Here is a 54,724-nt window from a genome sequence, read left to right as displayed (position 1 = left end):
GCTCGGCCTCGCGCGGCTCGGTGGCGTACGAGCGCCTGATGTCGAAGCCGGGCGCGGCGTCGCGCAGCGTCGACGCATACGCTTTCCAGCCGGTATCGTTGCCCGCGAACAGATGCCTGCGAACGGGCAGCGCGAGCGCGCCGTAGTCGAGCGGATCTTCGAGCAGCAGTTGCGGCCACAGGCAGAACGCGCGCAGCGCGCGGGACACGAATTCGCGCACCGTCATGTCCTGCACGACGTATTCGACGAGCGGCACGTCGGCGAGCATGCCGTTCGCCGTGAGCAGCGCCTCGATCGACTGGTTGTCGGGCTTCTCCTCGAGGCGGCTCAGGATTTGCAGCACGCTGCCGAGGTGCAGCAGCAGCGCGCGCCGTGCATAGGCTTCTTCCATGACGATGTCTCCGGTCGGATGGTCGGCTGCACGCGGTCGAGCGGCGGCGCGCGGGCGTCCTGCGGCGGGCCGTACGAGCGCCGACGCCGCCCGTGCGATGCGGCTCGTTTCGTCGCGTCGCTCGCGGCGCGCAATGTCTACAAGCGTAGCCAATCTGCACGCAGGTTGCAGATGCGGATTGACGCACGTCAACGAGCGCGCGCGAATCCGCTCGCGGCGGGCCGAACGTGAGGGGGCGCGAGACGGCGCGCGGGGGGCGGCGCCGGCCGCGCGCTTATCGGCGTGGCGGTGCGCTGTCGGCGCGGGTGCCGTTCGCCGGATCGTCTCGAACCGGCGTGCCGGCTGCCCGATCGACCGTTCAGGTTCGCTGCCGGCCGGCAACCCGACGTCAACAACGATCAGGGGAACACATTCACCGCGGCCGAGCCGGTCGATGGCTGACCCTCGTCAACGGAGGGCAAAATCGGTGCGAGGCGCCTCGCCCAGCACGCGCGCGATGCGCGCTTCGCTATCGGCGAGCTTCGCCTCGACGCGCTCGACGAGACGGCGGATCTTCGTCGAGCCGCGCCGGCTCGACGGATAGGCGGCGCAAATCCGGTCCTCGCCGAACGACGCGCTCTCGAAGCGCCAGTCGACGAGCAGCGGCACGAGCCGGCCCGCCTCGAGCACGTCGACGACGCTCCATTGCGGGCACGGCAGCACGCCCGCGCCATCGAGCGTCGCGGCGAGCGCGAGGCCGTAGTCGTCGGTGGCGAGCGGCCCTTTCGGCTCGATGCGCGCGCGCACGCCGTCGCGATCGAACGTCCAGGCGTTCGCGAGCGTCGGATGGCGATAGAGCACGCAGTCGTGCTGCGCGAGATCGGCCGGCGCGGCGGGCCGGCCGCGCCGCGCGAGATAGCCGGGGCTTGCGCACAGCAGGCTGCGGTTCGAGCCGATCGGTTTGACGATCTGGCTCGGCAGATCGTAGTTGCCCATCCTCAGCGCGAGATCGAAGCCTTCGCCGACGATGTCGACGTAATGATCGGATAGCGACAGCTCGATCCGCACGCGTGGAAACGCCTGCGCAAACGGCGCGCAGAGCGGCGCGAGGATCGCGTGGCCGAACGAATGCGCGGCCGTGACGCGCAGCAGGCCGCGCGGTTCGTCATCGCGCTCGGACAACTGCCGCGCGCCGTCCGCGAGCCGGCGCAGCACGTCGGTCGCGGTCGCGAGATAGAGCCGCCCGCCTTCCGTCAGCACGAGCCGGCGCGTCGTGCGCTCGAGCAGTTGCGCGCCGAGCGTCGCTTCGAGTCCGGCGATCGCCTTCGTTACCGCCGACGGCGTTTTCGCGAGCCTGCGCGCCGCCTGGCTGAGGCTGCCTTCCTCGACCGCGCAGACGAACGTTTCGAGCGCGGACAGCAGATCGATTCGCCGCATTCTTTCCTCAAAGGCACAGGCGATGTGCGTAATAAGATCACGAATCGATTTTTTTCTCTACTTACGATCACAAGCGGAACGTTCGGCAACGCAGCGCTCGAGCGGCCGCCATTTCTTCGGCATCGTCAAAGGAGGGAGCGATGAAGCGCATCGCATGGATCGCCGTCGTGCTTGCGTCGCTCGCGTGCGCCGCCGCGCGCGCGGCCGACGGCAACGTGCTCAACATCTACAACTGGGCCGAGTATTTCGCGCCCGACACGATCGCCGGCTTCGAGAAGGAAACCGGCATCAAGGTGCGGCTCGACGTCTACGACAGCAACGAAGCGTTGCAAACGAAGCTCACGACAGGCAACAGCGGCTACGATCTCGTGTTTCCGTCGAACGATTTTCTGGCGCGGCAGATTCAGGCGGGCCTCTACCAGAAGCTCGACAAATCGAGGCTGCCGAATCTGAAGAACCTCGATCCGGCGATCGTCGCGCGCGCGGCCGAGGTCGATCCCGGCAACCAGTACGGCGTGCCGTACATGCAGGGCACGTTCGGGCTCGGGCTGAACGTCGCGAAGGTGAGGCAGGCGCTCGGCGGCCCGCTGCCCGAGAACACGCTCGAGCTGATCTTCAACCCCGCGTATGCGGCGAAGCTCAAGGGCTGCGGCATCGCGTTCAACGACGCGGGCAGCGAAGTGTTTCCGCTCGCGCTACGCTACATCGGTCGCGATCCGAACACGACCGAGCCGCGCGACTACGAGGCGGCGCTCGACATGATGAAGAAGATCCGGCCGACGATCCGCCAGTTCATCGCGACACCCGTGATGAACGATCTCGCGACGGGAGACGTGTGCGTCGTTACCGGCTACTCGGGCGCGGTGCTCGTCGCGGCGCTGCGCGCGGCGGATGCGAGGAACGGGCAGCAGATCGTCTACAGCCTGCCCGCGGCCGGCGCGCCGTTCTGGTTCGACAGCATGGCGATTCCGAAGGGCGCGGCGCATCCGGACAACGCGCTGCGCTTCATCGACTACATTCTGCGGCCCGACGTCGTCGCGAAAATCAGCAACAAGGTGATGTATCCGAATCCGAACCGCGCGGCGACGCCGCTCGTCGACAAGCGGCTCACGTCGAATCCGGCGATCTATCCGGATGCGGCGACGATGCGTACGCTGTGGGTGAAGCGCCCGATGCCGCCGCAGGCGATGCGCATGCAGACACGCTACTGGACCCAGTTCAAGACCGGTTACTGAGCGGCTTCATTCTGACGAGGAGACCGAAGTGATTCCTACCGGACTGCTGTTCGATCCCGCATTCCTCACGCATCGGCAAGGCGATCTCGTGTACGTCGTCCCGCACGGCACGCTGAACTTCGGCGAGCATTTCGACAGTCCGCTGCGGCTCGCGTATACGAAGCAATTGCTCGACGCGGTCGGCATGACCGAGCGCCTGACGCGCGTCGCGTTCGAGCACGCGACCGACGAGCAATTGCTGCGCGTGCACCGGCCCGAGTATCTGCGGCAGCTCGCCGAGGCTTGCGCGGTGGCGGGCGAGCAGGTGGTGCCGCTCGGCGACGACGCGGCGGGCAGCGCGTCGACCGAGCGCGTCGCGCGGCTCGCGGCGGGCGCCGCGTGCGCGGCCGTCGACGCGGTGATGACGGGGCCGCTTCGGCAGGCGTATGCGCTGATCCGGCCGTCGGGCCACCACGCGGGCGCCGATTTCGCGATGGGCTACTGCTACTACAACAACGTCGCGATCGCGGCGCGGCACGCGCAGTCCGTGCACGGCGTCGAGCGCGTCGCGATCGTCGACTGGGACGTGCATCACGGCAACGGCACGCAGCAGGTGTTCTACGACGATCCGTCGGTGCTGTTCGTGTCGTTGCACGAGGCGGCGAATTTTCCGGTCGATGGCGGCGAAGCGCGGGAGACGGGCGGCGGCGCGGGCGCCGGCTACAACGCGAACGTGCCGTTGCCGTCCGGCACGGGCGACGCCGGCTACGCGCACGCATTCGACGAACTGGTGCTGCCGCTCGTCGAAGCGTTCGCGCCGCAGCTCATTCTCGTGTCGGCGGGGCAGGACGCGAACGCGTTCGATCCGCTCGGCCGCATGCGCGTGCAGCGCGACGGGTTCCGGCACATGGCGCGCGCGTTGCGGCAGGCGGCGGGCAGCGCATGCGACGGACGCATCGTCATGCTGCAGGAAGGCGGCTACAGCCTGCCGTATCTGCCGATCGCGACGCTCGGCGTGCTCGAGGGGCTCGTCGGCTGGAACGCGCCGTTCGACGATCCGCACCAGTTCGCCCAGCATCCGTGCGGCGACGGCGAGCGCGCCGCGGTGCGGGCCGCCCGCGCCGCGCTGGCGCCGTATTGGCCGACGTTGGGTCGTTCCTGAGGAGGAGCACGAGATGAGAAGGACGATCGTGGCCGCCACGCAGATGGCGTGCGACTGGAACGTCGATGCGAACCTGGCGCGCGCGGAGCGTCTTGTGCGCGACGCGGCCGCGCGTGGAGCGCAGATCGTGCTGCTGCAGGAATTGTTCGAGACGCCGTATTTCTGCATCGACCAGAATCCCGCGCATCTCGCGCTCGCGCAGCCGTACGAAGGCCACCGGTGGCTTGCGCGCTTCGCGTCGCTCGCGCGCGAACTCGGCGTCGTGCTGCCCGTGAGCTTCTTCGAGCGCGCCGGCCAGACGCAATTCAACTCGGTCGCGGTCTTCGACGCCGACGGCCGCGCGCTCGGCGTCTATCGAAAGACGCACATTCCGGACGGCCCGGGCTACACGGAAAAATACTATTTCACGCCGGGCGACACGGGCTTTCGCGTGTGGGACACCGCATATGGGCGGATCGGCGTCGGGATCTGCTGGGATCAGTGGTTTCCGGAATGCGCGCGGACGATGGCGCTTGCGGGGGCGGAGCTGCTGCTGTACCCGACCGCGATCGGCAGCGAGCCGCAGGATGCGTCGATCGATTCGCGCGCGCACTGGCAGAACACGCAGCGCGGTCATGCGGCCGCGAACCTGATGCCCGTCGTCGCGAGCAACCGGATCGGCGTCGAGCGCGGCGCATCGGGCGAAATCGCGTTTTACGGCAGCTCGTTCATCGCGGGCGCGGACGGCGAGAAGATCGTCGAGTGCGACCGGCACGGCGAGGCGATCGCGACGGCCGAATTCGATCTCGATGCGCTCGCGTATCGGCGGCGCTGCTGGGGCGTGTTTCGGGATCGGCGGCCGGAGTGCTATCGGGCGTTGAGCGGCGACGCGGCGTAGCGCGCGATGATGAAGTGAGCGTGCGGCGGGAGCGCGATCACGAGCGCCTCGCCGCTTGCAACCGCGCAAAAAAAACCGCGCATGTCTGCGCGGCGAATCCGTCTGCACTCGAGGGCCACCGATTGCTGGCAGACGGGCCACTAGCGTGGGGCACTAGTGAAAACGGTCGGCGTGCCTGCGGTGCGGTTCGCAACGGGCGGCTTGCCGTGTTCGCTCGGTCGGGAATAAAAAGCGCTGCGCGTTCCGTCGGGCGCGGGCCCGAACTGGCGCAGCGAAGCCACCTGCTTCCGAGGCAGTGAGGAAAGTGGAGCAGGTGGAACATGGGCGACGGAATGCGGCCTGATGAGCGTGCGATCCGGCTCGAAACGACGGTTGCGATCGCACCGAACCGAACGGAAACCGCAATGCTCGGCGCCGACGCAGGCGCAACGGAACGGCAGCGCCGAACGCAGCTTCGCTGCAAAAGCGATGCTGTACAATGAAGCCAGCCATGTGTGGGCACTCGCAATAACTACCGTGGTCAGGTCGATGCCGGTGTTACCAGCACCCGCATCGACCGCTTCGAGCATCGTCACTTCGTCAGTCCATTACCTTCCTCGCGCTTCGCCGTAAGGCGGTTGCGTCAATCGATTCCAGTCGATTTCAATCGATGCGTCGCGCCGATGCCGCCATCATCGCGGCGGCGTCATTGCTTGAACATCGTCCATACCTTGTCGCGCAGCGCGAGCGCCGCCGGCGAGCACAGCTTGAACGGGCGCAGCCGCTCCTTGTAGGCGGCCGGGAGCATCACCGCGGGATTCTTCAGCAGGTCCGCGCTCATGTAGCGCTCGGAACCCGCAATCTCGTTCGGATACAGATACGCGTTGGACGCAGCGGCCATGTTCTCGGGCTTCATCATCCAGTTGAGGAACGTGTGCGCCTCGCTCACGTTCTTCGCCTTCGCGGGAATCAGAAAATTGTCCTGCGCCATCCGCACGCCTTCGCGCGGGAACGCGAAGGCCGCGGTCGACAGCTTGCGCTGCACGCGGACCGTCGCGCCGCTCCAGCCGTGCTGCACGACGACCTGCCGCGAGATCATCCGATCGATCGTGCCTTCGTTGCTGTACGTCTTCACGTACGGCTTCTGCTTGCGCAGCACGGCGAGCACGCGCTTCGCGTCTTCGGGATTCTCGGTGCACTCGTCCTGCTTCAGATACCAGCTCGCAGCCATGTAGAGCTCCTCGACCGAATCCAGATCCGCGATTTCGCCGCGCAGCGACGCCGGCGGATCGAACAGCGATTTCCAGCTATCGTCGAGCTTGCCGCCCGGCACGCGCGCGCTGTCGTACGCGAAGCCCGTCATGAAGATCAGATACGGCGCCGTGTAGTCGCGGTTCGGATCGAAGAGCGGATGCCGGTATTCCGGCATGACGTTCGCCATGTTCTGCAGCCGGCTCTTGTCGAGCTTGCGCACGAGGCCGTTCTTCGCGAAGACCTGAACGTAGTAGTCGCCCGCGACGACGACGTCGTAGCCGCCGCCTCCCGCCTGCAGCTTCGACAGCAGCGTCGCGTCGCTGTCGTAGATGTCGAGCGTCGTCTTGATGCCGGTTTCCTTCTCGAATTTCTTCATCAGCTCCGGCGGCATCCAGTCCGGCCAGTTCGCGAGATGCAGCTCGGCGGCCTGGGCGAATCCGAATGTCATCGTGAGCAGTAACGTCAACCATGCTTTCATAGCGCCTCGATTTTGTTGGTATGGGAAAAGAGCGGGTGCGCGCGCGCGACGGCATCGCCGGCCGGCGATTCGTCGCGCGCGTCCTCGGTTGCGTCGCCGCTCGCCGATGCGCTGCCGACGATCGCCACGATCGCGGAGAGCGCGAGCATGATCGTCGATATCGCGTTGATCTTCGGCGTGAGCCCGAACTTGAGCGCGCCGAAGATGTACATCGGCAGCGTCGTCACGCCGGGCCCGGCGACGAAGTACGTGATCACGAAGTCGTCCATCGACGTGAGGAACGCGAGCATCGCGCCCGCCGTGATGCCGGGCAGCGCCAGCGGCAGCGTGACCTGCCGGAACGCGGCCCATGGCGTTGCCGACAGATCGGCGGCGGCGTCGAGCAGCAGCGGATCGACGCGCCGCAGACGCGCGCGGATCGGCAGATAGGCGAACGGCAGGCAGAACGCGACGTGCGCGAGCAGCACCGTGTAGAAGCTGAGGTCGATCGACAGCGCCGAGAACAGCAGCAGCGTCGCGATCGCCGTGACGATTTCCGGCACGATCAGCGGCACGCCGATCAGGTTCTCGATCACGTACTTGCCCCGCCCTTCGCGCGCCCACATGACGACGGCGGCGAGCGTCGCGAGCGCCGTCGCGATGGCGGTGGACGAGCCGGCGAGCGCGAGCGAGTTGCGTGCGGCGCGCATCAGCGTCGGGTCCTGCCACGCGTCGGCATAGCCGTGCAGCCCCCAGCCGCTCCAGACGAGCGACGAGTCGCCCTGGTTGAAGCTCAGCGCGACGAGCGCGACCATCGGCGCATACAGGAACGCGAACGCGCCGATCGCGACGTAGGCCGCGAACGGGAAGCGATGGCGGGCCGATTGCGCGCCGTTCATGCGAGCGCTCCCCGCTTCGCGGACGTCAGGCGGCGGGCCAGCATCGCCGCGAGCACGAGCCCGAGCAGCGCGAGCGACAACGACGCGCCGAGCGGCCAGTTGCGGCCTTGCGTGAACTTCATTTCGATCAGGTTGCCGATCATCATCGAATGGCTGCCGCCGAGCAGATTCGGGATCACATACGAGCCGAGCGCGGGTACGAACACGAGGCCGATGCCCGCGGCGATGCCCGGCATGCAGTTCGGGATCACCACCTGGCGCAGCGCACGCCACCGCGTTGCGCCGAGATCATATGCGGCTTCGACGATGCGCCAGTCGAAATCGTCGAGACTCGCGTACACGGGCAGCACCATGAACGGAAAGAACGTGTACAGCAGGCCGACCAGCGTGGCGGGCGTCGTGTAGAGCAGCCCGAGCGGGCCGTCGAGCATGCCGAGACCGTTCAGCGCGCGATTCGCGAGACCGTGGTCGGCGATCAGGATGATCCATGCATACGAGCGTATGACGAGGCTCGTCCAGAACGGTATCGTCACGAGAATCAGCAGCGCGCTCTTGCGACGCGGCGGCTGCGTCGCGATGAAAAGCGCAGTGGGAAAGCCGAGCGCGACGCAGCCGGCCGTGGTCGCGGCCGCCAGCGCGAGCGAGCGCGCGAAGATGCGGACATGATCGCTCTGAAAAATCAGATTGCCGTCGAAATCGCGATCGACGATCAGATTCAGATAGGCGTCGAGCGAGAAGCTGCCCCATTCGACGCCGCCGTAGCCGAGCGGGTGCATCAGCGAAACCGACGTGACGACGGCGATCGGCAGCAACGTGCCGACGGCGAGCAATGCGACGACCGGGCTCAGCAATTGCCAGTCGCGCGCGGTTAATCGGCCCTCCGGATTGTCTTTTGCCACTGGAATTTCCCGTGTCCAAGATCCATTATTCGGATGAATGTAGGTTAACAAACGGCGCGTCGTCCGTGTGCGCGAAGGCGTGGCAGAACGCGCCAATTGCGTGCCAAAACGCGCCATCGCGCGGGTTCGCGCGCGCTCACGAATCTTCTTTCGCCCATCGGCGCCGCGCGCGGCTCACGGAGGTCGGGTCCTTGTAGCCGATGTGCCGTGCGATGTCTTTTCTCGATCGCGGGCCCATCGCGAGATCCTGAATCAGCAGATCGCGCCTCACCTGTTCGAGCAGCCGCTGAAGCGACGTGCCGGACTGCTTGAGCTTGCGCTGCAGCGTGCGGGTGGACATGCCGAGCGCGCCGGCGAGCGCGGGGACGGTGCCCGTGAACGGATGGTCGTACAGGTAGTGGAGCGTCTTGCCGACGACGTCCGACGCAGCCCATTGCTCGAGCTCCTGCTCGCGCCGCACGCACGCGTCCTTCGCGATCATGTGCTCGAGCTGATGTGCCATCGGCAGCGGCGTGTTCATGCAGTCCGCGTCGAGCGTGAACGAATGCGCGGGCGCCGAGAACCTGACCGGACACTGGAACAGCGATTCATATGCATATGCATGTTTTGGCGTGTCGAAAGCGAGCGTCACCTGACGGAATGTCGGCGGGCCGCCGAGCAGGTCGAACATCTGCCTGCGCAGGCCCGCGAGACACATGTCGGTGTTGAGCACGTAGAGATCGGGCCGATACGAATAATCGGAGAACGTGATGACCGCCCGCGAGCCTTTCGTTTCGAGGCGCGTGGCGAAGTAGCACAACGCGAGCAGCGGGCAACTGTTCGCGAGCTCGATCGCGGCGCCGAGCGTCGGGCTGACCATCATCGCGAGCCCGAGCGGCATGTACGCGGTCAGCGGCACCGCGTCGGCCATCGCGAGGCCGATCGCCGAATCGCCCGTCATCCGCCATGCGTTGTGATAGATCACCATCTCCTGCGCATGCGAGATGATCTTGTTCGGCTGGCGCAACTCGGCAGGCGTGATGCCCGAGCCGCTGAGGATCAGTTCCGTGCTCAAGCCGCGCCGCTGCAACATGTCGACCGCGACCGCGACGGCATGCAGCGACGCGGGGCGCCGTGCGGCGAGCGAGCGGGATTTGTCGCTTGACGTCATATCGCCTCATGTCGCGAGTGATTTTCGGAACGTGACCTGGCAGCCGTAGCTGTCGAGCTCGCCGCGAATCCAGCCGAGATGCTGGTAGAAGCCGTCCGCGCGCGAGCCGGGATCGGTGACGAGCGAGACGCTTTCGCTGCCTTGCTGACGCAGCCAGGCGAGCGCCCGCTCGAGCATCTCGCGTCCGACGCCCGTTCCGTGCCACGCGGGACGGACGAACAGCGCGCTGATGAACGCTTGCGGGCCGCCCGTGGCCATGCAGTAACCGACCGCGGTGCCGCCTTCGATCGCGATGACGCTGAAGCCGTTGCGCAATTGCTCGAGCACGCGGTCGCGATCGAGGAGATGGATCTGATGCGGGAGGATGCGATTCTCGGTGACGGAAAAGCGGATGTCGTACGTGCTGCCGAGATCACTTTCCTTTATCGGGCGGAACTCCATCGAGGCGATTCTCCTTGCGCATTCGGACGGGGGCGCTCTATTTTCGCGTATCGTCTGATCATTGAGAATCCCTTTTAGACGGTTCATTCTGGCGGGGCCGGAGAGACGCCGGCCGGCCGCGACAGCATTTTTGTGCAAGCGCGTCCATTTTGTCCTTCCTACGATGGCTCGGTGAATCGACGGAGGACCGAAATGAAGCACGCCCCCCATATGAGAGGCATCGTCGCGGCGGTGATCGGCAATGCGCTGGAATGGTACGACTTCGTCGTCTTCAGCTACATGACGGTCGTGCTTGCCGATCTGTTCTTTCCGACCGGGCACAGCTATACGTCCATCCTGCTCACGACCGGCACGTTCGGCGTCGCGTTTCTGATGCGGCCGATCGGCGGGCTGGTGCTCGGCTCGTACGCGGACCGGTTCGGCCGCAAGCGCGCGCTGTCGCTCGTCATCGCCTTGATGACCTTGGGCCTCCTGATCATTTCGCTGGCGCCCACGCATGCGAGTATCGGGGTGGCCGCTCCGGTGCTGATCATCATCGCTCGCCTGATCCAGGGCTTTTCCGCCGGCGGGGAATTCGGCACGGCGACGGCGCTTCTGATCGAATCGGCGCCGCCCGGCCGGAGCGGATTCTTCGGCAGCTTTCAGATGGCCAGCCAGGCGGCCGCGCTGCTGCTCGGCGCGATCGTGGGCGCGCTGGTGACGAAGGGCCTGAGCCACGACGAACTCATGGCGTGGGGATGGCGGATTCCGTTCGTCATCGGGCTCGTCATCGGGCCGGTCGGCTTCTATATCCGGCGAAACCTCGTCGAGCCGGAGAGCGCGCCGGCGGCGGACGAACGGCCGACGCAAGTCCTGCAGAGCGTCGTGCGCGACCACATCGGCGGCGTGCTTTCGAGCCTCGCGGCGGTGGTCGCGCTGACGTCGAGCGTCTACGTGCTGGTCAGCTATCTGCCGACCTACGCGGTCAAGCAACTGAAGCTGCCGATCGAAGCGAGCTTCTACGCGCTCGTCGCCGGCAATACGCTGCTCGTGCTGCTTTGTCCGGTGGCCGGCCGAATCTCCGACAGCATCGGCCGAAAATCGCTGTCGCTCGTTTCGCTCGTCGTGACGCTCGCGTTGCTGTATCCGCTGTTCGCGTGGCTGAACGCGAGTCCGAGCGTCGCGAAGATACTGCTCGTCCAGTGTCTGCTCAGCGTGAGCCTCGCGGGATTCTACGGGCCCTTCGGCGCGCTCGTCTCCGAGCAGTTTCCGGCCGAGGTGCGCTCGACCGGGCTTTCGCTCGCCTATAACCTGGCCGTCATGTTGTTCGGCGGGTTCTCGCAGATGATCGTGACGTGGCTGATCGATGCGACCGGCTCCGCGCTGGCGCCGACGTTCTACGCGATGTTCTGCGTCGGGATGGCGGTGGTGGGCGTCGCGACGATGGCGGCGGGAAGGGTTTCGTTGACGGTCGGCGCGCCGGGCGCGCTGCGATGACGCCGCTCGGCGGGGCGCGCCGGGAAGCCGGCGCAAAGCGGCCGCGACACGGGCTTCAAGGCCGCGATTGAATCATTGACAGGAACTAATGGTGAACTAGAATTCGCAAATGAATCATCATTCATTTTCTCGCGTGAACCCGAAGAAGCGATCTCCCCGTCTTGAAGCGCGCCTCGCCGACAACCGCGCGCAGATCCTCGATGCCGCACGCCGTCTGGTCGCGGAAGGCGGATGGCAGGCTGCGCAGATGTCGTCGGTTGCGCACGCGGCCGGGCTTGCAACGGGATCCGTGTACCGGTATTTCCCGTCGAAGGCGGATCTGTTCGCGCAAGTGCTCGCCATCGTGTCGCAACGTGAGGTGGACGTGGTGCGCCAGATCGCTGCGGCGGGCGGTCTCGTTCGCGACCGGCTGGCCGACGCGGTGTACGCGTTCTCGAAGCGCGCGCTGCGCGGGCGGCGCCTCGCGTTCGCGCTGATCGCCGAGCCTTGCGAGCCGGAGATCGACGTGCAGCGGCTCGCGTACCGGAAAGCGCTGAGCGAAGCCGTTCAGCGGATCATCGAGGAAGGCATCCGGAGCGGCGAATTCCCCGAGCAGGATGCGCGCACGTCGGCCGCCTGCGTGGTCGGCGCGTTCATGGAGGCGCTGGTCGGCCCGCTCGCGCCGGACGAGGAGCACAAGATCGACCAGGCCGAATTCCTCGGCCATATCGTCGAATGCTGCGTGAGGGCGGTCGGGGCGCGGATGCCGCCGCGCGGGAGCGGCGCGCCGCTGCGGATCGTCGGGAAGCCTGAATCCGACTGACCGGGAGACAGACATGAACAATCCGTTGCCGGAGTGGAGCGAAGACAACCCGCAGTCCGGATGCGACGGCGCCACGCACGCCGTATTCAATCAGGCGGCCGACCCGGTCGGATACAACGCGTTTGACGACGACGTCGCGCTATCGTCGATCACCGAACGCTTCGCGCCGTGGGCGGCGGGCCACGCGAGCCGGCTCGGCGCGCTGGCGGGAACCGCGCAGGCTCAGGACGCGGCCCGCCTCGCGAACCTGTACACGCCCGTCCTAAAGAATTTCGACCGCTACGGCAACCGGCTCGACTGGGTGGAATTTCATCCGGCGTGGCATCAGTTGATGTCCTGGGCATTCGGCAATCAGGTGCATTCGCTCGCATGGACCGCCACGGAGCCGAACGGGCATTTCGCGCGCGCGGTTCAGAGCTACCTGTGGAATCAGATCGAGAACGGCGTCGGCTGTCCTACCGGCATGGCCTACGCGTCGGTCGCGGGGTTCAGGCGTTATCCCGAGCTGGCCGCGTGGAAGGAGAAGACGCTGCAGACGCAATACGATCCGCGCCGCCTGCCGATCGAGCAGAAGACTCACGCCGTGATCGCATACGCGATGACCGAAAAGCAGGGCGGATCGGATCTGAGGGAAACGCAGACGTTCGCCGTCCCGCACGAGAACGGCGAGCATGGCGCGATCTACCTCGTCACCGGGCACAAGTGGTTCTGCTCGGTGCCCGTCGCCGACGGGATCTATACGCTCGCGCGCACGCAGGCCGGGGTGTCGTGCTTCTTCATGCCGCGGATTCTCCCGGATGGAACGACGAACCGGATTTTCATCCAGCGTCTGAAGGACAAGGCGGGCAACAAGTCGAATGCGTCGAGCGAGATCGAATATCGAAACGCATGGGCGATCCTCGTCGGCGAAGAGGGGCGCGGCATCCGGGAGATCCTCTCGCATGCGCATCTGACGCGTCTGGATTTCGCCGTGGGCTCGGCCGGGCTGATGCGTCATGCGCTCACGCTCGCGCTGAATCACGCGCAGACGCGGACTGCGTTCGGCAAGCCGCTCGCGGAGCAGCCGATACAGGAGGCGGTGCTCGCCGATCTCGCGATCGATGCCGAGGCGTCGATGCTGATGGCGCTGCGCGTGAGCCGCGCGACGGACGGGTGGGAGGCCGGGAACGCGGCGGAGAAGGCGTTGGCCCGCATCGCGACGCCGGTCGCGAAGTTCTGGAATTGCCGGCGCGCGGCGAGCTTCGTCGTCGAGGCGCTCGAAGTGCATGGCGGGAACGGCTTCATCGAGGAAAATCCGATGGCCCGCCTGTATCGCGAGGCGCCGCTCAACGCGATCTGGGAAGGCACGTCGAACATGATGTGCATGGACGTCATGCGGGCGATGAAGCGCGAGCCGCAGACGCTCGATGCGTTGCTCGACGACTTCGCCGGTCTTGCCGGCGCCAACCGCTTTTTCGACGCGCATCTCGGCGTACTGAAGGCGACGCTCGACGAAGGCGCCGAAATCGAAGGAAACGCGCGCCGCATCGCATCGCTGATGGCGCTCGCCTTGCAAGGTGCCGAACTGCTGCGCCATTCGACCGCGGAAGTGGCGGATGCATTCTGCGCCTCGAGGTTGCATGACGGCATGGGCTACGTGTTCGGCGTGCTCAAGCCGACGCCGGCGCTTCGGCACATCGTGCGTCGCGCGGCGGTCGTCCCGCATTAGGAACGGCGCGCGCGCGATGCGATCGCGTGCGGCGTGCGGCGTGCGGAAGCGAGTCCGGCTCGCCGCCATCATTCCCGGCGGATTTGGCTTCGCGCATGCGCGCGCCGAATCCGCGGTCGCGCCGAAAGAGGCCGGCGCGTTCGCGAAGACGCCCGCCGCTTGCTGCGCGCGCAGCAAGCGCCGACGGCGGCTCAACATCCGATTCGATCGATAGACACCGTGCGCGCTGCGCAACGGCGATGATGCCCTCGTGCCGGGGCGAGCGAAGGCGCGATGCTGCCCGTCGAACCGGCGGCACGGAACGCGGCGGCGCGGGGCGGACGTCGCCGCCGGGTTCGCATGCGCGCGCCGCACGTTCACCTCCGGAGGAAGCATGTTCGGCCTGATGCAGGATAAGCAGCTTCTGATCAGCGATCTCCTCGAATACGCGCGGGTCTATCACGGCGCGCGCGAGATCGTCAGTCAGGACGCCGCCGGCGCGATTCATCGCTACACCTATGCCGACGCGGCCGCGCGGGCGGCGCAGCTCGCGCACGCGCTCGACGCGCACGGCGTGGCGGACGGCGATCGCGTCGCATCGATCGCGATGAACGGCTATCGCCATTTCGAGATGTATTACGGCGTTTCCGGCATCGGCGCGGTGCTTCATACCGTCAACCCGCGGCTGTTCGACGCCCATCTGGTCTACGTCATCAATCACGCCGAAGATCGCCTGCTGTTCGTCGATCCCGAATTCCTGCCGACGGTCGAGCGCATCGCCGGGCAACTGCCGTGCGTCGAGAAGATCGTCGTGCTCGGCGATGCGGGCAGCGCCGGCGCGGTGCGACTTCCGGTCGACGTGACCGATTACGAGACCTTTATCGGCGCGTTCGCGACGACGTTCGCGTGGCCGTCGTTCGACGAACGCAAGGCTTCGTCGCTGTGCTACACGTCGGGAACCACGGGGGAGCCGAAGGGCGTGCTGTATTCGCACCGCTCGACGGTCGTGCACGCGCTGGCCGCGGCGCAGCAGAGCGCGTTCGGCATCGCGTCGTCCGACGTCGTGATGCCCATCGCGCCGATGTTCCATGCGAACGCCTGGGCGATGCCGTACCTCGCGGCGATGACGGGCGCGAAGCTCGTGCTGCCTGGGCGCAGGCTCGACGGCGAATCCGTCCAGCGCCTCGTCGAGCGGGAGCAGGTGACGTTCACCGTCGCGGTGCCGACGGTCGTCACGATGCTGCTCGAGCATCTGCGCCGCACGGGGAGCCGCATCGACAGCCTGAAGCGCGCAGTCGTCGGCGGCTCGGCGGTGCCGCCGCCGATGATCAGGACACTGAAGGAAGTCTACGGCTGCCAGGTTCATCAGGTATGGGGGATGACCGAGCTCAGTCCGCTCGGCACGTTCTCGACGCTGTCTCATGCGGCGAGCCAACTGGACGACGACGCGCAAACGAGAATCATGGCGTGCCAGGGCCGCGCGCAGTTCGGGATGGAGCTCAAGCTCGTCGGCGAGGACGGGCGCAGGCTCGCTCATGACGGCCGGTCCGTGGGCGCGATCTGGGTCAGAAGCGCATGGGCGGCGTCCGGCTATTTCAAGCAGGCATCCGGTGGCGTGCTGGACGGGGACGGCTGGTTTCCGACGGGCGACGTCGGAACGATCGATCCGCTCGGCTACCTGCGCATCACGGATCGCGCGAAGGACGTGATCAAGTCGGGTGGAGAGTGGATCAGCTCGGTCGATCTCGAAAATCTCTGCTATGGGCACCCGGCCGTGAAGCTCGCGGCCGTCGTCGGCGCGAGCCACCCGAAATGGGAAGAACGGCCGGTTCTTTGCATCGTGCGCAAGGCGGACGAGCCGGTGACGAAGGACGAACTGCTGACGTTCCTGTCGAGCCGGGTCGCGAAATGGTGGCTGCCCGACGATGTCGTGTTCCTCGACGAGATGCCGTTGACGCCGACCGGAAAAATCAGAAAGACCGAGCTGCGCGACCGCTTCCGCGACCATCTGACGGCCGGCGCACGTCAGGGCAGCGGGGACGAGACGTGATGTCGGCGCTGCGGCGCGCAGTTGCCGTCGCGCCCCGCCGCCTCTGCGGCTGCCGGGCATTGGGGAACGCACATCGGGGGATTGGAATGGAACGGGAGCGTCGCGAAGAGAGCCGAGACGTCGTGTGCGTCGAAAAACGTTCGTCGATGCCGGTTTCGACGTGGCGTGACGCGTCGCTGCCGGCGGGGCGGCTGGTTCGCGCGGCGTACGGCGCGCACGTTTTCGAGCCGCACGTGCATGACGAGCTCGTGATCGCCGTCACCGAAAGCGGCGCCGCGCATTGCAAATCGTCGCGCGGCGTGGAGACCGTGAAGCCTTTGACGCTGTGGGTGACTCACGCGGGCGAGTGCCACTCGGGCACGGTGCCGCGCGATTCCTGCTGGAAATACAGGGCGATCTATCTCGATCCGCTCGATGGCGACGAGCGCACGCGTTATGAGAATATCCGCTCCGGCCTGCATGACGAACCCGGGCTTGCCGCGCTGCTGCTCAGGGCGCATCGCTGCGCCGAGATCGATGCGCCCGCGCTGATGAAAGAGGCGTTCTGGCTCGAAGCCATGTCGGCGCTGCACGCGCGCTGCTCGACGGCCGTGGCGGCCGGCGAGCAGATCGGCGGCAACGCGCAGGCCGTCCATCGCGCGAAGGATTACCTCATCGAATATGCCGACGGCGATGTCAGTATCGAGGAACTGGCGCGCCTCACCAACCTGAGCCGTTTCCATCTGATGCGCTCGTTCAAGAAGACGTTCGGCATTCTGCTTCACCGCTTCCATCTCCAGTGCAAGCTTCACAAGGCGAAGTACCTGCTTCGGACCGGCACGTCGGTTGCCGACGCCGCATTGAGCGCGGGTTTTTTCGATCAAAGCCACTTCACGCGGAATTTCAAGCGGATGTACGGCGTCACGCCGGGTACGTTCCGAAGCCTGTATCGCGATAGCGTCAACTGATCGAGCCGAATCGCGATGCGCCGCGGCCGCTTCAGGCGATGACGTGCGCGAGCGCGGGTGTCGTCGGGGCCGGCGTCCATGCGTGCGGCATCTCAGCACTATCGTACAAGCCGCCCGTTTTTGACGTTCGCACTATGGGCCGACCTTCGATAACGCACGCGAAACGGGGTAAGGAGATCAACGAAAAATGCGAGCACGACTGATAGGCGGCGCGACCGCAACGACATTTCTTTTGTGCTCGCCGGCCTGGGCGCAGAGCACCGTGACGCTGTACGGCCTGCTCGATAGCGGCTTCACCTATTCGAACAATCAGAATGGAAAAGCGAGCTATCAGGCGTCGAGCGGAGAGCTTCAGGGCAGCCGCTTCGGATTGCGCGGCGTCGAGGATCTCGGCGGCGGGATGAAGGCGATCTTCACGATCGAGAACGGATTCGACGGCTTCACGGGCAGGCTCGGGCAGGGCGGTCTCGGGTTCGGACGGCAGGCGTATGTCGGGCTTTCGTCGCCGTACGGCACGATCACCGTCGGGCGGCAATACGAGTCGATCGTCGAATACCTGGGCTACATGGAAGCGGGCGACACATTCGCGGGTTATCTGGGCGCACACGCGGGAGACGTCGACAACTTCAACAACACGTTTCGGGTCAACAATTCCGTGCGCTACAAGAGCCCGAATTTCAACGGTTTCGATTTCGGCGGGCTATACAGCTTCGGCGGCACGCCGGGCGATTTCGCGAACAACCGCGTCTGGAGCGTCGGCGCGGAATATGTGGCGTCTGGCCTGACGCTCGCCGGCGCGTTTCTGAGCATTCACAACGCGAGCACGAACATCTACGGGGCATCCGCGCCTGCGACGGCTGGCGCCGCGTTCGAGTCGAACGTGAAGAATCCGATCTACAGCGGCTTCACGTCCGCGTCGACGGTGCAGATTGCGGGTGTCGCCGCGCGATACGCGAGCGGCAAATCGACGATCGGCGCGATGTATTCGCAGACGCGGTTCGGCGACGTCGTGCCGACGAGCGCCGGCCCTTATTCGGGCAACCTCTACATTCGCAACGTCGAGGTGAGTTACCAGTATTTCATCACGTCGCTGCTGGAGGCCGGCGCGGCCTACGTTTTCACGAAGGCTCCCGATGCGAAGTATCACCAGGTCAGCCTCGGTCTCGACTATTTCCTGTCGAAGAGAACCGATGTATACGGCGCGTTCCTGTGGCAGCGCGCGATCGGCACCGACTCGACCGGCAATGCCGCCGTGGCGAATCTGAACCTGCTGTCGCCGTCTTCGTCAGCGAATCAACTGGCTGTCCACGTCGCGCTGCGCCACAAATTCTAGGTGCTGCCGGATGGCGGTAACGGGATTGCGGTGTTGGGGCGATCGGCTCCGATCGAGCCGTGCCGCAGCGCTGTCAGAGCGCGTGACGTGTTCCGGGCAGGAGGGGCTGCTGGCTGGAAACAGAAAAGGGTTACAAGCTGATCGCTTGTAACCCTTTGAATTCGGTGGTGGGGCGTGAGTGACTCGAACACTCGACCTACGGATTAAGAGTCCGCTGCTCTACCAACTGAGCTAACGCCCCAACAGAAGAAAAATTATGCCGAAGCTTTCAAGACTTGTCTAGTCTTTTTTGTATTTTTCTCGAAACGCTTCCGTCGGCCGCGCGTTGCCGTTCCGGATTCGCACGTTCCGTCGCATCGCGCGCGCTCCCGGTATGATGTCGCCCAAACCCTGTCGCGCGGCGGGCGCGCGGCTCTTTCTGGGCGTACGACAATGGACGAAAACACTGTCCGTGATTTGCTGGATCGGCTCCTTGCTCCGTGGGTCCGCTCCCTTTCCCTCACCCCCGTATCGGTTTCGGACGAGAGCGTCACCCTCCGGCTGCCGTTTTCCGGCGAGCTTCGCCATTCGGGCGGCGTGATCTGCGGGCAAGTGTTCATGGCGGCCGCCGACACCGCGATGGTCGTTGCGATCTCCGCCGCGCTCGGCGAATTCCGGCCGATGACGACCGTCGCCCTCAATACCCACTTCATGCGCCCGGTCCGCAAGGGCGACGTGCTCGTCACCGCCCGCGTGCTGCGGATGGGCCGCAATCTCGTGTTCGGCGAAATCGAGCTGTTCGACGAGGACGGCAAGATGGCCGTGCACGCAACGTCGACGTACGCGCTCGTCTCCTGAGCGCGTACAGCGGCAGGGTGGAACGGGAGCGCATCCGATGTTCGACCACGTGGTATTCGCGGGCGGCGGCAATCGCTGTTGGTGGCAGGCGGGATTCTGGGACGTCGCGCGGCCCGCACTCGGCCTGCGGCCGCGCGTGATCGCCGGCATCTCGGCGGGCGCGGCGACCGCCTGCATGCTCTACATGCGCGACTCGCGCTGGGTGATGCGCTATTACGAAGAGGCGCTCAGGCACAACCGCCGGAACGTCTACTGGGGCAATCTGCTGCGCGCCGAGCCGGTCTTTCCGCATTACCGGATCTACCGGCAGGCGCTCCTCGATATCTACGGCGAGCCGTTCGCGAAACTCGCCGGCGCGCCGGAGATCCGCATCGGCGTGTCGCATGTGCCGCGCTGGCTCGGCGCGCGCAGCGCGGTCGCGGCGGGGTTCGTCGCGTACAACATCGAGAAGTACGTCCGCAAGACGTTGCATCCGACGCTCGGCCGCTCGCTCGGCTTTTGCCCCGAGTTCATCCGTGCGCAGGATTGCGCGCGCGTCGACGAACTCGCGGATCTCGTTCTCCAGTCGTCGTGCACGCCGCCGTTTACGCCCGTCCTGCGCCGCGACGGCCGACCGGTGCTCGACGGCGGGATGGTCGACAACGTGCCGGTCGGCGCGCTCGATGCGTCGCCCGGGCTCGTGCTCGTGATGGTGACGCGGCGCTACCCTCGCCCGCAGACGTTCGTCGTCGACTGCGACGGGCAGCGGCGGTTCTACGTGCAGCCGTCGAGCAAGGTGCCGATTTCGAGCTGGGACTACACGAGCCCGCATCAGATGCAGCATGCGTACGATCTCGGCCGGCGCGACGGCGAGCGCTTTCTGAGCGTCGTGCCGCAGTGCCTGGAAGACAACGGCGCGGTGCGCTGACGCCGGAAGCGCCGGGGCCTGGCGGGAAGCGGGTGCGGCTGATCGCCGCAGCCGGGCGCTCGGTGCACGATGGCGGGAGGCCGCACGGGCACGGGGCCGCTCGCGCACCGCGCTTCTTGACGCCGCTCCGCTCAGCGGCGAATCCGCCCCTGGTTGAGCGCTTCGGGATTCGCGACGCTCGACAGATCGCCCGCATCGAACGCGAGGATGTTCTTGAACGCCGCGCTGAAGTAGAGCTCGTAGCTTTCGCGTTCGACGTAGCCGATGTGCGGCGTGCAGATCACGTTTTCCATGCGCAGCAGGCTGTAGCCTTGCAGGATCGGCTCGCTCTCGTAGACGTCGATCGCGACCATTCCCGGCCGGTTGCGCGCAAGCGCGGAAATGAGCGCGTTTTCTTCGAGCAGTTCCGCGCGACTCGTGTTGACGAGGAGCGACGTCGGCTTCATTCGCAGCAGATCGTCGAGCTTGACGATGCCGCGCGTGTCGTCGTGCAGGCGCAGGTGCAGCGACAGCACGTCGGCCTGCTCGAAGAACGCCTCGCGGCTCTCGGCGGTCGCAAAGCCGTCGGCGCGCGCCGCTTCGAGCGAGTGCTCGCGTCCCCAGATCAGCACGTTCATTCCGAACGCCTTGCCGTAGCCGGCGACGAGCCGGCCGATCTTGCCGTAGCCCCAGATGCCGAGCGTCTGCCCGCGCAGCACCTGGCCGAGCCCGAAATTCGGCGGCATCGCCGACGTCTTGAGGCCCGATTGCTGCCATGCGCCCTGCTTCAGATTCGCGACGTACTGCGGGATGCGCCGCTGCGCGGCCATGATGAGCGCCCAGGTCAGTTCGGCGGGGGCGATCGGCGAGCCCGTGCCTTCGAGCACCACGATGCCGCGCTCCGTGCACGCGTCGAGATCGATGTGGGTCGACACGCGGCCTGTCTGGCTGATCATGCGCAGATGCGGAAGCTTGCCGAGCAACTGCGACGTGATGTGGGTGCGCTCGCGAATCAGCACGAGCGCTTCGACTTCGGCCAGGCGGCTCGCGAGCTGCCCGAGGCCGCGCACCGTGTTGTTGAAGATCTTCACTTCATGGTCGGCGAGCATCTCGAAGCAGTTGAGCTTGCGGACGGCGTCCTGGTAGTCGTCGAGGATGGCAATTTTCATGGCGAGTTTCGGGATTCGCGCGGGATGAGCGATGTGAGGTGGTGGCCGTCGCGCGTCGTCGCGCGCCGGGCCGGCCCGGTTTGAGGGCCGTAATGATCCTATGACGGCGCAGCAACAGGTGTATCTCTTTTTAACAGCTTGTTACGCGGTGCGGCAAGCGCCGATGCCAGGGTGCCGATCGCGCTGTTCGGACCCCGCTTGATGCTGGCCTGGCGGCGATTCCGGCGTTTCTCGATTGGGTAATTTGCGCAGGGAGATTGCTCAATTATTTCTTATTTCAGAACAATTGGTCTATCTAGCTAGGTGGGCTGAGCAAATTTGAAGGTTTTTATCGAGATTTCGCCGGAAGTTGAGCAACTCTGCATCTTTTTCGCTGTCGTAGGAAAATTACTCATTTGCTTCATATTTTTGAAGCGGTAACAGCGGTAGGAGTGGAGTATGGATCATTTGCAGTCGATGCGAGTGTTCGTCAAGGTCGCGGATCTCGGCAGTTTCGCCCGGGCGGCAAGCGCGATGGACATCTCGAACGCGGTCGCGACGCGCCACGTCGCCGACCTCGAAGGCCGGCTCGGCACCCGCCTTCTGAATCGCACCACCCGTAGCCTCTCGCTGACCGAATCCGGCCAGGTTTACCTGGAGCGGGCGCGCCAGATCCTCGACGAGCTCGAAGACGTCGAGCAGATGGTCGTTGCGCGCAACCACGAGCCCGTCGGCACGCTGCGGATCGTCGCGCCCGTCGTGTTCGGCCTGCACAACCTTGCGCCCGTGCTGCAGACGTACACGCAGCGCTTCCCGAAGGTCATTCCCGACCTGACCCTCGTTGATCGTCAGGTCGATCTCGTCGAAGAGGGATTCGACGTCGGCATCGTGATCACGCGGCAGATGCGCAGCGCAAGCATCGTCACGCGCCGGCTGACGACGGGCTGCATGGTGGTCTGCGCGACGCCGAGCTATCTGGAGAAGCACGGCATGCCGATGCATCCGGAGCAGCTCGTCGAGCATCCCTGCCTGAGCCTGCCGTCCGAATACTGGGGCGACGAGCGCGTATTCACCGGCCCGGACGGCGAAGTGCGCGTGCGGCCGTCGAACGTCGTCGTCGCGAACAATACCGAGATGCTGCGCCAGTTCGCGATGCTCGGCATGGGCGTCGCGATCCTGCCGAGCTATCTGATCGGCAGCGACATCGCGCGCGGCAAGCTCGTGCGGCTGCTGAGCGATTACCGGCTGCCGCAGGTCGAGATCAACATCGCGTATCCGAGCCGCCGGCACCTGCCGGCGAAGGTGCGCACGTTCATCGACCATCTCGTCGAGCACTTCAGCCAATCGCCGGACACGATGCTCGGCGAGCAGTGGGCCACGCAGGGCGTTGCCGGCCAGCCCATCGACGCGCTGCCTGCCGACGCGCTCGCCGAGCGATCGAGCGCCGATCCGGCGCTGTCGCCGCGTCTGCCGCGCGCGCCGCGGGCGCGCACCGTCGTGCCGTCTCCGCTGTAACGCCGCGCGGCGTCGCGCGCCGAATCTCCTCCGCAAAAAGCAAAAGCGCGGGCTCGTCGAGAGCTCGCGCTTTTGCTTGGACCGAAGCACCGCGGCGCGGGCGCGCCGCCCGGTTGCTCGACATCGCGCGCGCCGCCCGGCGCCAATGCCGGCGCGCCGCATTCGCGGCGCCGGCATTGCGCCGGTTACGAACCCGTCTTGCGCGCCGGCGTCTTGCGCGCAGCCGTCTTGCGAGCGGGCGCCGCCTTCTTTTCGGTCTTGTCGCCGCTGTCGGCCGCTGCATCGTGGGCCGCGGCCGTCGTTTTGGACGCGGTCTTCTTCGCGGCCGCGGGCTTCGGCTCCTTCTTCTCGAACTCGAAGCCGATCTTGCCGTCCGCCTGCTTGACGAGATACGCCTTGAAGTTGCGACCGGTGCGCGACGACTTGAAGTTCGGCAACAGATCGGTGCGGCCGTTCTCGAGGAGCTTCGTCATCTGCTCGCGGGTGATCTCCTGCTGCAGGATCACCTTGCCGGAGCGGAAGTCGCAGGTCTTCGGGCTCGCGACCGCGTGCTCGCAGACATAGCTCATTCCGTGCTCGAACACGCGGCCCTTGCACTTTGGGCACGCGCCTACGGGCGCCTGCGCGGAGAAGTCGGGCGCTTCGCCCTCTTCGCCGCCTTGCTCCTGGCCGAAGTCAAATTCGAGCTTGTAGTTCTTCGTCTCGTCGTCGAACGTGAGCTTAAGGATCGCGGAGAACGGCCGGCCCATCTTGCTGCGGAAGCCCGACAGCGGCCCGATTTCCTTTTTCCGCAACAGTTCCTCGACTTCGGCGATCTCGAATTGCCGGCTACCCGGGATCTTCGAGATCGAGAAGTCGCACTTCGTGCACGCGAAGCGCCGATAGTTCTCCTTCACCTGGCCGCCGCAGTTCGGGCACGGCGTCTCGAGCGTCGCGTAGTCGCCCGGGATCGTGTCGGAGTCGTATTCCTTCGCGCGCTTGACGATCGTCTGCGTCATCCGCGCGATTTCCTGCATGAACGCATCGCGCTGCAGGTTGCCGCGCTCCATCTGCGACAGCTTGTATTCCCACTCGCCCGTCAGCTCGGGGGCGGTCAGCTCCTTCACGCCGAGGCCGCGCAGCAGCGTCATTAGCTGGAACGCCTTCGCGGTCGGAATCAGCTCGCGGCCTTCGCGCACGAGGTACTTCTCGCCGAGCAGGCCTTCGATGATCGCCGCGCGCGTCGCCGGCGTGCCGAGGCCCTTCGCGGCCATCGCCTCGCGCAGCTCGTCGTCTTCGACGAGCTTGCCCGCGCCTTCCATTGCCGACAGCAGCGTGGCTTCCGAATAGCGCGCGGGCGGCTTCGTCGTGAGGCCGTGCGCTGCGACCTTGTCGGTCTTGACCTTCTCGTCCTTCTGAACCGGCACGAGATTCGCGTCGGCGCCCTCGGCGTCCCGGCCGTAGACCTGCAGCCAGCCCGGCTCGACGAGCACCTTGCCTTCCGTCTTGAAGTGATGGCCCGCGACTTCGGTGATCCGGGTCGTCACCTTGAATTCGGCGGCCGGGAAGAACACCGCGAGGAAGCGCTTGACGACGAGGTCATAGAGCTTCTGCTCCGGCTCGGACAGCGATTTCGGCGCCTGCAGCGTCGGGATGATCGCAAAGTGGTCGCTGATCTTCGAATTGTCGAAGATCCGCTTGTTCGGCTTCACCCAGTTCTTGTCGAGCACCTGCTTCGCGTGCGGCAGGTAGTTGTTGCTCTCCTTGAGCATTTCGAGCGTCGACTTCACCGTGCCGAGGTAATCCTCCGGCAGCGCGCGCGCGTCGGTACGCGGATAGGTGAGCACCTTGTGCTTTTCGTACAGCGCCTGCGCGAGGCCGAGCGTGTTCTTCGCCGAGAAGCCGAAGCGGCTGTTCGCCTCGCGCTGCAGGCTCGTCAGGTCGTACAGCAGCGGCGAGAGCTGCGTCGACGGCTTCGATTCCTCGGTGACCGTGCCGAGCTGGTCGCGGCACGCGGCGACGATCGTCTCCGCGGCGGGCAGACTCCAGAGGCGCGAGTCGCGTTTTTCGGGGTCGAATTCATCCTTCTTGAACTTCGGGTCGAACCAGCGGCCTTCGTAGAAGCCGCCCGCGCAGACGAATTCCGCGCGTACTTCCCAGTAGTCGCGCGGCACGAAGCGGCGAATCTTCTCCTCGCGCTCGACGACGATCGACAGCGTCGGCGTCTGCACGCGGCCGACGGTCGTCAGGAAGAAGCCGCCGCCCTTGCTGTTGAACGCGGTCATCGCGCGCGTGCCGTTGATGCCGACGAGCCAGTCGGCCTCCGAGCGGCAACGCGCGGCATCGGCGAGCGGCTGCATGTCCACGTCGGTGCGCAGGTGCGCGAAGCCGTCACGGATCGCGGCGGGCGTCATCGACTGCAGCCACAGGCGCTGGACGGGCTGCTTCGCCTTCGCGTGCTGCGCGATCAGGCGGAAGATCAGTTCGCCCTCGCGTCCCGCGTCGCATGCGTTGATCAGGCGTTCGACGTCCTTGCGCTTGATCAGCCTGGTCAGCACCTTCAGGCGCGACTCGCTTTTCGCGATCGGATTCAGATCGAAATGGGGAGGAATGACAGGCAGATGCGCGAAGCTCCACTTGCCGCGCTTGACCTCGTATTCCTCCGGTGCGGCGATTTCGAGCAGGTGGCCGACCGCCGACGACAGTACATATTCGTCGCTCTCGTAGTATTCGTCATGCTTGGTAAAGCCGCCCAAAGCACGCGCGATGTCGTTCGCGACAGAAGGCTTTTCCGCAATGATGAGTGCTTTCGACATGACAGTGTGTATTGATGGACCGGGCGAGCCCGATGCGGGCCCTTTTACGACGGCTTTATAGCACACGGCGCCCAAACGGCGGCCGGCGTGAGCAAAAAGCGGGTCATCATAAGTGGGGGCAAGGACGGCGGCAAGCCTGTCGCACGCCTTCCCGTGTAAACGAGCGGTAAAGCTGCATTCCACGGCCGATATTTCGAGGCCAGACGATTCTAGTCGAACAAATTGCGCAGTTTTGGTGCATGCGGCGCGCCCGACAGCGCCGTCAGGTCGGCCAGCATTCGTTCGACGATTGCGGCGTGCGGCAGCACTGTGCCGAAGAAGCGGACCGAGTTCACGTCCTCGACGAGGAGCGTCGGGAAGTTCTCGACATCGAGATCGTCGAGCCGGTCGGCGTGCGTTTCGACGTCGATCCATGCGAAGCAGGCGCCGGGATGGGCGTCGGCGAGCCGGTCGAACGCGGCGCGGTATTCGCGGCAGGTGCCGCACCACTCGGCGCACAGGCAGGCGACGAGCAGCGTGTCGGGATTCCGGAGGCGCTCGGCGATCCGATCTTCGTCGGTGTCGAGATTCAGCGCGGGCATTGGCGGTTTTCCTTGCATCGTAAGGTGGCGGCGGCTCGAGCGAACGCCCGGGCGCGGCGCCTATGCGCCGGAATGTAGCACGGCGCTCGTCCCGCGCGCTTGAGTGGGCTCAGCCTGCGCGCTGGCGATGCGCATGTAGCGGCCGCCCGGCAGCGCTGCGATGCGGCCGGCCAGCTCTAGCTGCAGCAGCAGCCGGTGCAGCGTGCCGCTAGAAAGCGCCGTGCGCTGCGCGAGCAGCTCGAGCGGCACGGGGCCGTAACCGATCGCGGCGAGCAGCCGGCGCGCGTCGTCGTCCGGATCGACCTCGGCCTCGGCGGCGGCGGGCGCGCCGCGCGTTGCGCCCGCAGGGCGGGCGGGGTCGAGGCCGAATTCCTCGAGCACGTCGGCCGCGGTCTCGACGAGCTTCGCGCCGTCGCGAATCAGCGCGTGGCAGCCCTGCGACAGGGGCGCGTGGATCGAGCCGGGAATCGCGAACACGTCGCGTCCCATTTCGTTCGCGAGCCGCGCGGTGATCAGCGAGCCGGACCGGCGCGCCGCCTCGACGATCAGCGCGCCGCGCGACAGCGCGGCGATCAGCCGGTTGCGCTGCGGAAAATGGGCGGACCGCGCGGGCGTGCCGAGCGGCCACTCGGAGACGAGCGCGCCGCGCTCGGCGATCTCGTGGGCGAGCGCGTGGTGGCAAGCCGGGTAGACGATGTCCGCGCCTGTGCCGATCACGGCGACGGTGCCGCTTGCGCCGTCGAGCCCGCCGCGATGCGCGGCGCCGTCGATGCCGCGCGCGAGGCCCGACACGATCGCAAGGCCCGCGTCCGACAGCTCGCGCGCGAAGCGCGTCGCGTCGGCGAGCCCCTGCGGCGTTGCCCCGCGGCTGCCGACGATCGCGACGGCCCGCGCATGGAGCAGCGCGACGCGGCCTTTTATATATAGCAGCGGCGGCGGATCGTAGAGCTCGGCGAGCGGCTCCGGATACGCGGGATCGTGCCGGGTCACGAGCGCGTTGCCGGGCTCGTCGAGCCAGGCGAGCGTCGTGTCGACGCGCTGCTCGAAATCGTCTGCGGGCGGCGCGAGCGCCGATCGGGCCGCAGCGTCGCCGACGAGTGCCGCCAGCTCCGCATGCGACGCCGCAAAGAGCGCTTCGGGCGATGCGAACGCGCCGAGGAGTGCGGCACGCGCGGCGGCCGGCACGCCGGACGCGCCCGCAAGCCGCAGCCAGCCGGCGAGCTCGGCACGCGTCAACGATCGCGGCGACATGACGAAATCCTCGAGAAGCGCGGCCTGCGGGCCGCGTGGTGCCGTGATAAAATTTTCATCATCCGAAATAGAACGAATGCCGCGCGCGCAAGCTCACGGCGATTGGCCGGTCGTCGCGACGCGCGGCGGATTCCGCGCGTCGTCGAATCCATCTTGAGGCCGGCGCGCGCGTCGCGGCAGTCGGCCGAACGGCCGATGCGGGCGGGTCGTTCGTCTCTCAACACTGAAATCATGGCTTTGCTGAACATCCTTCATTACCCCGACAAACGGCTGCACAAGGTGGCCAAGCCGGTCGACAAAGTGGACGACCGCATTCGCAAGCTCGTCGCCGACATGGCCGAGACGATGTACGCGGCGCCCGGCATTGGGCTCGCGGCGACGCAGGTCGACGTGCACGAGCGCGTGATCGTGATCGACGTGTCCGAGGAGAAGAACGAGTTGCGCGTCTTCATCAATCCGGAGCTCGTCTGGACGAGCGACGGCAAGCAGGTCTATGAGGAAGGCTGTCTGTCGGTGCCGGGCATCTATGACGAAGTGGAGCGTCCGGACCGCGTGCGCGTGCGCGCGCTCGACGAGAAAGGCGAGACGTTCGAGATCGACTGCGAAGGGCTTCTCGCGGTATGCATCCAGCACGAGATGGATCATCTGATAGGCCGCGTGTTCGTCCAGTATCTGTCGCCGCTCAAGCAGACCCGGATCAAGACGAAGATGAAGAAACTCGAACGCGCAATGTGATGCGCACGGCTGTTCCCGGATTCATTTGCACATGACACATTCACTGCGGGTCATTTTCGCCGGCACGCCGGAATTCGCCGCAGCGGCGCTCGCCGCGATTCATGAGGCCGGCTTCCCGGTGCCGCTCGTGCTGACGCAGCCCGATCGTCCCGCCGGGCGCGGGATGAAGCTGCAGGCGAGCGCCGTGAAGCGCTATGCGCTCGAGCACGGCATCGCGCTCGCGCAGCCGCCGTCGCTGCGCCGCGCGGGCAAGTATCCGGCCGAAGCTGCCGCCGCGCTCGATCTGTTGCACGCGACGCCGCACGACGTGATGGTCGTCGCCGCATATGGCCTGCTTCTGCCGCAGGAAGTGCTCGGCCTGCCGCGGCACGGCTGCATCAATATCCATGCGTCGCTGCTGCCGCGCTGGCGCGGCGCCGCGCCGATCCATCGCGCGATCGAGGCGGGCGACGCCGAGACCGGCGTCACGCTGATGCAGATGGATGCCGGGCTCGACACGGGCGCGATGCTGCACGATGCGCGCATCGCGATCGCGCCCGACGATACGACGGCGACGCTGCACGACAAGCTCGCGGCGGCGGGCGCGCGCCTCATCGTCGACGCGCTCGCCGAGCTCGAGCGTGCGGGTTCACTCGCCGCGACGCCGCAGCCCGCCGACGGCGTCACCTATGCCGAGAAGATCGGCAAGCACGAGGCGGCGCTCGACTGGCGCAAGCCGGCCGAGGTGCTCGCGCGGCAGGTGCGCGCGTTCGACCCGTTTCCGGGCGGCGCGGGCACGCTCGACGGCGCGACGCTCAAGCTGTGGGCGGCCGACGCGGTGCCGGCGCGCGGCGACGCGGCGCCCGGCACGATCGTCGATGCCGGCCCGGACGGCATCGTGATCGCCTGCGGCGAAGGCGCGCTGCGCGTCACGCAATTGCAGAAGCCGGGCGGCAAGCGCCTGCCGGCGCGCGAGTTTCTCGCGGGGGCGCCGCTTGCGGCCGGCCAGCGCTTCGCGCCGCCCGACGCCGCGTAATTTTCGTCGCCTGCCAACAGTTCATCGGAATCGCGCGCGCCGCGCAATCGGCCGAACGGCCGGGTCGCGGCGCGCAGGGCGCGCGCGTAGAATTCTCTGACATCAGCATCGAGGGATCGGCATGTTCGGCATCACCCATCTTGGCTTGTTCGTCGCGGCGGTTTTCCTGTTGAACATCACGCCGGGGCCCGACACCGCGTACATCGTCGGCCGCAGCGTCGCGCAGGGGCGCGGCGCGGGCCTCATGTCCGCGCTCGGCATCTCTGCCGGCTGCTGCGTGCACGTGCTCGCGTGCGCGTTCGGCCTGACGGCGGTGCTCGCCGCGTCGGCAACTGCGTTCACGGTCATCAAGATCGTCGGCGCGGCCTATCTCGTCTACCTGGGCGTGCGCCTCATCTTCGCGAAGCAGGAGCAGGCGGCCGAGCAGCCCGCACGGCGCGGCGCGGACAAATCGCTGCGCCAGTTGTTCACGCAAGGGTTCCTGACCAACGTGCTGAACCCGAAGGTGGTGCTGTTCTTCGTGTCGTTCTTCCCGCAGTTCGTGTCGGCGGACAGCAATCACAAGGTGCTCGCGTTCCTGACGCTCGGCGCGGTGTTTCTCGCGATGAGCACCGTGTGGTCGTGCATCGTGGCGTGGGTCGCGGGCACGGTCACGCAACGCTTTGCCGGCAAGCCCGGTGTGAAGAAATGGCTCGACCGCGGCGTCGGCGGCGCGTTCGTCGGCCTCGGCGTCAAGCTCGCGACATCGACGCGCTGAGGATTGAATTTTCTCGAAACGCTCTTATCTAACAGATCGCTTACAATTATGCACCGCCGCCGATATGCGTGCGGTGCGATCCCCGCAGACGGATAAGGAGTGGGAAACATGTTCAATTGGGTCAAAACGGCGATGCTGATGGCCGCGATCACGGCCCTGTTCATCGTGATAGGCGGCATGATCGGCGGATCGCGCGGAATGACGATCGCGCTGCTGATCGCGCTCGGTATGAATTTCTTCTCGTACTGGTTCTCGGACAAGATGGTGCTGCGCATGTACAACGCGCAGGAGGTCGACGAGGCCACGGCGCCGCAGTTCTATCGGATGGTGCGCGAACTCGCGACGCGCGCGAACCTGCCGATGCCGCGCGTCTACCTGATCGACGAGAATCAGCCGAACGCGTTCGCGACCGGCCGCAATCCCGAGCACGCGGCCGTCGCCGCGACGACGGGCATCCTGCGCGTGCTGTCCGAGCGCGAGATGCGGGGCGTGATGGCGCACGAGCTCGCGCACGTGAAGCATCGCGACATCCTGATCTCGACGATTTCCGCGACGATGGCGGGCGCGATCTCGGCGCTCGCGAACTTCGCGATGTTCTTCGGCGGGCGCGACGAGAACGGCCGTCCCACCAATCCGATCGCTGGCATCGCGGTCGCGCTGCTTGCGCCGATCGCGGGCGCGCTGATCCAGATGGCGATCTCGCGCGCGCGCGAGTTCGAGGCGGACCGCGGCGGCGCGCAGATCTCGGGCGATCCGCAGGCGCTCGCTGCCGCGCTCGACAAAATCCACCGCTATGCGTCGGGCATTCCGTTCCAGACGGCCGAGGAGCATCCGGCCACCGCGCAGATGATGATCATGAATCCGCTGTCGGGCGGCGGGCTGCAGAATCTGTTCTCGACGCATCCGGCCACCGAGGAGCGGATCGCGCGGCTGATGGAAATGGCGCGCACCGGCCGCTTCGACTGACGAGCGTAGCAACGTCGACGCGCTCGTGAGAGGGCGCTATATCGGTAGCCGGTCTTGACATGCTTCGGCGCATCCGGCGATCGCCCGAACCCCGCATGCATCGCGCTGCGAGGTTTGGCGTTTTGGACGGCCGCTCGTTCGGTTGATCGGGGTGGCGAAACGCGGCTTGGGCGGTGGCGGATCGTGCCGAAACTGCGCCGAAGCGCCGAAGCGCCGAACGTACCGAGCGCGCATGGCACATCGCGCACCCAGCCACCCGAAACCCGATCCCCGCCGCGCTACAATACCCCGCTTACAGCCGACCGGCCGCGGGCCGGCCACCACGGCACACCCCTACCACCGCCCGGCGCGACCGCGTGCCGCAGGCACTGCTGATCCGATGACCCAGACTCGCCCTTCCCGTTCCCGCGCATCCGGCGCGCCCGCTCGCGCGCCGCGCCTGTCGGCGCTGCATCTCGTCCCCGATTCGCTCGGCTTCGCGCTCGACGGCGCCGCGCAAGCGGTCGACGCAGTCAATCGCGGCGCGGCGCTGCCCGCTGCGCTTGCGGCCGTCCACGCATCGATGTCTTCGAACGCACAGACGGCGCGCGGCGCGATCCAGGACATCGCGTATCGCGCGATGCGCCTTCGCGGCACGGCCGACTGGCTGATCGCGCAACTCGTTGCGAAGGCGCCGCCGGCGCACGTGCATGCGCTCCTCGTCTGCGCGTTCGCGCTCCTCGTCGACGACGGCGAGCACGCCGCCTACACGCCCTTCACCGTCGTCGATCAGGCGGTGACCGCGATCGGCGCGCGCCGCGAGTGCTCGTTTGCGAAGGGGCTTGTCAACGCGGTGCTGCGCCGGTTCCTGCGCGAGCGGGCCGCGTGGCTCGAGCGGCTGCAGTCCGATCGGCGCGCGCGCTGGAACTACGAGCCGTGGTGGATCGACGCTGTCGAGCGCGCGTGGCCCGATGCATGGCCGCGCATTCTTGCCTCGGGCGACACCCCCGGCCCGCTCACGCTGCGCGTGAACGCGCGCCGCATGACGGCCCAAGCGTATCTCGACGTGTTGCGCGCCGAGCGGATCGACGCCGAGAAGATTGGCCGTCACGCGATACGGCTCGCATCGGCGCTGCCCGTCGAGCGCATTCCGGGTTTCGCGGACGGCCTTGTGTCGGTGCAGGACGCGGGCGCGCAGCTCGCGGCCGAATGGCTCGGCGCGCGCGACGGCATGCGCGTGCTCGACGCGTGCGCGGCGCCCGGCGGCAAGACGGGCCACATTCTCGAACTCGCGCACGCCGAAGTCGTCGCGCTCGAAAGCGATCCGGCGCGCGCGCCGCGCATCGGCGAGAACCTCGCGCGGCTGTCGCTCGCGGCCGACGTGCGCGTCGGCGACGCAGGAGACCCCGCGCAATGGCACGACGGGCGTCCGTTCGACCGGGTCCTCGCCGACGTGCCGTGCTCCGCGTCGGGCATCGTGCGCCGTCATCCGGACATCCGCTGGCTGCGCCGCGCGGCCGACATTCCCGCGCTCGTCGCCGAGCAGCGCCGCATTCTGAGCGCGCTCTGGCCGCTCGTGAAACCCGGCGGCGAGCTGCTGTACGCGACCTGCTCGATCTTTCCGGACGAGGGCGAACTGCAGGCGCGCTGGTTTGGAGACGCCTGTCAAGATGCGGTACGATTGGACGCGCCCGGGCAGTTGCTGCCGCAGGGCGCGACAGGCGGGGCGCCGGCCGTCGGGGGATCGGGCGAGCCCGGCCGGCATGTCGATCACGACGGATTTTTCTACGCGCGCTTTCAGAAACGGTGACGATCAAACGCTTCTTTCCACTCCGGCTCGCGGCCGTGCTATGGGTCGCGCTGACGCTGTGTCTCGCTGCCGTTCCTTCCGCGCACGCCGATACGATCGCCGTGCAGCGCGCGTCGCTGCAGTCGGACGGCGGCGGCTGGAGTCTCGACGCGCGTTTCGATTTCGAGCTCAACAGCAGCCTCGAGGATGCGGTGAACAAAGGCGTGCCGCTCTACTTCACGACCGATTTCGAGCTGAGCCGCGCGCGCTGGTATTGGTTCGACGAGCAGCCGGTGTCGGTGTCGCAGACGATCCGCCTGTCGTTCCAGCCGCTCACGCGCGAATACCGGGTATCGACGGGCGGCCTGCAGCTCGGCTTTCCGTCGCTGAAGGAGGCGCTCGCGGTGGTCAAGCACGTGACGTCCTGGCACGTGATCGACAAGGGCCAGGTGCGCTCGGGCGAGACGTATACGGCGTCGGTGCGCATGCAGCTCGATACCGCGCTGATGCCGAAGCCGTTCCAGGTGGACGCGGTGAACAACCGCGACTGGAATCTCGTTTCCGACTGGAAGCGTTTCATTTTCACGGTGGCCGAGCGTGCTAAGTAAAATGCGCGTCCGCCGCGCAACGAGCGGAAAGAGTTTTCTGATACGCGTGATCGTGTCGACTGTCGCGATCACGGCGCTTCTGCTGCTCGTGCTGCTCGCGGCCGCGAGCGCGAACACCGAGTTCTTCGATCGCTACTACTCGTGGCTCTACTCGGCGAACATCATCGTCGCGCTCGTGTTCCTGCTCGTCGTGCTTGGGCTCGTCGGGATGATCGTCGCGCGGCTGAGGAAGGGCAAGTTCGGCACGCGGCTGCTCGCGAAGCTCGCGGTGTTCTTCACGCTCGTCGGCGTCGTGCCGGGCGGGATCATCTATATCGTGTCGTATCAGTTCGTATCGCGCAGCATCGAATCTTGGTTCGACGTGAACGTCGAGACGGCGCTCACCGCGGGCCTCAATCTCGGGCGCGGGATGCTCGACACGTCGCTCGCCGACTTGCAGACGAAGGCGCGCCTGATGTCCGAGCAGCTCGCGAGCGCCGACACCAACACGAACGGCACGACGCTCACGCTGCTGCGGCTGCGCGACCAGTTCGGCGTGCAGGACGCGACAATCGTCGAGCCGGGCCGCGGCACGGGCGCGTCGCCCGACGTGCACATCATCGCGCAGGCATCGGGCAACTTCGCCGCGCTGATTCCGGACGACATGCCGACGCCGCTGATGCTGAGCCAGGCGCGCGAGCACGGCGCATTCGCGGCGATCGAGGGCGAGGTCGACGGCGATCCGCGCGCGCGCGGATCGAAGGGCGCGCTGCGCCTGCGCGTCGTGCAGCGCATTCCCGATTCGTCGACGCTGCTGTTGCAGCCCGCCGAGCGTTTCCTGCAGCTCACGCAGCCGGTGTCGCCGACGCTCGCGCGCAACGCGGACGCCGTGCAGCGCGCGTATCGCGAATATCAGGAGAAGGCGCTTGGCCGCAGCGGGCTGCGCAAGATGTACATCGGCACGCTCACGCTCGCGCTCTTTCTCGCGACGTTCATCGCGATGATGATCGCGCTCGCGCTCGGCAACCAGCTCGCGCGGCCGCTCTTCCTGCTCGCGCAGGGCACGAAGGAAGTCGCGGAGGGCGACTATACGCCGAAGCGCGAGATCAAGACGCGCGACGAGCTCGGCTTCCTCACGCAGTCGTTCAACGCGATGACGCGGCAGTTGTCGGAGGCGCGCCTCGCGGTCGAGAAGAACCGCGTCGCGCTCGAGCATTCGAAGACGTATCTCGAGAGCATTCTCGCGAACCTGACGGCGGGCGTGTTCGTGCTCGACCGCCAGTTTCGCCTGACGACCGCGAATCGCGGCGCCGAGCGGATCTTCCGCCAGCCGTTCAATTCGCTGATCGGCACGACGCTCGATCAGATCGGCGTCGTCGCGGAATTCGGCGCGATGGTGAGAAAGGCGTTCGCCGATCGCGAGGCGGCGGGCCAGGGCAGCGGCGAGGATCGTGGCCACTGGCAGCAGCAGTTCGCGGTCGAGGTGCCGGGCGAGGCCGATCCGCTGACGCTGCTCGTGCGCGGCACGCGGCTCGTGTCGACGGCGGCGGCGCCCGGCCAGCCCGACGATCCGCAGACGTCCGGCTACGTCGTCGTGTTCGACGACATTTCCGACGTGATCTCCGCGCAGCGTTCGGTCGCGTGGGGCGAAGTCGCGCGGCGGCTCGCGCACGAGATCAAGAATCCGCTCACGCCGATCCAGTTGTCGGCCGAGCGCCTGCAGATGAAGCTCTCCGACAAGCTCGCGCCGACCGACGCCGACGTGCTCAAGCGCGGCGCGACGACGATCGTCAATCAGGTGGCCGCGATGAAGCGCATGGTCGACGATTTCCGCGATTACGCGCGCACGCCGCCCGCGGTGCTCGTCAACCTGCAACTGAACGATCTGGTGAGCGAAGTGCTGACGCTTTACGGCGTCGGCGAGGGCAAGAGCACGATCGTCGTCGAGCAGGCGCCGCTTCCGGTGATCCGCGGCGACGCGACGCAACTGCGTCAGGTGATCCACAATCTGCTGCAGAACGCGCAGGATTCGGTCGCCGACGTCGAGCATCCCCGTGTGTTGCTCGAAACCAAGACAGTAGAATATGGCGATCCCGACGCGGACGGCAAAACGCGCGTCGCGGTTCGGCTGACCGTTTCGGACAACGGTCCGGGTTTTCCGGCGCGCATCCTGACGCGCGCGTTCGAGCCTTACGTGACGACGAAGGCGAAAGGGACGGGGCTCGGCCTCGCGACCGTGAAGAAGATCGTCGACGAGCATGGTGCGCGGATCGATCTGCGCAATCGCATGCACGGCGACGTCGTGGAAGGCGCGCAGGTCTCGATCCTGTTCCTGCAACTCGCGGACGATGCGGCGGGCGCCGGGGGCGGCACGAACGGCGGCACGGCACCCGCCAAGACAAGAGCAACTGTGCAGACAAAGGCAGCGTAAATGGCAACCATCCTGGTGGTAGATGATGAAATGGGCATCCGGGAATTGCTCTCGGAGATCCTCAGCGACGAAGGGCACGTCGTCGACGTCGCGGAGAACGCGCAGGCCGCGCGCGACTACCGGCTGCGGCATGCGCCCGATCTCGTGCTGCTCGACATCTGGATGCCCGATACCGACGGCGTCACGTTGCTGAAGGAATGGGCGAGCCAAGGACAACTGACGATGCCCGTCATCATGATGTCGGGGCACGCGACGATCGACACGGCCGTCGAGGCGACGAAGATCGGCGCGCTCGATTTTCTCGAGAAGCCGATCACGCTGCAGAAGCTGCTGAAGTCGGTCGAGCACGGACTCGCGCGCGGCGCGGCGCCGGTGCCGGCGAGCACGGCGGCGAAGCCGGCGGCGGGGCTGTCGTCGGTCGCGTCGGCGGCCGTGCTGCCGACGTTCGGCGACGATCCGTCCGCGGCGCTCGCGGGCCAGACGACGGCCGCGATCCCGTTCGACATTCCGCTGCGCGAGGCGCGCGACGCGTTCGAGCGGGCGTACTTCGAATATCACCTCGCGCGCGAGAACGGCAGCATGACGCGCGTCGCGGAGAAGACGGGCCTCGAGCGCACGCACCTGTACCGCAAGCTCAAGCAGCTCGGCGTCGAACTCGGCAAGAAGCCGGCCGAAGGCGCGGCATAAATTTTTTGCACAAAGGGCTTGATCGGTGTTTTGTGCGCTGCTATAATTTTTTTTCTTCGTGGCCCGGTAGCTCAGTTGGTAGAGCAGCGGATTGAAAATCCGCGTGTCGGTGGTTCGATTCCGCCCCAGGCCACCAGATTTGACAAGGGTTCCGAGCAATCGGAACCCTTTTCTATTTCTGGCGGTGTGCCAGATTTGTGCCGCAGTGTGCCGATGTTGTCCGCGTAAGCCGCCACGTGGTCCCGCCCGAGGTGCGCGTAGCGCAGCACCATCTGATAGCTGGCCCATCCCCCGAGCTGCTGAAGGATTGGCAGAGGCGTGCCGGCCTGAACGTGCCAGCTCGCCCACGTGTGCCGCAGATCATGAAAGCGCAACCCTGACAGGCCCGCTCGCACGCATGCCTTTTGCCATGCGTGGTTGTAGATGCGGCCGATGGGTGCCCCCTTGTACACGAACACGTAGCGCTTGTGCTGCCCCTGCTGCTCGCGCAGCACGCCCAACGCGTCCTCGTTCAGCGGCACGGAAATCACCTTGCCGGCTTTGGCCTGGTCGGCATGAATCCACGCCAGCGCCCGCTCTCGATCGACCTGCGCCCATTCCAGCAGTCGCACGTTCGATTCACGCAGCCCCGTCGCCAACGCAAACCGCGCCATCTGTCGCAGGTGCGCCGGCAGTTCTTCCAGTAGCCGTTGCGCTTGCGCGCGGGTAAGCCAGGTCAGGCGTGCGCTGTTCTCCCGCAGCTTGCGAATCGGGGGAACCGCGTCGATCCACCCCTCCGCGTGGCAGTGATGCAGGATGACCGAGAGCGCGGCCATGTGCCGGTTCACCGTCGCGCCTGCTACCGGACTACCGCGGTACTTCTCGGCCGCCTTCGTCTCGATCAGCGCCTGGATGCGTTCGCGATCGATGTTGCGGACGTTCTCTCCCTTCAGTTGATCCGTTAGCCAGCGCAGGCGCTGTTTGGTGGTCTCCAGCGAGCGCTGATGCTGGTTCTGCTTGAGCCAATGCACGACCGCCGCGTCCCACGTTACGGCCGGCCGCTCGCCGAGCTTTTTTTGCCGCCAGTAATCGCTCGCAACCTTGGCGGCAAGTTCTTCCGCCGCCCTACGGTCCGAGGTGCCAGAAGATTGTCTAATTCGCGAGCCGTCGATGCTGAGGTCGAACCACCAAGGGCCATTTTTTTGTCGCTTGTAGAACCGCATTTCCCACCTGTTTTTTCGTATTGCTGTCTGAGCCAATCTATCACGTCGACATCCACGAGAACCCACGCTCGACCGATCTTTGCGGCCGGCAGTCCGTGGCGGCGGATGCATTCGGACACGGTTTCGGGCGTCGTGAACAACCACGCTGCCGCGTCTTCCAGATTCATCGTTCGCATCTTGAGCGCCTCACGTTCAGGCCCGCGTGGAAGGGATACACGCAGCGCAACTCATGGAATGATGGTTTGAGGTCGTTTTTATGGGTAACTGTTTGATTCAAAACATATTCGTCTGCCATCAATTGCCACCATTCAGGCATGGCGACCCTCAAAAACTCGTGGCCTAAAAAATAGGCAGCATCCTTCACTGATGGCAAAACGCACCCGACTCGTGGCACGGCTTTTCGGCTGATTTCCTGCCCTTCTACGTATTCTTTCTTCTTCTTTTTCAATGAATTAGAGAGAAGAGAAAAAGGAGCGACGGCGGCCGACGCAAAAACCTGACTAGTGGCAAAAGCGGCTCGACTAGTGGCAAATCGAGGGAGACTCGCGGCGGCAGTCCTCTCAACAATCAAGGACTTACGAGCGGACACCGTCGAAATCCACGATTCGCGTGCGCTGCCTGCCCGGTCGCTGTGGAAAAATCCGCCCGCGCGGCCCCGCTCCCTCTCGGCTCGTGCTGTTGCCCGGCCGTTTCGACTCGCTGGGGGGACGGGGGGAAGCGAACCGAACGGCGGCCGCGTGACGACGCGCGCCGACTGCTGCGCGCCTCGGCGCACGCGGCGGAAACCCGATTTCAGGGCCGCTGCGCGGCCGGAAAGAACGGGAGAAGGGGCACGGCCGCTCGGCGGCCGCGACGGCTGAGACGGCGTCATGCGTGGCTCCGCTCGAGTGCGTCGCTCGCCAGGTCTTCGCGCACCGACACGTGGAGGCCGAACGCGGCGAGGCGCTCGAGCGAAATCGGCGTGAGATACGGCACACGGCGGGTGTAGATGCGCCGCTCGACTTCCTTCTCGCCGACCACGACGCCGGCGTGCTTGAGCTGCGCCTTGAACACACGATCGGACTTCACGGGCAGGCCGTTCCATTTGTCGCGCAGCGCGCTCGTGTGCGCGAGGTGGTCCATCACGTGGCCCGTGCGCAGCAGCAGGCAGAACTCGCCGTCGACCGTATCGAAGGTGTACGGATGCTTGTAGTTGCCGCCGTCGATTTCCGACAGCACGGTTTCCATGATCCAGACCCACGGCTCGCGATCGGCGCTCGTCTCGGCGACGTGGCTGTTCATTTCCGCGAGCAGGTCATGCGGAAAGCCGCCCTCGCTCGGGTCCATGCCGGCAAACTCGCAGAGATAACGCCAGGCAAGGGCGACCGCCGCGTAGTTGGCGGCCATGCGGTTCGCGCCATCATCAGCGCCACTCGCGATGCATTTCGCAAGTGCCTTGTCGCGCAGCGTTGCGTAATGCTCGAGCACGGCGCGCTTGTCGAGGCTCGCGAGATACTCAAGCCACTGCCGAACCGGGAAGCGCGGCAGGTCATCGGGCATGAGCGGCCCGCGCTTGCCGGTCAGCGTCGTGCGCACGAGCTTGCCGAGCAGGCTGCGCACCGGCACGTCCTCGCCGGCCAGCATCACGGGCGCGCACAACAGGTATTCCGTCATGTCGGTGCCGCGGCGCGTCACGGTGTACTGGTAGTTCTCCTGCAACAGCCCGACCGCCTTGTCGATCACGTCCTGCCGACGCGCGGACAGTTCCTCCCATCCGACCGGGTGGCTCGTGTGGCTGATGCTCGTGAGCAGCCGGAATTCGGTTTGCAGCGATTGCCCGGAGAACATCGTGAACGCGAGCGAGCGCTCGAGGCGCTTGATGAGCGTCGACTTGCCGGCGCCCTTGTTTGCCTGGATCGTGATGTGCGGCCAGAAACCGAGCAGCGCTTTCAGGTGCCCACCGAGCGCCCACACGAGCGGGATGGTCGCCGCGTTCTGCTTGAACGTCGTCTGGTAGGCCGTGATGACGCGGCGTGCGTCGCTGACCGGGCCGCTCGGGAACGTCAGGTTGTGATACGGGCACTGCTTGTCGGCTTCGGTGAAGTAGCAGTCCGGCCCCTCGTTGACGATCAGGCGGCCGTCGCGCCATGCAAGCCCGACGAAGTTCGCGGCCTGGCGCGCGCCGAGGTCGGCTCCACGCTCAAGTATGTTGACCATGCGCTTGAACGGCGCCGGCGCCCAGATCGGGCCGAATTTGCCCCACTGGTCGACGTTGTGGAGCTGGTCGTCGAGCATCACGCGGCGGACGAGCTGCGCGCCATGCCGCGGCGTCTGCACGGACACGGCGAAGTAGACGGTCGGCGCCTGGTCGGCGTCGCCCGTCATCGTCGACGTTGCGCTCGCGACCGATACGCGGCTGATGCCGGCGATGCGAAAGCCGCACAGGTCCGTCATGACGGGCGTCTCGACGCCAGATTCCTCGTTGCGGTCCATCTTCGTGATGTAGCTCGTGAAGTCAGGACGCACGCGGAAGCGCCAATACTGCGCGAAGTCGTGCGACGGCAGAAAGATGCGCGGCCGGCCGCGGCGCGTGGCGTCGCCGGCGAGGCCGGCGATGAGCCATGGTTCGAGCTGCTCGAGCGCGCGCGCCAGCTCGGCCGGGCCGCGCAGTTGCAGGTAGTCGTTCACGTCGTTGATCGGCTGCTGCTTCGTTTCGCCGTCCGCCAGATCGGCGAGCCAGCCGGCTTGGTCGACGAGCACGGCGCTGATGTTAAGGCTCGCGAGACGCTCGTAGAGCGCCCACGCGGCTTCCGGGCCAGGACGGTGGCCGGCGCGCGGATGGCCGTCCGCGAACGGCTCGTCGTTGTCGAGGCAGATCACGACTTGCTTACCGCGCAGCGACGAGAAGTCGATCGCGTCAACGTTGGCGAGGCCGCGCAGCGCGAGTGCCGCTGCGCCGGGCATCGCGCAGGTGTCGATCGACAGCGCATTGATTGCGCTTTCGACGATGAGTACGCGCTTTGCCTTGTCGAGACGCCGGGCGTCGGCGGTCCAGCCGTAGCCGGCCTTGTCGCCCTGTGTCTGCGTCTTGACGCCGCCATTGAGCGCCGGGTCGACGTAGCGCATGTCGACGGCGACGACGCGGCTGTCGGCCGGCTCGCGCACGATGAATGCGGCGGCCGGGCCGGCGTGCCCGACTTCGCCGGCGGCGACTTTCGAGCTCGTCCACGTGTTGAAGCCGAGCGAGCGCGCGGCGAACGCGGCGTCGATCGCCGCGGCCGAAATGCCACGGCCGCCGAGGTATTCGCGCACGCGGTCCCGCTCGGCGAGGCATCGATCGGCGATGTATTCGACGGTCGACTTCTCGCGGCGCTCCGCCGGCGCCGGTCGATCGAGCGGGATGCCGTAGGCGTCGTGCAGGTAGCGCACCGCGTCGGCGACCGTGCCGCCGCGCGCGTGGATCACCAGGTCGATGCACGAGCCGCCAGCATCGGCGCTGTGATCGCGCCAGCCGGTGCCGTGCTTTGGGTGGTTCACGTAGATCGACAGGGACGGGCTTTTGTCCTCGTGCTGCGGTGAGTGATAGAGCGCCTTGTCGCCGCCGCGGCCGCGCTTGAGGCCGAGGCGGTCGGCGAGGTCGTGCAGGTCGATTCGTTGTTTCAGTTCGTCGATCGTGGCCATTTCTGTGTTTGCTACTTGGGTTGCTGCGGTGTGCGGTCGGTGGGGTTGCCGGTCGTGGCCGGGCTGAACACGATGGCGTGCAACGCCGCGGCGGATTCGGGGAAGGCGAGGGCGAGGCGGTCGCTGAGCGCGGCGACGAACAGGCCGAGCATGCATTGCCGCTGAAGGCTGCCCGGCTTGTTGTCGAAGCGCAGTGTGCCGGCGGCCGCGGCGATCGCGGAGGCGAGCGCGACGTCGTGCGGCGCGCGGGTCGGGTCGTGTTTCATGAGGGAATCCTCCCGAGAATGGCGTGTTCGTTCTGTTGGATTCGATGCACCGCGATTTGCAGATTGGCGCGCGCCGTCATAGCTTCATCGAGCATGTCGCGCAGCCGGCGTTTGTTGCGCTCGAGGTTCGCGGCCGCGTGGGCGATCGCGGCGTCGCGCGTGGGGCCGACGCCGGCCGCCATGCCGGACGCAAGATGCGTGACGGCCCACTTTTCGGGGTGGCCGTGCGGCGCGTGGCGCTCCATGTGAACGCCGAAGGCTGCGCCGGCCTCGTTCGGAATCACGACGTGGTCGCCGCTCACAGTGCGTAGGCCGGCCGTGGTCATGAGCTCGTAGCGGATCGATGCGGCCGTCATGCTCACCACTCCCCGGCGAGGCCGCCGAGCTCGTCCAGCAGTTGCCGGACTTTGACCATGAGTAGAACGATCGCCCATGAGCCATGGTCATTCGTTCGAATCTCGTCGATCATTTCGAGCATCCACTTCCGTTTGGATTCTTTGATGAGGCTGTCCATTTCGTTACCCCCGCGGCGGAACGGACCAGGCGAGCGCAGCCACCAGGGCGACAAATGCGACGACGCCGACCAAGAACGCGATCAGGCGCGCATGTCGAACGTCGAACAGGCGCAACACGTCAGTGGTCAGGCAGTGAATGCCCGTGAGCGAAAACGAGAGCATCAGCAGTACGCCGACGCCGAAAACGTAGGGTTTCATCGTGTGGTTCCTCATGTGTGCGCCGGCGGCCGGCGCAGGTGGGTCAGTCGTCGGTGTCGTTTGCCGCGCAGCGCTTCGCGTCGAAGCTGCGCCGCAAGCGGGCGTATTCGCGGTCCTGCATCGCGCGCGCCGCAGATTCGACGACAAGGCGAACCGCGGGCGGGGCCGTGTCGAAGTCGCCGACCATGCGCAGGCGCGACCAGGCCGCGCGCAGCTCGAGCTCGGAGAGAGGCGCGCGCATCGTGGTCAGTGCAGGAGCCTGAGCGCCTGCGCGAGCCCCTTGTTGCTGTTCAGCACGTTCTTCAGGGGCTTCGTGAAGTTGTCGATCATGTCGAACATCACGCGCAGTTTCAGGGCGTTGTCCATCGTCACTCGTTTCCGCTACGTATCCGGGCGCGCTCGCGCCAGTCCATCAATTCGGCCAGGGAGAAGCCGTCCATCACGGCCGGCGTCCATCCGCCAAACACGGTCGCAATATCGGCCATCGCGTCTTCTACGCGCTCCGGGATTCCATGCTCGCTTTCAGCGCCTTCGGCATCAAAAAACCCGCGAAGATACCCCCCAACGCCACGAGGTCGGCCGGGTCCATGCTGGCCACGTCGAATTCGGTCAGCGTCGGCGTGCTGATGCGCGGCAATACCTTGCGCAGCGCGTCGACATCGAGATTCACGAGCGCGGCGAGCGACGTGCCGCGCAGCGCGCCCGCGGCCGGCTTGCGCAGCGTCACCTGCGTAATGGTCTGCCCTTCGCGCTCGATCGGCGTGTCGAGCGTGTGCGTGTTCTCGTCGAGCGCGGCGTGGCCCGTCGTTTCGATGTTGGCGCTGTCGATGGTCGTCATGGTGTTTCCTGATTGAATGTGAAATTGGAATGGCCCGCATGCGCCGCGGGCGTGCGGTTACAGGCCCATCGCGCGGCGAAGGTCCGACGCGAGATCCATGCCGTTGATCTTCTCGACCGCGTTCACGAAGTCGAGCTCGATGAGGTCGCGCCCGTTCACGGTCAGCTTGTAGTAGCTGGCGTTGGTCGTGATCTTGAATTTGGTGTCTTCTTTCGCCTTCGCGGTGCCCATGTCGATCTCTTCGTGGCGGCCCTTCACTACTACTTCGATCTGGTCGTGCTTCTTGCTGTCCTCGCGACGATAGCCGCCGGCGAAGCGCAGCAGCACGCCGTCGTGCTGTACGGCGCCGTACTGTTCGAGCACTTCGACCATGAAGCCGCCGCACGTCCACTCGAGCTGGAGCTCTTCGCTGCCGTAGTCGATTTTCACGGGGCCGGTCATGCCGCTGCCCTGCCACGCTTCCATCTTGCGCTTGAGCTTCGGAAGGTTGGGCGACCACCAGCCGACCGCGCTCTTGCTCGCGTAGTGGTAGCCGTCGAGGGGGCCGAGGCTGATATGCGCCTCCCCGGCGCCTTGCCCGACAATCAGGTCGCGACCGATCTTGACGTTGCCGCCGAAGACAGCGCCCGCACCGCTGCCGTCGACGATCACCTGTCCCGTCGTCAGCGACCACGAGAACGGCCGATAGTCGTTGTAGGTGCCGTCCGGCGCGCCCTTCGGCGTCGACAGGAAATAGACGCTCCATCCGTCGTTGCGGATGAGCGCGCCGTAGCCTTCGCAGACCGCGCGGAACTGGCCGCCGGCGCCGCCGGCGTCGATCGCGCGCGCCGTGACGCCTTCCGACGCGTCGACGCCGCCGCGCACCTGCAGCGCGGTCTTGCCATCATCCGCGCGCTCGCCGATCAGCACGCGGCCGCCCGACACGAAGCGCGCGACACGCTTCTGCTTCGCGTCGCTCGCCGCATCGTTGTTCGTGCCGTCGTTCAGGCAAACGTCGACGTACTCGCGCCCCCACGCGCCGGCGTCGAATCCCGCGCGCAGCGTCGCGACCAGGCGCGGGCTCAGATCGGGCAGCGCCGCGTCGCCGAACGTGCCGAACAGGCGCGCCTTGCCAGCCTTGCCGACGCCGGCTGTCTTCGGCGACACGTCGAGCTGCGCGGCGCGCTCGTCGACATCGGCGACGACGCGCACGCGCCCGTCGAACGTCGCGCCCGACAGCGCCGCGTAGCGCCGCCTCGCCGTCTTCGGCGTGATCGCGCGCGTGTCGTCGTCGCCGGCGTCCACTTCCGCCTGCGTGGCGAGCTCGACCACGCCCTTGCGCTCGGTCGTCGCCGGCGGATTCAGGAACGTCGCCGGCCCGAACTCGAGCTTCGCCGCGTCGATCGTCGCGAAAACGACATCGGTCGCGAGCAGCATCATTGCCGCGGGGGATTTTTCGAGAATCGTCGTGTCCTGCACGTACACGGCGAACAGCACGCCGTTGTCGAGATACAGGCCGAACGCGTACAGCGAGTATTGATCGCCCGTGTCGTCCTGGATCACGACATGCACCGTGTCCGGCGCGACGTTTTCGCCGCCGAACGTGGTCACGCGCTTGCGCTCGTTCGGCAACGTTTTCATGCCGCGGTCGAACGCGAACGGCGCAGTGCCGAGCCCGATTTCGACGACGCGGCGCGCGGTAGTGCCGGTGTTGCCGCCGGCGACCAGGGCCGCGCGGCCGGCGTCGGTGATGTTGATGAGCATTCCTGCCATGTCAGATATCCGTGAGGGACAGGCGGCGATACACCGCTGCGCGCGCGCCCGCGCCGATGCGCTGCGTGCCCGTCGCGCTGAAACCCTGCGTGAACGTGTAGTGCGCGGTACCGCGCTTGGCCCGGTCAACTTCGGCGATGATGTCGGCGACGTATTCGGCGGTCGCCGGGATGCCGTCGCGCGCGCCAACCGTCATCAGGATTTCGAACGTGCCCGGCCGGCCCTTCGGCGTCTTCTCGAACCACTCGCGCATCGCGACGTTCGCGCCGAACGACGCGCACACTTCGCGCACGGCCGCGGCCGTGCCTTTCTTGCGCGCGATCCGGATCGCCGCTTTCACGCGCGCGCGCTTCACCTGTTCGGGCCAGTAGTCCTTCCACGTCTCGACGCCGAGGTGCCACGCGAGCCACGGCAGGAACCGCAGCGGGATCGTGTCGGGATTCATCAGCGTCCCGATGTCGACTGGAATCTCGCTGATACGCGCGTTCGTCTCCGCAATCCGGCGTTCGAGCGCGGTCGCGTTCGGGGGCAGCAGCGAGGTTGCCAACCTAGTCATCCGCGACCCCGCCGTCGATCAGTTCGATTCCCGTGCAGTACGGCGCCTGCTCGTGCGTCACGGGAACGCCGCCCGCCGGCGCGTCGAGCAACACCTTTTGCACGCCGGCGACGCGCATCGCCGCGTGCAGGCCGTCGACCGTGATTTCCATGCCGATGCGCCGCATGTCCGCCGCGAACCTGTCGGTGCGCTTGCGGGCTTCCGCGAGCGCCACGCCGCGATCCGGCCCGGAGAAGAAGCGCAGCGTCGCGCGGATCGCATACGGCACGACTTTCGCGCTCTGCACGATCACCTGGTCGGTTTGCGGGCGCACGCCTTCGAGCGCCGCGCGCACGATGTCGATGAGCGCGTCGCTCGCCGTGCCGTCGCCTTCGCGCGACAGGACCGTGACAACCATCACGCACGGCTCGGGGCTGCGCGCGGACGCGGACAGTACGCGGCCGTCCGCCGCGCGCGCATGGAACACGTACGCTTCTTCGGGGCCGGCGACGGAGAAGCCGCGCGGCGCGAGCTGCACGCGCTCGCGCAGGCTGTCATCGTCTTCGTCGACCTGCTCGACGTCGTGCTCTGGATCGGCCGCCGTGATCACGAGCCGCTCGACATCGAACAGCGCGGCGAGGTGGTCGAGCGTCGTGCCGCGCGCATAGGCGAGCAGCACGCCGCGCGATTTATCGTTGATGAGCTGCCGCAGCAGGACTTCGCGATAGGCGTTTTCTTGGAGGACGCGCGTCACGGGCTCGGATTCGAGCGCGAGCGTCGCGGCGATTTCCGCCTGGTGCTCGACCGGATACAACGACACGAGGCGCGCCTTGCGCTCGGCGAACAGCGTCTCGAAGTCGAGCGGCTCGACGATGTCCGGCGCGGGGAGCTGCGAAAGATCGATGGGCGTGCTTCTCACGCTGTTCCTCCGTTCGTCATCGGCACGCGCAGCGAGACGAGCTCGTCTCGCTCGTCGGTCCATCCCTCGATGTCGACGAATTGCCGGCCGGTGAAAGCATCGGCGGCGGCCGCCGAAATCTGAACGCGCGTGACGGTCAAGCGCGGCTCCCACCGTATCAGGGCGGTTGCGATCGCCGCATACAGGCGAATCCGGGTCGCGCCGTTCGCCGGCGCGTCGATCAGGTCGGGCAGTTCCGAGCCGAACGTGCGGCGCTGAATGCACGAGCCAAGCGGCGTCGAGACGATGCGGCCGATGGACTGCGCGAGGTGATCGAGCCCGGACATCGAGCGACCTGTCTCTGCGTTCATGCCCCTCATAGCGGCGGGCTCACTTCGGCCGATTCGCCGCGTGCCTGGTGTGTGTGGAACGGCACGCTCTTGCCCATCGAGCGCACTTCGCCCGTGAAATCGGCCGCGCCGTCGATGCGCATGACGTGGCCGCCGCCGGCGCTGCCCGAGCCCGTCATGCCGGACTCGAACACGAGCGGCCCTTTCACGAGCAAGGCTCCCGTGCAGGTGGTCTGTTCAGAGTCGAGCGTGACCGACGCGGCCTTCACGGTCGCCGATTCCGTCTCGACCGTGACCGACACGGGCGCGATGAGGCGCACCGTCGCGCCGGCGGGCAGTTCGGCCGTGAGCGCATGCGCGTCGTGGTCGTAGCTCACACGCGCGCCGTCCGCGTAGACGCGGGTGTGGGTGTTCGGCAGGTGGTCCGGTGCGGGGAACGTGTCGGAGAACACGCCGCGCAGCGCGACGCCTTGCGCAAGGTCGCCCATCGCGCCGAGCACGACGACCTGCTCGCCCTTCGTCGGCGGCAACCATTCGCGCGTCGCGCCGGCCGCGGGCGTGAGCCACGGAATCCAGTTCGTTTGCAGGCCGTCGTCGTCCGATTCGCCGATCGCCACGCGGCAAAGCGCCGCCTTGTGGTCGACATCGAGAATCGAGCCTTTGCGCACGGCGTTGCGTGCTTGCCGTTGAATTTCGTTCGCATCCATACCGGCAATGGTGCCGGTCGCCCGCGCGGGGCGCGAGCACTCGCCTTTGTCGTGCCGCCGGGTACAGCGTGCTCGTGATCCGCGCGGCGAATCGGGCGTCGACAATGGCCGCTAGACACACGCAACAGCGCGTGCGGCTCGGGCCGCGCGCGCATTTCCACTCTCGCAACACGATGACGATTCACGCTACCGACGCCGCGCCCGCGGCCGATCTCGCCTCACTACTCGACCGACTTCACGCAATGGATGCGCTCACGCTCGCGCGCATGCTGCCCGACGCGTCAATCGACATGGTGTTCACCGATCCGCCGTATTCGTCGGGCGGACTGCACACGTCGGCGCGCTCGCGGCCACCGAGCGCGAAATACATCAACAGCGACACGAAGACCGTCTATACCGACTTCGAGAGCGACAACATGGACCAGCGCGCGTGGGCGTTCTGGTGTCACGCCTGGCTGAGCGAATGCCGCCGCGCGTTGAAGCCGGGCGGGCTGCTCGTGAGCTTCATCGACTGGCGCCAGCTCCCGACGCTGACCGATGTCGTGCAGGCGGCCGGCTTGATCCTGCGCGGCGTCGCGGTATGGGACAAGACGCCCGGCCGCACGCGGCCGCGGCGCGGCGGCTTCGCGCAACAGGCCGAATTCGTCGTATGGGCGAGCTGCGGCGCAATGCGCGACTGCGATGTGTATCTGCCGGGCGTGTTCCCGTGCCGCTTGCCGTTGCCGAAGCGGCACGTGACCGAGAAGCCGCTCGACATAGCGCGCGAAGTCGTGCGGCTCGTGCCGGCCGGCGGCGTCGTGTGCGATCTGTTTGCCGGCTCCGGAGCGTTCCTCGTTGCGGCGCGCGAGGCGGGGCTGCATTGGATCGGATGTGAATCGAACGTCTACTACGTCAACATCGCCCGCAGTCGCTTACGCAAAGAGGCGGTACACGTTCCGGGCTGAATTTGGGCCAGATATCGCCGTGCGGCTGAACTGAACTCAAAAAGTGAGGGACACCGGCCAATATCGAACCGTCGGCGAACAGGCGCCCCCCAGTATTACGATCGAATGTACTTGCTTTTCCGGGGCGCACGGTATTAGCGGAACTGTTCCCAAGGACCTACAACTGTAGCGCGGGCACGCAACATTCCGTATTGGTCCCCCGTATAGCCAAGTTCCGCCGAGACGTACAGTCCGTTCGCTTGCGATTGGATCGTTGTGCAACCCATGCCACAGGAGCCGAACGAGAACTTCTCCCACGGCCCCACGACGGAAGCTCGCGCACGCAGCATCCCGTACTGGTCGCCCGTGTAGCCGAGCTCCGCCGAGACATATAACCCATCGGCCTGGGATTGAATTGTCCAGTATCCGTCGCTTGCGAAATTGCAGACCGTGTATTGCTCCCATGGGCCCTTCACGGTTGCACGGGCGCGCAGCATCGCATAGTTACTCCCGGTATATCCCAATTCCGTCGAAACGAGATCATGGTTGGCGATCGACGTAATGGTCACATTCTGCGTGCACGTAGGGCTGACCAAGTTTCGCACAGTGGGGGCCGAAATCACGCTCGATAAAGTTGGGGCAGTGAGTGCCGACCCATCGTCTGCGAACACCGAAGTTGAAGGCAGTACAAGCCCGAGCGCTACGTTTGCTGACATGGCCAGATGTAAAAAACGATTCCAAATATTTGATTTCATTTTTACCCCAAATGAATGTTTGATTCGTTGGTGGCCTAAATGCACGTATTTAAATGGATTGGTTTTGCTGGCTCAATCAATGGGGCGTCGACAACAATCGCCGACGCCATGCGAAAGATAGATCTTTTTTTGCGCAAATCAAGGCTATTTTATTTGTAAAATATCAACCCAATGATGATCATAATTTTGGTAAATTATGCAGATAATATTGAGGAATTAATTTTGGAAATTTCACTAATCTATAAGAAATTCGAAGCGCGTGATCTCTCGTGATCAGTGATTCAAGTGCCGTAACAACCGATCTCGCAAAAGCTCGCGATCGGCATCCGCGAAACCGAGCACGACGCGAACCGGATACTGCGCGAGCGGCCCGCCCGGCGCGACGGGCGCTTTCTGGCCCTCCTGGTGGACACGTGCGATGCGCGACAGTCGATCGTTGAAGCCGATCGCGAGGCCCGTGCCGTCGACATCGATGCGCAGATAGCGCGCGGTGCGTAGCTTCCGGAACATCGCCTCGCGCTTCACACGGCCGGCCTTCTCGCGCAAGCGCTTGCCGCCTGCCTTCACCTTCCGCGGCGCATAAGCGGACCCGTCCGGATTCCGCTGCGCGGCCACGCGCGATTGCTGCGCGCGCCGCAGATCGCGGCCAAGCTCGCGCAGCAGTTGACGGCGGGCCGCCGGCGACAGCTTCGCGAGCAGCCCACCCGCCCACCGTTCGAGCGCCTGAAGATCGTCCGTCATGCAAGCCACTCGTCGGCTGCGTCGTCGATGTGCTCGACTGTCCGGTTGCCGGCTGCGTCGGTTCCGACCACGACGCTTTCCGACAGCTTCACCTTGAGCCCGAGGTCGACGGCGTTGTTCGACAGGATGTCCGCGACGAACGTCATGCCGTTGCGGCGCTCGTCCCGATTCGTCACGAGATCCGGCTGATTCGCGCGCGCCCATTCGACGACGGCGATCATCACGTCGTCCGGGTTGCCGATGAAGTCGCGAATGATGATCTCGCACTCGTATTCATAGTCGAACGACGCCGTGCGCGTGCCCGTCGCCTCGATCCGGCCTTCGTTGACAAACACGAGCAACTGGTCCGGCGAGGCGTTGAGCTGCGGCAACGCGGCGACGAGCGCCGCGCGCAGGCTGTTCGGCTTATTCATGGCCGTCCGTCCGCCGCACGCGCGCCTGACACGTCGCGATCATGTCGACTTCGGACGCGCAGCGCGCCCACGCCGCGCGCGCGACGTGCAGCGCGTCGCTCAGCTCACCGTTGGTTCGCGGCGCCATCGCCGGCATCGTGCACGGCGTCACCGCCGCGCATTCGTTGAGCGTAATCGTCGGCGCCATTGAGGGCGGGGCTTGCGTGCAGGCGCACAACGTCGTCAGGCAGAGCGCCAGCAGCCCAGGCGCGCACGGCGGCGTTTTCATCGATCAGTCTCCGCAGTTCGTTTCGATAGGTCGCGAGCGTCGCGTCGACGCCGGCGCGCGCACGGTCGAGTTGCTCGCGCTGCGCGTCTTTCGCCTTGGCATCGGCCAACAGACGCTCGATGACGGCAGCGCTCGCTTGCGCCTCGTGTTTCGCGCGGCGCGCGTCGTCGGTCGCCCGGTCGAGCTGCGCGCGCAGCGCGCGGCCGTGCTGGCAACTCGCGACGAGCGCGGTCAACGCGAGCAGCGCCAGCCACGGCATGAGGCGCGTGAAGCTCATGCGGCCGCCTTGCCCGCGCCGGCGTACTTCGCATACGCGCGGTCGAGCTTCACGTCATACAGGTTGATCGCGAATTCCGGGCCGTTGTAGCCTTCCGCGAACGCCGCCCACTTCCGGGCACGAAGCGCGACCAACAGTTTCTTGTCGGCCGCGACGTACCGCACGAACGCGTCGAGGTGCTCGGCTTCGCCCAGCTCCATACGGGACACGAATTCGTCGACGCTCGCGTAGTTCAGGCGCTTCCAGTGGTACGCCATGATCTGGAACGCGCCCCAGCTCGCCGACTCGTAGGCGGACGCCGCGTCGATCCGCGCCGCGGTGTCGAGCCGCACGTATTCGGCGGCGCCGCCCTGGTAGCCGCCGCGCTTCGGATTGACGACGCCCGGCCAACGCGCGGCGGCCGCATCCGCCGCTTCCTTGCCGACATTCGCGACGAGCCGCTGATACATGACATGCCGCTCGAACAGGATTTTCGGCCGGCCGTCGTCCAGAAAGCCGACGCCGCGGGACTCAACTTCGTTGACCGCCCGCACGCATGCGACGGATACGCCGAGCGTCGCGGCCGCGCGCGCGAGGTCGGCGTCGGTCAGGTGCTTGGGGTCGCGCTGCCCGCTGGCGAGCACCCGGTACGTCTTCGGGCCGGCGATGCCGTCGACGACAAGGCCCGCGGTCGCCTGCAACGTCTGAACGGCCCGCTCGGTCTGTTCGTCGTAAAGGTGCGATACGTCGACCGGGTAGCCGGCGCGCACGAGCCGCTGCTGCAGCAGCCCGACTTCCGCGCCGTGATCGTTGAATCGAAGGATGTTCACGCTTCGTCACTCCGTAGAAGGCGCGCGACGTTGCCGCGCGCGAGGTACACCAACACGGCGAGCAGAACCGCGAGCGCCGCGTGAAAGAAGCCGGTCGGCTTCGGATGAAACAGCAGTTCGATCGCCGAGCCGCCGGAAATCGCGACGATCACCCAGGCCGCCCACGCGACGTGGAAGCGATGCCGCGCGCCGTTCTTGCGGTAGGTCAGCACGCGCACGATGACGGCCAGGTGCGCGGCGAGCGCGACGAGTGCGGACGAGACATGCACGTCAGTCTCCCTTGCGAAACAGCGCGAACAGGTCCATGCCCTTCACGCGCTCGATCAGCGTCAGCGTGACCGCGATCACGAGCGCGGCCGCGAAGAACGCGGCGACGCCCGTCGAGCGGATCGGCACGGCGTGGATGATTTCGGGTGCGGCAAGGTAGCCCATCACGAGCGAGATGAGCATGTACGCGGCGCGCTTTGCGAGGCCGAGGTCTTTCGACGTGACGACGACGAGCGCCGCGCCCGCGAACGCGCCGATCAGCGCGTCGCCGTCGACGCCCGGCGCGATGCCGGCGAGGCCGACCGCGGCGAACAGCGCCGCGGCCGAGGTGGTGTTCGGTTCAGCCATTCATTCGGCTCCGGTCAGTCAAACAGTTGCAATAGCGGCGTGGTCGTCTCGATCGCGCTGCGCTCGGGCATCTCCACGACGGTTCCCATCGGCAGCACCACGCCGAGCTCGGCGAGGCCGGGGTTCGCCTCGAGCACGGCTTCGACCGTGCCCGCCGTGCTGCCGTAGTGCCGCCAGCACAGCGCGTCGAGCGTCTCGCCTTGCAGCGCCGCAATCTTCATTCGCCGAGCGCCTGCCCGTCGTGATCGAACAGGCCGAGCACGCGCGGCTTGATTCGGGCTCGCCGGCGCGCGAGCACGGCGGCTCGTATGGCCGCCTCCGCGCCGGTGCGATCCGAGCAATAGGCAATCTCCAGCCAGAACAGGCCAGCGACGCGCTGCTGCACCTGGCACGCGCCGGCGCAGAACAGTTTCCCGCCGCGCACGCGGGACTGCGCAAACTGACGAATGCGGTACAGGGGGCGGGCCATCAGATCAGCTCCACCGTCGAGCGCGCGAGGCCGAGAATGTCGCTGATCGCCCATCGCGCAGCGCGGCGCGAATCGTCGACCGTCGACGCCAGATCGGCCGCAACCTGGCCGCCGCTCTTCGTCGTGTCGTAGCCGCGGTACTTCTCGGTCACGTCCGCGAGCGTCAGGTGGTACACCGCGCGCCGGTAGCGGGCCACGTGAGCCGATTCGCCATCGATGCGCGGCGCCGGCGCGTCGGCGAGCGTCGTCGCGCCCGCCGCGCGCTGCCGGGCGCGCCACGCGGCGAGCTCGTCGTTCACGGTCAGCATCGCGTCGCGCGCGGCGTGCCGCAGCCGCTCGGCCGTCACGGTGCCGTCCAGGCGCATCGCGTCGCGCAGCGCGGACAGATCGATGTCCGGGAAGAAGCCGTCGTTCGTCAACGTGCCTTCGATCGGCGTCGCCGCGACGGCGGGCGCGGCGGTGGCAACAAAGCTGTTCATGGTCGGTTCGCAATGAGGTGGCGGTGGACCGGCGCACCAGGTCCGTAACCGTCAGGCGTAGGGCCTGGGCGCCGGTGCCGCCATGCCGAGGTGGGCTCCTTACGTGCCGTCGGCGCCGTCGCCCCGACGGCCCGCGGCTTCGACCTGCTTCGTCAGCCGGTCGATGTCCTTTTTCACGCCGACGCGATCGTTCAGCGCGACCGCGCGGCGCAGATAGTCGAGCGCGCGCGCCGGCGCGGCGGCCTGCGTCGCGTAGCCGAGCGCCTTGTACAGCTTCGCGCGCACCTGGTCGTGCATGTCCGCGTCGCGCGTCAGATCGTCGACGAGCTCGAGGCTCGCCGCGTCGAACGTCTCGCCGTCGAGGAACGACGACAGCGCGGCGTCGGCGAACTGCTCGGCGACGAGCGACGCGAGCGAACGCTCGAACTGGTCGGGCAGCGTCAGGCCGTGCGCGAGCGCGTAGGCCGCGATCGCGAGCGCGCCGTCGAAGTCGCTGGCGTCGATGCGCCAGACCATCACCGTCACGAGCACGTCGTCCTGCGCGCCGCGGCCGCCGCTCAACACGCCCGCCACGTAGTCGGCGTACTCCGGCAGCAGCTTGCGTTTCAGCTCGATCTTCCGCTCGATCGACTGAATGCCCTTGAGCGCGCGGCGGTCGGCCGCGAGCTTCGCGAGCATCAGCTCATAGGCGGTCGCGCCCTTCATCGTCGCGCCGGGCGACACGGCGGCCGCCGCGCGCGCGGCCGAGACGCGATTGAAGTGCGCGCGGGCGGGCGTGTTGATCGTCATGCCGCCACCAGTTCGATGTTTTCGGCCACGCAGCCGCAGCCGAAGTCTTCGACCACGTAGGCGTCGTTCGACGATTCGTAGTTCTCGATGCGGTCGCGCTTCGGGTTGTCGATCAGTGCACGCCGGCGCGCGCCTTCCTGGAAGTAGATCGACAGGTTATCGAGCTTCGTCACCATCAGCGCGCGTCTCGGGAAGTGCGGCACGCGCACGGCCGGCAGATTGCCGATGCGCTTCTGGCTCACGATCAGATCGGCCGCGAGCTGCTCGGTCGGCGCCTGCGTCGCGTTGACGATCGGGAAATACTTGTCGTGCAGCAGCTCGCGGCCGCAGATCACGACGAGGCCCGTGTCCTCCTGGAACCACGGGTCGATCATCGACGAAACGATGTCCATCACGAGCGCGTCGAGGTTCTCGTAATCGCCCGCCTTGCCGACGAGCACCTTGCCGGCCTGCTTCGCGCCTTCGTGCAGCACGCGCTGCGCCGCGCGCTCGCGGTACTGTTGCAGCCAGCCGATGTTCACGTCCTGCAACAGCGGGTTCGCCTGGCGGTCAGTCGTCGCGGCCGCCTTCACGCCGTTCCAGCCGATCATGATGCGATCGACCGCCCCCTGGTTGAGGATCACGTCGCGGATGCGCTGCTGGAAGTCGGCGAACTTCGCCCACATGTCGAGCTTGCGATACGGAATCGCCGTGTCGTAGTCGGTCTTCTCGCAGCGGTAGCGGTTGCTGTCGAGCGCCGTCGGGTCGATCGGTTGGCGCGCGGCCTTCGTCGTGTCGGTGCGGCTCGCGATCGGCCGGACACGGACAGGCCGAGCTTTTCGCCTTCGAGCTCGGTCACGGGCAGCACGTTGATGCGCTTGAGAAACTCGCTC

At 66.5% G+C, this 54,724-nt stretch carries 59 protein-coding genes, 2 tRNA genes and 5 pseudogenes (1 of these 66 cut by a window edge); 23 read left to right on the top strand and 43 right to left on the bottom strand.

The window, feature by feature from the left end; all coding sequences use genetic code 11:
- Both WS92_RS28480 and WS92_RS28475 read right to left on the bottom strand, forming a co-directional pair.
- Positions 1-391, bottom strand: the 5' portion of a protein-coding gene (locus WS92_RS28480; protein WP_059933032.1) for a hypothetical protein. 158 nt of this gene lie to the left of the window's left edge; only the first 391 of its 549 coding nucleotides appear in the window; the start codon lies at positions 389-391; its stop codon lies beyond the left edge, outside the window.
- A gap of 447 nt (positions 392-838) precedes the next feature.
- Positions 839-1,807 carry a LysR family transcriptional regulator gene (locus tag WS92_RS28475; RefSeq protein ID WP_059933030.1) on the bottom strand — a complete coding sequence of 323 codons (969 nt, stop codon included), beginning with the start codon at positions 1,805-1,807 and terminating at the stop codon, positions 839-841.
- 140 nt (positions 1,808-1,947) lie between these two features.
- On the opposite strand from WS92_RS28475, the gene WS92_RS28470 reads away from it, so the two are divergent.
- From WS92_RS28470 to aguB, 3 genes are read left to right on the top strand one after another with little or no spacing between them, the layout of a single operon-like run.
- Positions 1,948-3,042 (top strand): polyamine ABC transporter substrate-binding protein, encoded by a 1,095-nt coding sequence (locus WS92_RS28470; protein ID WP_015600624.1) that lies wholly within the window; start codon positions 1,948-1,950, stop codon positions 3,040-3,042.
- Between the two features lie 28 nt (positions 3,043-3,070).
- Entirely contained in the window at positions 3,071-4,183 is a 1,113-nt protein-coding gene (locus WS92_RS28465; RefSeq protein ID WP_059933028.1) for a class II histone deacetylase, read from the top strand.
- Positions 4,184-4,196: 13 nt separating this feature from the next.
- Complete coding sequence (gene aguB / locus WS92_RS28460; RefSeq protein ID WP_059933026.1) at positions 4,197-5,060, top strand: N-carbamoylputrescine amidase; 864 nt, start codon at positions 4,197-4,199, stop codon at positions 5,058-5,060.
- Between the two features lie 140 nt (positions 5,061-5,200).
- On the opposite strand, the gene WS92_RS35340 is transcribed toward aguB, so the two are convergent.
- From WS92_RS35340 to WS92_RS28435, 6 genes are all read right to left on the bottom strand, one after another.
- Positions 5,201-5,629, bottom strand: coding sequence for a hypothetical protein (locus WS92_RS35340; protein ID WP_171845257.1), 429 nt, complete (start codon positions 5,627-5,629; stop codon positions 5,201-5,203).
- A 116-nt stretch (positions 5,630-5,745) separates the two neighbouring features.
- Positions 5,746-6,771 carry an ABC transporter substrate-binding protein gene (locus WS92_RS28455; RefSeq protein WP_059933024.1) on the bottom strand — a complete coding sequence of 342 codons (1,026 nt, stop codon included), beginning with the start codon at positions 6,769-6,771 and terminating at the stop codon, positions 5,746-5,748.
- Complete coding sequence (locus WS92_RS28450; protein ID WP_059933021.1) at positions 6,768-7,649, bottom strand: ABC transporter permease; 882 nt, start codon at positions 7,647-7,649, stop codon at positions 6,768-6,770. Before WS92_RS28450 ends, WS92_RS28455 begins: the two co-directional genes overlap by 4 nt.
- The gene (locus WS92_RS28445) at positions 7,646-8,500 is read right to left on the bottom strand and encodes an ABC transporter permease (protein WP_059933019.1); all 855 of its coding nucleotides are present in this window, start codon (positions 8,498-8,500) and stop codon (positions 7,646-7,648) included. Before WS92_RS28445 ends, WS92_RS28450 begins: the two co-directional genes overlap by 4 nt.
- 184 nt (positions 8,501-8,684) lie before the next feature.
- Positions 8,685-9,698: an AraC family transcriptional regulator gene (locus tag WS92_RS28440; RefSeq protein ID WP_006024080.1), complete on the bottom strand. Its 1,014-nt coding sequence runs from the start codon at positions 9,696-9,698 to the stop codon at positions 8,685-8,687.
- Between the two features lie 6 nt (positions 9,699-9,704).
- On the bottom strand, positions 9,705-10,139 hold the full coding sequence (locus WS92_RS28435) for a GNAT family N-acetyltransferase (RefSeq protein ID WP_006024081.1): 435 nt from the start codon (positions 10,137-10,139) through the stop codon (positions 9,705-9,707).
- 192 nt (positions 10,140-10,331) lie between these two features.
- Here WS92_RS28435 and WS92_RS28430 point away from each other — a divergent pair, with 192 nt between their 5' ends.
- From WS92_RS28430 to WS92_RS28400, 6 genes are all read left to right on the top strand, one after another.
- Positions 10,332-11,615 (top strand): MFS transporter, encoded by a 1,284-nt coding sequence (locus WS92_RS28430; protein WP_059933017.1) that lies wholly within the window; start codon positions 10,332-10,334, stop codon positions 11,613-11,615.
- Positions 11,616-11,724: 109 nt separating this feature from the next.
- A complete protein-coding gene (locus tag WS92_RS28425; RefSeq protein WP_059933016.1) occupies positions 11,725-12,417 on the top strand; it encodes a TetR/AcrR family transcriptional regulator in 693 nt (230 codons plus the stop codon).
- Positions 12,418-12,430: 13 nt separating this feature from the next.
- Entirely contained in the window at positions 12,431-14,125 is a 1,695-nt protein-coding gene (locus tag WS92_RS28420) for an acyl-CoA dehydrogenase family protein (protein WP_059933013.1), read from the top strand.
- 373 nt (positions 14,126-14,498) lie between these two features.
- Positions 14,499-16,154 (top strand): long-chain fatty acid--CoA ligase, encoded by a 1,656-nt coding sequence (locus WS92_RS28410; RefSeq protein WP_059933011.1) that lies wholly within the window; start codon positions 14,499-14,501, stop codon positions 16,152-16,154.
- A complete protein-coding gene (locus tag WS92_RS28405) occupies positions 16,154-17,101 on the top strand; it encodes an AraC family transcriptional regulator (protein WP_231755965.1) in 948 nt (315 codons plus the stop codon). Before WS92_RS28410 ends, WS92_RS28405 begins: the two co-directional genes overlap by 1 nt.
- A gap of 187 nt (positions 17,102-17,288) precedes the next feature.
- The gene (locus tag WS92_RS28400) at positions 17,289-18,434 is read left to right on the top strand and encodes a porin (protein ID WP_006024089.1); all 1,146 of its coding nucleotides are present in this window, start codon (positions 17,289-17,291) and stop codon (positions 18,432-18,434) included.
- A 165-nt stretch (positions 18,435-18,599) separates the two neighbouring features.
- Here WS92_RS28400 and WS92_RS28395 read toward each other — a convergent pair.
- A tRNA-Lys gene (locus tag WS92_RS28395) sits at positions 18,600-18,675 on the bottom strand.
- Positions 18,676-18,866: 191 nt separating this feature from the next.
- On the opposite strand from WS92_RS28395, the gene WS92_RS28390 reads away from it, so the two are divergent.
- Both WS92_RS28390 and WS92_RS28385 read left to right on the top strand, forming a co-directional pair.
- Complete coding sequence (locus WS92_RS28390) at positions 18,867-19,271, top strand: PaaI family thioesterase (RefSeq protein WP_009910940.1); 405 nt, start codon at positions 18,867-18,869, stop codon at positions 19,269-19,271.
- A gap of 37 nt (positions 19,272-19,308) precedes the next feature.
- Positions 19,309-20,178 (top strand): patatin-like phospholipase family protein, encoded by an 870-nt coding sequence (locus WS92_RS28385; RefSeq protein WP_015602225.1) that lies wholly within the window; start codon positions 19,309-19,311, stop codon positions 20,176-20,178.
- A 131-nt stretch (positions 20,179-20,309) separates the two neighbouring features.
- Here the strand turns inward: WS92_RS28385 and WS92_RS28380 are convergent, their stop codons facing one another.
- Positions 20,310-21,326: a D-2-hydroxyacid dehydrogenase family protein gene (locus WS92_RS28380; protein ID WP_006024091.1), complete on the bottom strand. Its 1,017-nt coding sequence runs from the start codon at positions 21,324-21,326 to the stop codon at positions 20,310-20,312.
- 438 nt (positions 21,327-21,764) lie between these two features.
- Between WS92_RS28380 and WS92_RS28375 the strand changes: the two genes are divergently transcribed.
- Positions 21,765-22,820: a LysR family transcriptional regulator gene (locus WS92_RS28375; RefSeq protein ID WP_009910941.1), complete on the top strand. Its 1,056-nt coding sequence runs from the start codon at positions 21,765-21,767 to the stop codon at positions 22,818-22,820.
- Between the two features lie 185 nt (positions 22,821-23,005).
- Here the strand turns inward: WS92_RS28375 and WS92_RS28370 are convergent, their stop codons facing one another.
- The 3 genes from WS92_RS28370 to dprA all read right to left on the bottom strand — a co-directional run bounded on the left by WS92_RS28370 (position 23,006) and on the right by dprA (position 27,447).
- Entirely contained in the window at positions 23,006-25,615 is a 2,610-nt protein-coding gene (locus WS92_RS28370; RefSeq protein ID WP_059933007.1) for a DNA topoisomerase III, read from the bottom strand.
- Positions 25,616-25,824: 209 nt separating this feature from the next.
- Entirely contained in the window at positions 25,825-26,196 is a 372-nt protein-coding gene (locus WS92_RS28365; protein WP_006024094.1) for a thioredoxin family protein, read from the bottom strand.
- A 60-nt stretch (positions 26,197-26,256) separates the two neighbouring features.
- Positions 26,257-27,447 carry a DNA-processing protein DprA gene (gene dprA, locus WS92_RS28360; RefSeq protein WP_059933005.1) on the bottom strand — a complete coding sequence of 397 codons (1,191 nt, stop codon included), beginning with the start codon at positions 27,445-27,447 and terminating at the stop codon, positions 26,257-26,259.
- Between the two features lie 231 nt (positions 27,448-27,678).
- Here dprA and def point away from each other — a divergent pair, with 231 nt between their 5' ends.
- The 10 genes from def to WS92_RS36170 all read left to right on the top strand — a co-directional run bounded on the left by def (position 27,679) and on the right by WS92_RS36170 (position 37,079).
- Positions 27,679-28,182 (top strand): peptide deformylase, encoded by a 504-nt coding sequence (gene def, locus WS92_RS28355; protein WP_015602344.1) that lies wholly within the window; start codon positions 27,679-27,681, stop codon positions 28,180-28,182.
- A gap of 31 nt (positions 28,183-28,213) precedes the next feature.
- Positions 28,214-29,197: a methionyl-tRNA formyltransferase gene (fmt, locus tag WS92_RS28350; RefSeq protein ID WP_006024097.1), complete on the top strand. Its 984-nt coding sequence runs from the start codon at positions 28,214-28,216 to the stop codon at positions 29,195-29,197.
- 121 nt (positions 29,198-29,318) lie between these two features.
- The gene (locus WS92_RS28345; RefSeq protein ID WP_006024098.1) at positions 29,319-29,954 is read left to right on the top strand and encodes a LysE family translocator; all 636 of its coding nucleotides are present in this window, start codon (positions 29,319-29,321) and stop codon (positions 29,952-29,954) included.
- A gap of 108 nt (positions 29,955-30,062) precedes the next feature.
- Positions 30,063-30,920 (top strand): zinc metalloprotease HtpX, encoded by an 858-nt coding sequence (gene htpX, locus WS92_RS28340; protein WP_006024099.1) that lies wholly within the window; start codon positions 30,063-30,065, stop codon positions 30,918-30,920.
- A 379-nt stretch (positions 30,921-31,299) separates the two neighbouring features.
- Positions 31,300-32,709, top strand: a complete 1,410-nt coding sequence (gene rsmB / locus WS92_RS28335; protein WP_059933003.1) for a 16S rRNA (cytosine(967)-C(5))-methyltransferase RsmB — start codon at positions 31,300-31,302, stop codon at positions 32,707-32,709.
- On the top strand, positions 32,706-33,296 hold the full coding sequence (locus WS92_RS28330) for a DUF4390 domain-containing protein (protein ID WP_009910945.1): 591 nt from the start codon (positions 32,706-32,708) through the stop codon (positions 33,294-33,296). The genes rsmB and WS92_RS28330 overlap by 4 nt, the downstream gene beginning before the upstream one ends.
- A gap of 1 nt (position 33,297) precedes the next feature.
- Entirely contained in the window at positions 33,298-35,706 is a 2,409-nt protein-coding gene (gene esaS, locus WS92_RS28325) for a sensor histidine kinase EsaS (RefSeq protein ID WP_015600104.1), read from the top strand.
- Positions 35,707-36,393 (top strand): response regulator transcription factor EsaR, encoded by a 687-nt coding sequence (esaR, locus tag WS92_RS28320; protein WP_009910946.1) that lies wholly within the window; start codon positions 35,707-35,709, stop codon positions 36,391-36,393.
- Positions 36,394-36,453: 60 nt separating this feature from the next.
- A tRNA-Phe gene (locus WS92_RS28315) sits at positions 36,454-36,529 on the top strand.
- Positions 36,530-36,860: 331 nt separating this feature from the next.
- Positions 36,861-37,079, top strand: a complete 219-nt coding sequence (locus WS92_RS36170) for a hypothetical protein (protein ID WP_197420770.1) — start codon at positions 36,861-36,863, stop codon at positions 37,077-37,079.
- 341 nt (positions 37,080-37,420) lie between these two features.
- Here WS92_RS36170 and WS92_RS36165 read toward each other — a convergent pair whose 3' ends face one another.
- The 17 genes and pseudogenes from WS92_RS36165 to WS92_RS33650 form a co-directional block, all read right to left on the bottom strand.
- Positions 37,421-37,762, bottom strand: a complete 342-nt coding sequence (locus WS92_RS36165; RefSeq protein ID WP_197420769.1) for a helix-turn-helix domain-containing protein — start codon at positions 37,760-37,762, stop codon at positions 37,421-37,423.
- Entirely contained in the window at positions 37,759-38,466 is a 708-nt protein-coding gene (locus WS92_RS33655; RefSeq protein ID WP_197672283.1) for a Baseplate J family protein, read from the bottom strand. Before WS92_RS33655 ends, WS92_RS36165 begins: the two co-directional genes overlap by 4 nt.
- Positions 38,463-41,255 (bottom strand): toprim domain-containing protein, encoded by a 2,793-nt coding sequence (locus WS92_RS28305; protein WP_059933000.1) that lies wholly within the window; start codon positions 41,253-41,255, stop codon positions 38,463-38,465. Before WS92_RS28305 ends, WS92_RS33655 begins: the two co-directional genes overlap by 4 nt.
- A gap of 11 nt (positions 41,256-41,266) precedes the next feature.
- Positions 41,267-41,521, bottom strand: a complete 255-nt coding sequence (locus tag WS92_RS28300; RefSeq protein ID WP_059932998.1) for a hypothetical protein — start codon at positions 41,519-41,521, stop codon at positions 41,267-41,269.
- The gene (locus WS92_RS28295; RefSeq protein WP_059932996.1) at positions 41,518-41,877 is read right to left on the bottom strand and encodes a hypothetical protein; all 360 of its coding nucleotides are present in this window, start codon (positions 41,875-41,877) and stop codon (positions 41,518-41,520) included. Before WS92_RS28295 ends, WS92_RS28300 begins: the two co-directional genes overlap by 4 nt.
- A gap of 2 nt (positions 41,878-41,879) precedes the next feature.
- A complete protein-coding gene (locus WS92_RS36010) occupies positions 41,880-42,035 on the bottom strand; it encodes a hypothetical protein (RefSeq protein WP_156443008.1) in 156 nt (51 codons plus the stop codon).
- 4 nt (positions 42,036-42,039) lie between these two features.
- A complete protein-coding gene (locus WS92_RS28290; protein ID WP_059933187.1) occupies positions 42,040-42,234 on the bottom strand; it encodes a hypothetical protein in 195 nt (64 codons plus the stop codon).
- Between the two features lie 43 nt (positions 42,235-42,277).
- On the bottom strand, positions 42,278-42,475 hold the full coding sequence (locus WS92_RS28285) for a hypothetical protein (protein WP_059932994.1): 198 nt from the start codon (positions 42,473-42,475) through the stop codon (positions 42,278-42,280).
- Positions 42,476-42,602: 127 nt separating this feature from the next.
- Positions 42,603-42,719 (bottom strand): GpE family phage tail protein, encoded by a 117-nt coding sequence (locus WS92_RS28280; RefSeq protein ID WP_009914998.1) that lies wholly within the window; start codon positions 42,717-42,719, stop codon positions 42,603-42,605.
- A gap of 8 nt (positions 42,720-42,727) precedes the next feature.
- Positions 42,728-43,072, bottom strand: a complete 345-nt coding sequence (locus WS92_RS28275) for a phage tail assembly protein (RefSeq protein ID WP_059932993.1) — start codon at positions 43,070-43,072, stop codon at positions 42,728-42,730.
- A 57-nt stretch (positions 43,073-43,129) separates the two neighbouring features.
- Positions 43,130-43,561 (bottom strand): annotated as a pseudogene (locus WS92_RS36160) (phage major tail tube protein); the annotation flags it as partial.
- Positions 43,562-44,815, bottom strand: a pseudogene (locus tag WS92_RS28270) (phage tail protein); the annotation flags it as partial. It lies immediately after the preceding pseudogene.
- 10 nt (positions 44,816-44,825) lie between these two features.
- Positions 44,826-45,380: a phage tail protein I gene (locus tag WS92_RS28265; RefSeq protein ID WP_061083905.1), complete on the bottom strand. Its 555-nt coding sequence runs from the start codon at positions 45,378-45,380 to the stop codon at positions 44,826-44,828.
- Positions 45,373-46,278, bottom strand: a complete 906-nt coding sequence (locus WS92_RS28260; protein WP_061083904.1) for a baseplate J/gp47 family protein — start codon at positions 46,276-46,278, stop codon at positions 45,373-45,375. Before WS92_RS28260 ends, WS92_RS28265 begins: the two co-directional genes overlap by 8 nt.
- Positions 46,275-46,637, bottom strand: coding sequence for a GPW/gp25 family protein (locus WS92_RS28255; protein WP_059934214.1), 363 nt, complete (start codon positions 46,635-46,637; stop codon positions 46,275-46,277). The genes WS92_RS28260 and WS92_RS28255 overlap by 4 nt, the downstream gene beginning before the upstream one ends.
- Positions 46,634-47,314, bottom strand: a complete 681-nt coding sequence (locus WS92_RS28250; protein ID WP_059934211.1) for a phage baseplate assembly protein V — start codon at positions 47,312-47,314, stop codon at positions 46,634-46,636. The genes WS92_RS28255 and WS92_RS28250 overlap by 4 nt, the downstream gene beginning before the upstream one ends.
- A pseudogene (locus tag WS92_RS33650) lies at positions 47,236-47,469 on the bottom strand (hypothetical protein); the annotation flags it as partial. The gene WS92_RS28250 and the pseudogene WS92_RS33650, both read right to left, overlap by 79 nt.
- A gap of 18 nt (positions 47,470-47,487) precedes the next feature.
- Between WS92_RS33650 and WS92_RS28245 the strand changes: the two are divergent.
- Positions 47,488-48,258, top strand: coding sequence for a DNA-methyltransferase (locus tag WS92_RS28245; protein WP_061083903.1), 771 nt, complete (start codon positions 47,488-47,490; stop codon positions 48,256-48,258).
- Between the two features lie 134 nt (positions 48,259-48,392).
- On the opposite strand, the gene WS92_RS35335 is transcribed toward WS92_RS28245, so the two are convergent.
- The 13 genes and pseudogenes from WS92_RS35335 to WS92_RS28180 all read right to left on the bottom strand — a co-directional run.
- On the bottom strand, positions 48,393-48,992 hold the full coding sequence (locus tag WS92_RS35335) for a fascin domain-containing protein (RefSeq protein ID WP_141668109.1): 600 nt from the start codon (positions 48,990-48,992) through the stop codon (positions 48,393-48,395).
- Positions 48,993-49,265: 273 nt separating this feature from the next.
- Entirely contained in the window at positions 49,266-49,733 is a 468-nt protein-coding gene (locus tag WS92_RS28235; protein ID WP_082744162.1) for a phage virion morphogenesis protein, read from the bottom strand.
- Entirely contained in the window at positions 49,730-50,146 is a 417-nt protein-coding gene (locus WS92_RS28230; protein ID WP_059934815.1) for a phage tail protein, read from the bottom strand. The genes WS92_RS28235 and WS92_RS28230 overlap by 4 nt, the downstream gene beginning before the upstream one ends.
- A complete protein-coding gene (gene lysC, locus WS92_RS36850; RefSeq protein WP_242425367.1) occupies positions 50,139-50,414 on the bottom strand; it encodes an Rz1-like lysis system protein LysC in 276 nt (91 codons plus the stop codon). Before lysC ends, WS92_RS28230 begins: the two co-directional genes overlap by 8 nt.
- A pseudogene (gene lysB / locus WS92_RS28220) lies at positions 50,335-50,673 on the bottom strand (Rz-like lysis system protein LysB); the annotation flags it as partial. The gene lysC and the pseudogene lysB, both read right to left, overlap by 80 nt.
- A gap of 14 nt (positions 50,674-50,687) precedes the next feature.
- Entirely contained in the window at positions 50,688-51,500 is an 813-nt protein-coding gene (locus WS92_RS28215) for an N-acetylmuramidase domain-containing protein (protein ID WP_061083855.1), read from the bottom strand.
- Positions 51,497-51,769 (bottom strand): phage holin family protein, encoded by a 273-nt coding sequence (locus WS92_RS28210; protein ID WP_004524440.1) that lies wholly within the window; start codon positions 51,767-51,769, stop codon positions 51,497-51,499. The genes WS92_RS28215 and WS92_RS28210 overlap by 4 nt, the downstream gene beginning before the upstream one ends.
- Position 51,770: 1 nt before the next feature.
- Positions 51,771-52,115: a putative holin gene (locus WS92_RS28205; protein ID WP_004553021.1), complete on the bottom strand. Its 345-nt coding sequence runs from the start codon at positions 52,113-52,115 to the stop codon at positions 51,771-51,773.
- A gap of 14 nt (positions 52,116-52,129) precedes the next feature.
- A complete protein-coding gene (locus WS92_RS28200; RefSeq protein WP_010112635.1) occupies positions 52,130-52,336 on the bottom strand; it encodes a tail protein X in 207 nt (68 codons plus the stop codon).
- A complete protein-coding gene (locus WS92_RS28195) occupies positions 52,333-52,584 on the bottom strand; it encodes a hypothetical protein (RefSeq protein ID WP_059929023.1) in 252 nt (83 codons plus the stop codon). The genes WS92_RS28200 and WS92_RS28195 overlap by 4 nt, the downstream gene beginning before the upstream one ends.
- The gene (locus WS92_RS28190; protein WP_059929026.1) at positions 52,584-53,063 is read right to left on the bottom strand and encodes a head completion/stabilization protein; all 480 of its coding nucleotides are present in this window, start codon (positions 53,061-53,063) and stop codon (positions 52,584-52,586) included. Before WS92_RS28190 ends, WS92_RS28195 begins: the two co-directional genes overlap by 1 nt.
- 99 nt (positions 53,064-53,162) lie before the next feature.
- Positions 53,163-53,852, bottom strand: a complete 690-nt coding sequence (locus WS92_RS28185) for a phage terminase small subunit (protein ID WP_059934699.1) — start codon at positions 53,850-53,852, stop codon at positions 53,163-53,165.
- A pseudogene (locus WS92_RS28180) lies at positions 53,849-54,724 on the bottom strand (phage major capsid protein, P2 family); the annotation flags it as partial. The pseudogene WS92_RS28180 and the gene WS92_RS28185, both read right to left, overlap by 4 nt.

This window comes from Burkholderia sp. MSMB1588 (assembly GCF_001546925.1).
In the GTDB taxonomy this organism is placed as follows: domain Bacteria; phylum Pseudomonadota; class Gammaproteobacteria; order Burkholderiales; family Burkholderiaceae; genus Burkholderia; species Burkholderia humptydooensis.
This window is presented reverse-complemented; position numbering and strand designations above follow the sequence as displayed.

What these genes read in the sequence shown, in the direction of transcription:
- WS92_RS28475 (WP_059933030.1), bottom strand. Translation starts at nt 1,807, where the DNA reads ATGCGGCGAATCGATCTGCTGTCCGCGCTCGAAACGTTCGTCTGCGCG.
- WS92_RS28470 (WP_015600624.1), top strand. Translation starts at nt 1,948, where the DNA reads ATGAAGCGCATCGCATGGATCGCCGTCGTGCTTGCGTCGCTCGCGTGC.
- aguB (WP_059933026.1), top strand. Translation starts at nt 4,197, where the DNA reads ATGAGAAGGACGATCGTGGCCGCCACGCAGATGGCGTGCGACTGGAAC.
- WS92_RS35340 (WP_171845257.1), bottom strand. Translation starts at nt 5,629, where the DNA reads ATGCTCGAAGCGGTCGATGCGGGTGCTGGTAACACCGGCATCGACCTG.
- WS92_RS28455 (WP_059933024.1), bottom strand. Translation starts at nt 6,771, where the DNA reads ATGAAAGCATGGTTGACGTTACTGCTCACGATGACATTCGGATTCGCC.
- WS92_RS28450 (WP_059933021.1), bottom strand. Translation starts at nt 7,649, where the DNA reads ATGAACGGCGCGCAATCGGCCCGCCATCGCTTCCCGTTCGCGGCCTAC.
- WS92_RS28440 (WP_006024080.1), bottom strand. Translation starts at nt 9,698, where the DNA reads ATGACGTCAAGCGACAAATCCCGCTCGCTCGCCGCACGGCGCCCCGCG.
- WS92_RS28435 (WP_006024081.1), bottom strand. Translation starts at nt 10,139, where the DNA reads ATGGAGTTCCGCCCGATAAAGGAAAGTGATCTCGGCAGCACGTACGAC.
- WS92_RS28430 (WP_059933017.1), top strand. Translation starts at nt 10,332, where the DNA reads ATGAAGCACGCCCCCCATATGAGAGGCATCGTCGCGGCGGTGATCGGC.
- WS92_RS28425 (WP_059933016.1), top strand. Translation starts at nt 11,725, where the DNA reads ATGAATCATCATTCATTTTCTCGCGTGAACCCGAAGAAGCGATCTCCC.
- WS92_RS28420 (WP_059933013.1), top strand. Translation starts at nt 12,431, where the DNA reads ATGAACAATCCGTTGCCGGAGTGGAGCGAAGACAACCCGCAGTCCGGA.
- WS92_RS28410 (WP_059933011.1), top strand. Translation starts at nt 14,499, where the DNA reads ATGTTCGGCCTGATGCAGGATAAGCAGCTTCTGATCAGCGATCTCCTC.
- WS92_RS28405 (WP_231755965.1), top strand. Translation starts at nt 16,154, where the DNA reads ATGTCGGCGCTGCGGCGCGCAGTTGCCGTCGCGCCCCGCCGCCTCTGC.
- WS92_RS28400 (WP_006024089.1), top strand. Translation starts at nt 17,289, where the DNA reads ATGCGAGCACGACTGATAGGCGGCGCGACCGCAACGACATTTCTTTTG.
- WS92_RS28390 (WP_009910940.1), top strand. Translation starts at nt 18,867, where the DNA reads ATGGACGAAAACACTGTCCGTGATTTGCTGGATCGGCTCCTTGCTCCG.
- WS92_RS28385 (WP_015602225.1), top strand. Translation starts at nt 19,309, where the DNA reads ATGTTCGACCACGTGGTATTCGCGGGCGGCGGCAATCGCTGTTGGTGG.
- WS92_RS28380 (WP_006024091.1), bottom strand. Translation starts at nt 21,326, where the DNA reads ATGAAAATTGCCATCCTCGACGACTACCAGGACGCCGTCCGCAAGCTC.
- WS92_RS28375 (WP_009910941.1), top strand. Translation starts at nt 21,765, where the DNA reads ATGGATCATTTGCAGTCGATGCGAGTGTTCGTCAAGGTCGCGGATCTC.
- WS92_RS28370 (WP_059933007.1), bottom strand. Translation starts at nt 25,615, where the DNA reads ATGTCGAAAGCACTCATCATTGCGGAAAAGCCTTCTGTCGCGAACGAC.
- WS92_RS28365 (WP_006024094.1), bottom strand. Translation starts at nt 26,196, where the DNA reads ATGCCCGCGCTGAATCTCGACACCGACGAAGATCGGATCGCCGAGCGC.
- dprA (WP_059933005.1), bottom strand. Translation starts at nt 27,447, where the DNA reads ATGTCGCCGCGATCGTTGACGCGTGCCGAGCTCGCCGGCTGGCTGCGG.
- def (WP_015602344.1), top strand. Translation starts at nt 27,679, where the DNA reads ATGGCTTTGCTGAACATCCTTCATTACCCCGACAAACGGCTGCACAAG.
- fmt (WP_006024097.1), top strand. Translation starts at nt 28,214, where the DNA reads ATGACACATTCACTGCGGGTCATTTTCGCCGGCACGCCGGAATTCGCC.
- WS92_RS28345 (WP_006024098.1), top strand. Translation starts at nt 29,319, where the DNA reads ATGTTCGGCATCACCCATCTTGGCTTGTTCGTCGCGGCGGTTTTCCTG.
- htpX (WP_006024099.1), top strand. Translation starts at nt 30,063, where the DNA reads ATGTTCAATTGGGTCAAAACGGCGATGCTGATGGCCGCGATCACGGCC.
- rsmB (WP_059933003.1), top strand. Translation starts at nt 31,300, where the DNA reads ATGACCCAGACTCGCCCTTCCCGTTCCCGCGCATCCGGCGCGCCCGCT.
- esaS (WP_015600104.1), top strand. Translation starts at nt 33,298, where the DNA reads ATGCGCGTCCGCCGCGCAACGAGCGGAAAGAGTTTTCTGATACGCGTG.
- esaR (WP_009910946.1), top strand. Translation starts at nt 35,707, where the DNA reads ATGGCAACCATCCTGGTGGTAGATGATGAAATGGGCATCCGGGAATTG.
- WS92_RS36165 (WP_197420769.1), bottom strand. Translation starts at nt 37,762, where the DNA reads ATGAATCTGGAAGACGCGGCAGCGTGGTTGTTCACGACGCCCGAAACC.
- WS92_RS33655 (WP_197672283.1), bottom strand. Translation starts at nt 38,466, where the DNA reads ATGACGCCGTCTCAGCCGTCGCGGCCGCCGAGCGGCCGTGCCCCTTCT.
- WS92_RS28305 (WP_059933000.1), bottom strand. Translation starts at nt 41,255, where the DNA reads ATGGCCACGATCGACGAACTGAAACAACGAATCGACCTGCACGACCTC.
- WS92_RS28300 (WP_059932998.1), bottom strand. Translation starts at nt 41,521, where the DNA reads ATGAAACACGACCCGACCCGCGCGCCGCACGACGTCGCGCTCGCCTCC.
- WS92_RS28295 (WP_059932996.1), bottom strand. Translation starts at nt 41,877, where the DNA reads ATGACGGCCGCATCGATCCGCTACGAGCTCATGACCACGGCCGGCCTA.
- WS92_RS36010 (WP_156443008.1), bottom strand. Translation starts at nt 42,035, where the DNA reads ATGGACAGCCTCATCAAAGAATCCAAACGGAAGTGGATGCTCGAAATG.
- WS92_RS28290 (WP_059933187.1), bottom strand. Translation starts at nt 42,234, where the DNA reads ATGAAACCCTACGTTTTCGGCGTCGGCGTACTGCTGATGCTCTCGTTT.
- WS92_RS28285 (WP_059932994.1), bottom strand. Translation starts at nt 42,475, where the DNA reads ATGCGCGCGCCTCTCTCCGAGCTCGAGCTGCGCGCGGCCTGGTCGCGC.
- WS92_RS28280 (WP_009914998.1), bottom strand. Translation starts at nt 42,719, where the DNA reads ATGGCCGATATTGCGACCGTGTTTGGCGGATGGACGCCGGCCGTGATG.
- WS92_RS28275 (WP_059932993.1), bottom strand. Translation starts at nt 43,072, where the DNA reads ATGACGACCATCGACAGCGCCAACATCGAAACGACGGGCCACGCCGCG.
- WS92_RS28265 (WP_061083905.1), bottom strand. Translation starts at nt 45,380, where the DNA reads ATGACTAGGTTGGCAACCTCGCTGCTGCCCCCGAACGCGACCGCGCTC.
- WS92_RS28255 (WP_059934214.1), bottom strand. Translation starts at nt 46,637, where the DNA reads ATGAGGGGCATGAACGCAGAGACAGGTCGCTCGATGTCCGGGCTCGAT.
- WS92_RS28250 (WP_059934211.1), bottom strand. Translation starts at nt 47,314, where the DNA reads ATGGATGCGAACGAAATTCAACGGCAAGCACGCAACGCCGTGCGCAAA.
- WS92_RS28245 (WP_061083903.1), top strand. Translation starts at nt 47,488, where the DNA reads ATGACGATTCACGCTACCGACGCCGCGCCCGCGGCCGATCTCGCCTCA.
- WS92_RS35335 (WP_141668109.1), bottom strand. Translation starts at nt 48,992, where the DNA reads ATGAAATCAAATATTTGGAATCGTTTTTTACATCTGGCCATGTCAGCA.
- WS92_RS28235 (WP_082744162.1), bottom strand. Translation starts at nt 49,733, where the DNA reads ATGACGGACGATCTTCAGGCGCTCGAACGGTGGGCGGGTGGGCTGCTC.
- WS92_RS28230 (WP_059934815.1), bottom strand. Translation starts at nt 50,146, where the DNA reads ATGAATAAGCCGAACAGCCTGCGCGCGGCGCTCGTCGCCGCGTTGCCG.
- lysC (WP_242425367.1), bottom strand. Translation starts at nt 50,414, where the DNA reads ATGAAAACGCCGCCGTGCGCGCCTGGGCTGCTGGCGCTCTGCCTGACG.
- WS92_RS28205 (WP_004553021.1), bottom strand. Translation starts at nt 52,115, where the DNA reads ATGGCTGAACCGAACACCACCTCGGCCGCGGCGCTGTTCGCCGCGGTC.
- WS92_RS28200 (WP_010112635.1), bottom strand. Translation starts at nt 52,336, where the DNA reads ATGAAGATTGCGGCGCTGCAAGGCGAGACGCTCGACGCGCTGTGCTGG.
- WS92_RS28195 (WP_059929023.1), bottom strand. Translation starts at nt 52,584, where the DNA reads ATGGCCCGCCCCCTGTACCGCATTCGTCAGTTTGCGCAGTCCCGCGTG.
- WS92_RS28190 (WP_059929026.1), bottom strand. Translation starts at nt 53,063, where the DNA reads ATGAACAGCTTTGTTGCCACCGCCGCGCCCGCCGTCGCGGCGACGCCG.
- WS92_RS28185 (WP_059934699.1), bottom strand. Translation starts at nt 53,852, where the DNA reads ATGACGATCAACACGCCCGCCCGCGCGCACTTCAATCGCGTCTCGGCC.